Source organism: Pseudomonas sp. RIT623 (assembly GCF_004519305.1).
Taxonomy (GTDB): domain Bacteria; phylum Pseudomonadota; class Gammaproteobacteria; order Pseudomonadales; family Pseudomonadaceae; genus Aquipseudomonas.
In genome coordinates this window covers 1-56,428 of record NZ_SOZA01000030.1, presented here as the reverse complement: position 1 = coordinate 56,428, position 56,428 = coordinate 1, and the positions used below count along the sequence as shown (strand labels likewise).

The window sequence follows — 56,428 nt, the reverse complement described above, 5'->3', positions numbered from 1 at the left end:
TGAAGGTTCCTCAACGCTTGGCCAGCAGGCCGATCAGCAGGCCGACGCCGGCGGCGATGCCGATCGCCTGCCAGGGGTTGTCCTGCACGTACTGCTCGGCGCTGCCCAGGGCCGCCTGGCCGCGCTGGCGCACCGAGTCCTGGGTCAGTTGCAAGGTTTCGCGGGCCTGCATCAGGCGGTCGTGGATTTGCTCGCGCAGTTCGTCGGCCTGGTCGCCAGCCAGGTTGGCGGTATCGGCGAGCAGTTTCTCGGTGTCGCGGACCAGGGCCTGGAAGTCAGCCATCAAAATGTCTTGTGCAGTCTTTGCCGATTTGCTGGCCATGGATGGGCCTCTCCCTGTGGATGTGTGTGGCTATTTCGAGTGACCGCGCGCACCGAAGGTTCAGCGCGATGTGCTGGTACAGCGCTTGCTAATAGCTCTGCGTCGAATGTGCCGCATGCCGTGCGCCACTTCGGCGGATACCGATAAACCTTAACCCAATCCACGACAAACCCAAGAAAAAACCACGCAGGCGCCGCCCGGTTCAGCGAAACGGGACAGGGGCCTGGCACTGATTCGGTGCAAGGATGCCGGCTCTTGAACTGTCCTGGTGCCTTTTTGCAGGTCTGCCTTCTATGCAAAACACGCTCAGCGCGATGGACTCCCTGGTCCATGGCTCCAACACCTTGTTCATCCTCATGGGGGCGATTCTGGTCCTGGCCATGCACGCCGGCTTCGCCTTTCTGGAAGTCGGTACCGTGCGCCACAAGAACCAGGTCAACGCCCTGTCGAAGATCCTCAGCGACTTCGCCGTCTCGGCGTTGGTGTACTTCTTCGTCGGCTACTGGATCGCCTACGGCGTGAGCTTTCTGCAGCCGGCCGCGGTGCTGGCCGGCCATCACGGCTATGCGCTGGTCAAGTGCTTCTTTTTGCTGACCTTCGCCGCGGCGATCCCGGCGATCATTTCCGGTGGCATCGCCGAGCGGGCGCGTTTCGTCCCGCAGTTGTGCGCGACGGCGCTGATCGTGGCGTTCATCTACCCGTTCTTCGAGGGGGTGGTGTGGAACGGCAACCTGGGCTTGCAAGCCTGGTTGCAGGCGCGCTTCGGTGCGCCGTTCCATGATTTCGCCGGCTCCGTGGTGGTGCACGCCATGGGTGGCTGGTTGGCGTTGGCGGCGGTGTTGCTGCTGGGCGCGCGGCGTGGCCGTTATCGCGACGGGCGCCTGGTGGCGTTCGCGCCGTCGAGCATTCCATTCCTGGCGCTGGGTTCGTGGATCCTGATCATTGGCTGGTTCGGCTTCAACGTCATGAGCGCCCAGACCCTGCAAGGGGTCAGCGGGCTGGTGGCGATCAACTCGCTGATGGCCATGGTCGGCGGCACCTTGTCGGCCTTGCTGGCCGGACGCAACGACCCGGGCTTCCTGCACAACGGCCCGCTGGCCGGGCTGGTGGCGGTGTGCGCCGGTTCCGACCTGATGCACCCGGTCGGCGCTTTGGTCACCGGGCTGGTGGCCGGCGGGTTGTTCGTCTGGTGCTTCACCGCGGCGCAGAATCGCTGGAAGATCGACGATGTGCTCGGCGTGTGGCCGCTGCACGGCCTGTGTGGCGTATGGGGCGGTATCGCCTGTGGCGTGTTTGGCCAGGCAGCGCTTGGCGGGTTGGGCGGCGTCAGCCTGGTCAGCCAGTTGCTGGGTAGCCTGGTCGGGGTGTTGGTGGCACTGGCCGGTGGCTTTGTCGTGTACGGTCTGATCAAGGCGTTGCTTGGCCTGCGCTTGAACCATGAGCAGGAATTCCAGGGTGCGGACCTGGCGCTGCACCGAATTGGCGCCACCAGCCAGGATTGAGGCAGGTCAGGTGCGCGATGGCGGGGGCGGGCCTAGAATGAGCATCCATTCATGCGATTGGCGGATGTTTGCATGCTCCCCGAAACCCAACTGTTCGGCACCCTAGGGTGCCACCTGTGCGAAGTGGCCGAGGCCCTGCTGATGCCGTTCGTCGAGCATGGCCTGCTGGTCGAGCTGGTCGATATAGCCGACAGCGAAGCGTTGTTCGAGCGCTACGGCCTGAGCATCCCGGTGTTGCGTCGCTGCGACACAGGCGCCGAGCTCGGCTGGCCGTTCGACGCCGAGCAGGTGGTGGCCTTCCTTCGTTGAACCGCGCATTGACGGCAGGGCGGCTGGCTTCGTATGCTGTATATAAATACAGTATCGAGGTAACGTCATGCTCAATGTCGAGCAACTCAAGTACAGCATCAACCACATGTCCCCCGAGCGTGTGTGCGACGCCGTGCTGGAACTGCGCCTCGACGGCATCGTCACCGACGAGCGCACGCCCTTCGGCAAGGTCCACTTCAATACCTGCTTCGCGGAAATCGAGGCGCTGTTCCAGCGCGCCGGGTTTCACCGTCCGCTGGATGTGGTGGGCTACCAGGGTCTGAGCTACGCCCTCTTTGACCCCGGTCGCTGGGACGCGGTGCAGGTACTGCGCTGGCTCAAGGCGCGTTGCGAGCCGGCCTGCGAGGCTGGTTGAGGCGCGCGGGGTAGGGGATAATGCCTGTCCCTGAAGAACCGAGCCCGCCAATGACCACGCCTTTCGACCCAGCCCGCCAGCAAGCCAGCACCGTATGCCTGCCGCCAGGGGCCTGGGCGACCGTGCTCGATTGCTTGAGCGATCACTTCAAGGGCATCACCCGCGAGCAGTGGCTCGATCGCTTTGCCCGGGGCCGGGTGCTCGATGCCCAGGGGCAGGCTATCGCAGCCGAATTGCCGTATCGGCGCGGCATGCGCCTGCATTATTTTCGTGAAGTGCCCAACGAGAAGGCGATACCGGTGCAGGAGGAGATTCTGCATATTGACGAGCACCTGGTGGTGGCGGACAAGCCGCATTTTCTGCCGGTCACGCCCACTGGCGAATACGTCGAGCACACCCTGCTGCGCCGCCTGATCCGGCGCCTGGACAACCCCCATCTGGTGCCGCTGCACCGTATCGACCGGCACACTGCCGGGTTGGTGTTGTTCTCGGCCAACCCACAAAGCCGTGGTGCTTACCAGCGCCTGTTCCCGGAACGACGCATCGACAAGCACTACCAGGCCATTGCCGCTGCGATGCCGCAGCATGACTACCCGCTGGTGCATCGCAGCCGTCTGGTGCATGGCGAGCCGTTCTTCCGCATGCATGAGGTCGAGGGTGTTGAGAACAGCGAGACTCTCGCCTGCGTGCTGGAGAAAAATGGCGAGCTGTGGCGCTATGGCTTGTCGCCGGTCACCGGCAAGACCCATCAGTTGCGGGTGCATATGGCGGCGTTGGGGGCGGGTATCTGCAACGACCCGTTCTATCCGCGGTTGCTCAGTGAACAGGACGATTATGCGAAACCGTTGAAGCTGCTGGCCCAGAGCCTGAGTTTCGCGGACCCGTTGACGGGTGAGGCGCGCTATTTCGAAAGCCGCTTGCAATTGGACTGGTAAAGATCAGTCACAAACCTTTGAGCAGGCGCTGGGATGGTCGTCGCAGGCGTCGGTGCCAGCACCGCGGCGCCTGATTCGCCAGCAAGGCTGGCTCCTACGGGGAGCGAGCAGGTCGCGAACATCGTAGGAGCCGGCTTGCCGGCGAACACCGGCAAGGCTCCTACGGTTCGTCGCCGCTGCTCAGCGGTTGAAGCGCTCCACCAGCGAATACTGCGAACCGGCGGTGCTGGTCAGTTCTTCGCTGAGCAGCGCCGAACGCTGGGCCTGGCCGGCCGTCTGGTCAGCCAGGTCGGCGATGGTGCTGATGTTGCGGCTGATCTCCTCGGCCACCGCGGACTGCTCCTCGGTGGCGGCGGCGATCTGCGTGGCCATGTCGGTAATATTGGCCACCGCTTCGCTGATACCCACCAGCGCCTGGTCGGCCTCCATCACCCGCTCGACACCTTCCTGGGCCTGGCGATGACCGGTCTCCATGGTCTGCACCGCGTTGTTGGCGGTTTGTTGCAGCTTGGCAATCAGGGTGTGGATCTGCCCGGTGGACTCGGCCGTGCGTTGCGCCAACTGGCGAACCTCGTCGGCGACCACGGCGAAGCCACGGCCCATCTCGCCGGCCCGTGCTGCCTCGATGGCGGCGTTGAGCGCCAGCAGGTTGGTCTGGTCGGCGATGCCCTTGATCACATCGACCACGCCGCCGATCTCGTCGCTGTCCTTGGCCAGCTGGGTGACAGTCAGCCCGGTTTCACCGACGGCGGCGGACAGGCGCTCGATTGCGTCGCGGGTTTCACCGGCAATGTTGCGACCCTGGCTGGTCAGGCGGTTGGCTTCCTGGGTGGCGTCGGCGGTGCGCTGCACGTGGTTGGCCACTTCCTGGGTGGTGGCCGCCATCTGGTTGACCGCGGCAGCCACCTGTTCGGTTTCCACGCGCTGGCGCTCCAGGCCCGAGGAGCTCTGGTGGGCCAGGGCATCGGACTGGCGCGCCTGGTCGCTGAGCTGTTCGGCGCTGTCCTGCAGGCGGGTCAGACAGGTCTTCATCCGCGCGTCCTGGCTGAGCATGGCCATTTCCAGGCGCGCCTGCACGCCGCGGCTGTCGGTGTACATCTGCGCGATCAACGGGTCGGAGGTGGTCTGCTCGGCCAGGCGCAGCAGGCGCTTGAGACCGCGTTGCTGCCAGCTCAGGCCCAGCAGGCCCAGTGGTACCGACAGCCCGGCGGCCAGGGCGAAGCCCCAGGAGTGGCCCAGCCAGTTGCCGATCAGGAAGCCGATCTGGCTGACCAGGATGAACGGCAGCCAGTCCTGCAGCACTGGCAGCCATTTGTCACGCTTGGGAATGGCCGAATGGCCCTGGTTGATGCGTTGGTACAACGCCTCGGCGCGGCGGATCTGTTCGGCGGTGGGCTTGACCCGCACCGACTCGTAGCCGACCACCTGGTTGCTATCGAAGATTGGCGTGACGTAGGCATTGACCCAGTAATGGTCGCCCGACTTGCAGCGGTTCTTGACGATGCCCATCCACGGCAGGCCCTGCTTGAGGGTCTGCCACATGTGGGCGAACACGGCCGGCGGTACATCGGGGTGGCGCACCAGGTTGTGTGGTGCGCCCATCAGGTCCTCGCGGGAGAAACCGCTGATCTCGATGAAGGCATCGTTGCAGTAGGTGATCACGCCCTTGGCGTTGGTGGTCGAGATCAACCGCTGCTGGGCAGGGAAAGTCCGTTCTCTCTGGGTAATCGGCTGGTTGTTACGCATTGGCTGTTCAATCCGCGAGGCTTTCCATGGGTATCGGCAAGCCTCTGGTTTTATTGAATGAATAATTAACTGCGTTGATCTGGCGCAAAATGCGTGAGCTGTACCTGGGGTAGCGCGTAGATCGCGCAAGTTGCCGCCAAAAATTACAGTTTTCTTTATAAATGATGACGATTTGGTCTGATCATGACCGATTGTTCAATGCAGGGCCAGCATCGGGTAGCTGAAAGCGGCGAAGTGCGCCAGGTTGACGCAGGCGTGACACAGCACCGCCGCCGTGAGGCCGCCATGGCGATAAGCCAGACCATACCCAACCCCCGCCAGGGTGGCCAGGTAGAACCACTGCCAACCTCCAGCCAGGTGCGCCAGGCCGAATACCAGTGCGGCCACCAGCAACGCCAGCCCATCATGTTTGAACAGACGTTGCAGGCCGCCCTGGATATAGCCGCGGAACAATAATTCCTCGGTCAGGCTCACCAGCAGCAGGTTGTTGGCCAGCCAGAGCCAGGCCTGATCAGGCCATTTTGGTGCCCAGGCCACCAGGCCGAGGGCCCAGGCGCCGCCCAGGCAGGCGAGCAGGGTCAGGGGCAAGATCAGCGCCAGGCTCAGGGCCACGCCGCGCGCGCGCAGCATCACCAACCACGGACAGGCCAGTAGTAGCCACAGGCCAATCAGCGGTTTGTCCAGGTTCAGGTACATGGAGAACGGCACCGCGCCTTCGCTGAGCACGGCCTTGTCGATGACGCGGGCGCCGTGGAAGCCGGGCAGCCAGTGCAGCGCCAGGGCGATGGCGAGGACGATGAACAGCAGGTGGCCGAGGGTCTGTTGCCAGCGTACCCGGCGCCGTGCGAGCAGGCCGCTGCACAGCAGGGCGAGCAAGGCGGGCAGGGCGATCAGGCCGAGGCTGCCGTGGGTCAGTGCGAGGGTGTAGCCGAGGCCGAGCAGGAGCAGGGCGATCCAGTGGGGAAGAGGCATGAGGGGTCCTTGTGCCGGTGGGTCCATGGAGGGTAGGACTTACCCCAAGGCCTTCAGGACACTTGGATGTTTGCGCGCTTGGACGGGTAATGCCGGGACCGCGTTGCGGTCCTTTCGCGGCACAAGGCCGCACCTACAGGGGACCGCGCCGTCCTGTAGGAGCGGCCTTGTGCCGCGAAAGGGTCGCAAAGCGACCCCAGCAATCTTGAATTGGAAAGGGATGGGCCCAGCTTTACCCTGCGATCAATTGCCGCAGCACATAATGCAGGATCCCCCCCGACTTGAAGTACTCCACCTCATTGAGGGTGTCGATCCGGCACAACACCTCGATCTGTTCCTGCTCGCCGCTCTCGCGGGTGATGCGCAGCGCCAGGCTCATGCCCGGGCGGATCTGCGCCCCGCCAAGGCCCAGCACATCGATGCGTTCCTTGCCGGTCAGCCCCAAGCGCTTGCGATCGTCCCCAGCCTTGAACTGCAGCGGCAGCACGCCCATGCCCACCAGGTTGGAGCGGTGGATGCGCTCGAAGCTCTCCGCCAGCACCGCCTTGACCCCCAGCAGGTTGGTGCCCTTGGCCGCCCAGTCGCGGCTGGAGCCGGTGCCGTACTCCTGCCCGGCGATCACCACCAGCGGCGTGCCATCCTGTTGGTAGCGCATGGCCGCGTCATAGATCGACAGCTTCTCGCCGGAGGGCACATACAGGGTGTTGCCACCTTCCTCGCCGCCGAGCATCTCGTTGCGAATGCGGATGTTGGCGAAGGTGCCGCGCATCATCACCTCATGGTTGCCGCGTCGTGAGCCATAGGAGTTGAAGTCGCGTGGCTCCACGCCTTTTTCGCGCAGGTAGCGCCCGGCTGGGCTATCGGCCTTGATGTTGCCGGCCGGCGAGATATGGTCGGTGGTCACCGAGTCGCCGAGCAGGGCGAGGATGCGCGCGCCCTGGATATCGGCGATCTCTGGCGGCGGCCCGGCGATGTCGTCGAAGAACGGTGGGTGCTGGATATAGGTGGAGTCGTCCTGCCAGACATAGGTGGCCGCCTGCGGCACCTCGATGGCCTGCCACTGGGCGTCACCGGCGAAGACCTCGGCGTATTCCTTGTGGAACATCCGCGTGTCGACCTTGGCCACGGCCTCGGCGATTTCCTGCTGGCTCGGCCAGATATCGCGCAGGTACACCGGCTGGCCGTCCTTGCCGGTGCCCAGCGGGTCCTGGCCGAGGTCGACGCGCACGCTGCCGGCCAGGGCATAGGCCACTACCAGCGGTGGCGAGGCCAACCAGTTGGTCTTGACCAGTGGGTGCACCCGGCCTTCGAAGTTGCGGTTGCCCGACAGCACCGAGGCGACGGTCAGGTCAGCGCTGCCGATGGCTTGTTCGATGGCCTCGTCCAGGGGGCCGGAGTTGCCGATGCAGGTGGTGCAGCCGTAGCCGACCAGGTCGAAGCCAAGCTGGTCCAGGTACGGGGTCAGGCCCGCGGCCTTGTAGTAGTCGGTGACCACTTTCGAGCCGGGGGCGAGCGAACTCTTGACCCACGGCTTGCGCTGCAGGCCCTTCTCCACGGCTTTCTTCGCCACCAGTCCGGCGGCCATCATCACGCTGGGGTTGGAGGTGTTGGTGCAGGAGGTGATGGCGGCGATCACCACCGCGCCGTCGCGCAGGGTGTGGGTCTGGTTTTCGTGGGTGTAGTCGATCTCGCCAGCCTGGTCGGCATTGCCCACCGCCACGCCACCGCCGCCTTCGCTTTCCAGGCGGCCGACTTCCTTGGCCAGGGGCTTGGGCTGCAGCTCGATGAAGTGGTCGAAGGCCTGGCGCACCTGGCCCAGGGCGACGCGGTCCTGCGGGCGCTTGGGCCCGGCCAGGCTGGCTTCCACATCGTTCATGTCCAACGCCAGTGTGTCGCTGAACAGCGGCTCTTGGCCGGGCAGGCGCCATAGGCCCTGGGCCTTGCAGTAGGCCTCGACCAGTTGCACTGTCTGTTCGGGGCGGCCGGACAGGCGCAGGTAGTCGAGGGTCACCTGGTCGACCGGGAAGAAGCCGCAGGTGGCGCCATACTCGGGCGCCATGTTGGCAATGGTGGCACGGTCGGCCAGTGGCAGGTCGGCCAGGCCGTCGCCATAGAACTCGACGAACTTGCCGACCACGCCCTTCTTGCGCAGCATCTGGGTGACGGTCAGCACCAGGTCGGTGGCGGTGATGCCTTCGCGCAGCTTGCCGGTGAGCTTGAAGCCGATCACCTCGGGGATCAGCATCGACACCGGCTGGCCGAGCATCGCAGCTTCGGCCTCGATACCGCCGACGCCCCAGCCGAGCACGCCGAGGCCGTTGATCATGGTGGTGTGTGAGTCGGTGCCGACCAGCGTGTCGGGGAAGGCGTAGGTGCGGCCGTCCTCATCGCGGGTCCATACCGTGCGCCCCAGGTACTCGAGGTTGACCTGGTGACAGATACCAGTACCCGGCGGCACCACGCGGAAGTTGTCGAAGGCGCTCTGGCCCCAGCGTAGGAAAGCATAACGCTCGCCATTGCGTTGCATCTCGATGTCGACGTTCTGGGCGAAGGCGCTGGGGCTGGCGTAGCGGTCGACCATGACCGAGTGGTCGATCACCAGGTCCACCGGCGACAGCGGGTTGATCCGCTGCGGGTCGCCGCCGGCCTTGGCCATGGCCGCGCGCATGGCGGCCAGGTCGACCACCGCCGGCACGCCGGTGAAGTCCTGCATCAGCACCCGCGCCGGGCGGTACTGGATCTCACGGTCGCTGCGGCGCTCCTGCAGCCATTTGGCCAGGGCGAGCAGGTCGTCGCCGGTGACGGTCTTGCCGTCCTCCCAGCGCAGCAGGTTTTCCAGCAACACTTTCAGCGACATCGGCAGGCGCTGCAGGTCGCCGAGTTGGCGGGCGGCTTCGGTGAGGCTGAAATAGTGGTAGGCGCGGTCGGCCACCTGCAGGGTCTTGAGGGTTTTCAGGCTATCGAGCGAGGGCATTTACAACTCCTTGTGCTCCGGTGCCCGGCGGCTGCCAATGGCTCGCCGGTGTCACCGCTCTGGATTGGTCCGCACGGCACGGACCTGGCTGAACAGTCAGGTTAGACCGGTTTGCCCGACCTGACCTTTTTCTGGACCGATGGGGCGTGTCGCAGGTTCCGATCTTCCTTTATCATTCGCCGCCCTGGCGCCATCTGCGCCAGTGATGTGGAGTGAGAAATGAATACCCTGTTCATGCATTGCCGGCCCGGCTTCGAGGGCGAGGTCTGCGCCGAAATCAGCGAACACGCCGCCCACCTGGGCGTGGCCGGTTATGCCAAGGGAAAGCCACAAAGCGCTTGCGCCGAATTCGTCTGCACCGAGCCTGGCGGCGCCGAACGCATGATGCGGGAGCTGCGCTTCGCCCAGTTGATCTTCCCGCGCCAGTGGGCGCGTGGCGCCTTCGTCGAACTGCCCGAGACCGACCGCATCAGCGTGCTGCTCGAACACCTGGCTGAACTGCCGGTGTGTGGCAGCCTGTGGCTGGAGGTGCTCGACAGCAACGAGGGCAAGGAGCTGTCGACCTTCTGCCGCAAGTTCGAGGTGCCGCTGCGCAAGGCCCTGGAGAAGGCTGGCCGGCTGGTGGACGACGCCCGCCGTCCGCGCTTGCTGCTGACTTTCATCAGCGGCCGCCGGGTGTTCCTCGGCCTGGCCGAGGCCGACAACTCGGCGTTGTGGCCGATGGGCATCCCACGGCTGAAGTTTCCCCGCGAGGCCCCGAGCCGCTCGACCCTCAAGCTCGAGGAAGCCTGGCACCAGTTCATCCCGCGCGAGCAATGGGACGCGCGCCTGAACGACGACATGACCGGCGTCGACCTGGGCGCATCCCCCGGTGGCTGGACCTACCAGCTGGTCAAGCGCGGCATGCTGGTGACCGCCATCGACAACGGCCCGATGGCCGAGAGCCTGATGGACACCGGCCTGGTCACCCACCTGATGGCCGACGGTTTCACCTGGCAGCCGAAGCGCATCGTGGACTGGATGGTCTGCGACATCGTCGAGAAACCGGCGCGTACCGCGTCGCTGATCGAGACCTGGCTGGGCGAGGGGTTGTGCCGTGAAGCGGTGGTCAACCTGAAATTGCCGATGAAGCAGCGCCATGCCGAGGTGCGCAAGCTGCTGGACCGTATCGAGGCGGGGTTCAAGGCGCGCAAGGTCAAGGTGTCGATCGCCTGCAAGCAGCTGTACCACGACCGCGAGGAAGTGACCTGCCACTTGCGCCGGCTCGACCTGAAGTAACCCCGGCAGGCGCCAGCAAGGCTGGCGCCCGCAGGGAGACGTGGGCCTGCTTATGCGCCACAATGACGATCATTTTGCGGAGTCCTTCATGACCGATTTCACCCACGACGCGATCCTCGATGCCAGCGGCCTGAGTTGCCCGGAGCCGGTGATGATGCTGCACAAGCATGTGCGCGAGCTGGTATCCGGCGGCGTGCTCAAGGTCATCGCCACCGACCCGTCGACCCGCCGCGACATCCCCAAGTTCTGCATTTTCCTCGGCCACGAGCTGCTCGGCCAGGAAGAAGACGCCGGAACCTACCTGTACTGGATCCGCAAGAAGGCCGACTGAGCCCGCCGCGATCGCGCTACACTGCGCTCCCCTGACAGGAGAGCGCCATGCTGATAGTTGCCGACGAGAATATCCCGCTGCTCGATGCCTTCTTTGCCGGTTTCGGTGAAATCCGCCGTTATCCCGGCCGGGCCATCGACGCCGCCTGCGTCAAGGACGCCGACGTGCTGCTGGTACGCTCGGTGACTCGCGTCGATCGGCAACTGCTCGCAGGCAGTCGGGTACGCTTCGTCGGCACCTGCACCATCGGCACCGATCACCTCGACCTCGAACACTTCGCCGAAGCCGGTATCCACTGGAGCAGCGCGCCGGGCTGCAACGCCCGTGGCGTGGTGGACTACGTGCTGGGCAGCCTGCTGACCCTGGCCGAACTCGAGGGTGCCGACCTGGGCAAGCGCGTTTATGGCGTGGTCGGCGCGGGTGAGGTCGGCGGACGACTGGTGCGGGTGCTGCGCGGCCTCGGTTGGAAGGTGCTGGTGTGCGACCCGGTGCGACAGGCCAGCGAGGGCGGTGCCTTCGTCGACCTTGAGACGATCCTTGAACAGTGCGATGTGATCAGCCTGCATACGCCGTTGCAACGCGCTGGTGAGCATCCCACCTGGCACCTGCTCGACCAGCCACGCCTGGCGCGGTTGCGCGCCGGTGCCTGGTTGATCAATGCCAGCCGTGGCCCGGTGGTGGACAACGCGGCGTTGCGCGAACTGCTGCTTGACCGTGAAGACCTGCACGCGGTGCTCGATGTGTGGGAGGGCGAGCCGCAGGTCGACCTGCAACTGGCCGACCTGTGCACCCTGGCCACCCCGCATATCGCCGGCTACAGCCTGGATGGCAAGCAGCGTGGCACCGCGCAGATCTACCAGGCGTTCTGCCGCTGGCGGGGCGAGGCCGAACAGGTGCGCCTGGTCGATTTGCTGCCGGCGCCAGCGCTGGCACAGCTCGAGCTCGATGCCAGCGCGGAGCCGGCCTGGGCGCTGGCCACCTTGTGCCGGGCAGTGTATGACCCACGCCGTGACGATGCGGACTTTCGGCGTAGCCTGAGCGAGGAGGTGGCCGAGCAGCGTGCCGCCTTCGACCTGCTGCGCAAGCATTACCCAGTGCGACGAGAGATCGAGGGGCTGGCGGTGCGGGTGCGCGGCGAAGCGCCGCAGTTGGCGCAGATGGTCAGCGCCTTGGGCGCGATACTGGTGTAGCAGCCGGCTTGCCGGCCAACCACTGCGTTGCCTGGTTCGCCGGCAAGCCGGCTCCTACCGGTATCAAGGGTCAATAAAAACCCGGCGCCTGGCCGGGTTTTAGGGAATACCTAGGCTCAACCCTGCTTGACCTTCTCGACCCGGCTCTGCTCCAGGTCCTTGCAGGCCTTCTGGATCATCTGCTCGGTAATCGGGATCTCGCGCCCCTGGGCATCGATGATCGAGCCGCATACCTGAGGTTGCGGTGGGGTCTTGGGCTTATCGGTGCTGTGCTGCAAGCTCATGTCCTGTCTCCTCATCAGGTTCAAGCTCAAGGGTATCGCTGCGCCGTGACTGGCCTGTGACAGCTTCTGCGGCATCACGACAGCCACAGTCCAACAGAAAGCGCGGCAAAGCTCCAGTGACGCATTAGACCGAATGGGCATAGGGCCTGCGGCACCGGCCTTAGCTGCGACGGCGTCTTATTCACGGGAGTTCCGCCACAGTGGACCAGTGGTAGGCTTGCAGGGTCTTCCTGCCGAAAACTGCTCGCCATGCCTGATCCGATGTCGTCTCGCCAGCGCCGTGCCCTGCACCTGGGCTGGCAGTTCATCCGTCCGTATCGCCGGCGGGCCTTGTTGGCCTTGTTGGCCCTGGTGGTCACCGCCGCCATCACCTTGTCCATGGGGCAGGGCATTCGCCTGCTGGTCGACCAGGGCTTCATGACCGGTTCCGCGCACCAGCTCAACCAGACCATCGGCCTGTTCCTGTTGCTGGTCATGGCCCTGGCGGTGGGCACTTTCGCCCGTTTCTACCTGGTGTCATGGATCGGCGAGCGCTGCGTGGCCGATATCCGCCGCGCGGTGTTCGACCATCTGATCGGCCTGCACCCAGGTTTTTTCGAGGACAACCGCAGCTCGGAGATCCAGTCGCGGCTGACCGCCGACACCACCTTGTTGCAGTCGGTGATCGGGTCTTCGTTGTCGATGTTCCTGCGCAACGCACTGATGGTGATCGGTGGAGTGATCCTGTTGTTCGTCACCAACCCCAAGCTGACCAGTATCGTGGTGTTGGCGCTGCCATTGGTGCTGGCGCCGATCCTGTTGTTCGGGCGGCGGGTGCGCAGCCTGTCGCGGCAAAGTCAGGACCGGGTGGCTGATGTCGGCAGCTATGTGGCCGAGACCCTGGGCCAGATCAAGACGGTGCAGGCCTACAACCATGAGGCGCGCGACCGGGCGTTGTTCGGCGAGACGGTCGAGGCGGCGTTCACCGTGGCGCGCCGGCGTATCGCCCAGCGCGCCTGGCTGATCACCCTGGTGATCATGCTGGTGCTCGGTGCGGTGGGGGTGATGTTGTGGGTCGGTGGCATGGATGTGATCGCGGGGCGTATCTCCGGTGGCGAGCTGGCCGCGTTCGTGTTCTACAGCCTGATCGTCGGCAGTGCCTTCGGTACCCTGAGCGAGGTGATCGGCGAGTTGCAGCGGGCCGCCGGCGCCGCCGAGCGTATCGCCGAGCTGTTGGCGGCGCGCACCGCGATCCTGCCACCGGCGCAGCCGCTGCGGTTGCCGGGCACGCGGGTTCGGGGCGCGATCGAACTGCGCGAGGTGCGCTTTGCCTATCCGTCACGGCCGGGCATGGCGGCTATCGATGGCTTGAGCCTGCAAGTACAGCCGGGGCAGACCGTGGCGCTGGTCGGGCCTTCGGGCGCAGGCAAGTCGACCTTGTTCGACTTGCTGCTGCGCTTTCACGACCCGCAGGCGGGGGAGATCTTGCTCGATGGCCAGGTGATCACCGGGCTCGAGCCTGCCGAGCTGCGTCGCCAGTTCGCCCTGGTGGCACAACAACCGGCGCTGTTTCGCGGCACGGTGGCGGCCAATATCCGCTATGGCCGACCCGAAGCCAGCCAGGCCGAGGTCGAGGCGGCGGCGCGTAGCGCTTATGCCCATGAGTTCATCGTGCAACTGCCCGAGGGCTATGAGACGCCCTTGGGCGAGGGCGGCGTCGGCCTGTCCGGTGGCCAGCGCCAGCGCCTGGCGATTGCCCGGGCGTTGCTGCTGGACGCGCCTATCCTGTTGCTGGACGAAGCCACCAGTGCTCTCGATGCGCAGAGCGAGCACCTGATCCAGCAGGCATTGCCGCCGTTGATGGCCGGGCGCACCACCCTGGTGATCGCCCACCGGCTGGCGACCGTGCAGCATGCCGAGCGCATCGCCGTGATCGACCAGGGGCGCCTGGTTGCGGTGGGCACGCACCGCCAGTTGATCGAGCAAAACCCGCTGTACGCACGTTTGGCGGCGTTGCAGTTCAGCAGCGGCTGAGTGTTGTCGGTGTGCGCTGGCAAGGCCGGCGCCTCCCGAGGCGAGGCAGGGCTCGAGCGCTGTAGTCGACCTGTAACAATTCTGTAGCAATTGCCTGAGACTATGCTGCTCAACTGTTGCGCAAGTGCTCTACCTGGCTGCTATCGATCGATGGCGGCTTTTTTTTGGCCGGCGAGCGAGGACAAGGATGTCTGTCGGCGGCGCGGCTGCGCGCCGTTTCCTTCCCTCCTTGTTCCGAGATCCGCGATGTTGCGTAAATCCCTCAGAGTGCAAATCCTCAGCTTGCTCGGCGTCAGCCTGGCGACGATCTTGCTGATCGCCCTGGTGTGCTTCCAGTTCCTGTCCTCCAGCGTGCGCGGCTATGCCGAGCTGGTTGATGGCCCTCTGCGTGCCTCGCAGTTGATCGACGAGGCCAACCTGCAGTTCAAGATCCAGGTGCAGGAGTGGAAGAACGTGCTGTTGCGCGGGCGCCAGCCGGCCGAGCTGGACAAGTACTGGCAGCAGTTCCAGGCTCGTGAGCAACAAGTGCAGCAGCTGTTGGGGCAACTGGTCGACAGCGCGGAGCCGGCGCTCAAGGCGCCTCTGGAGCAGCTCAGGGCCAGCCACCGGCAGTTGGGCGCGAAGTATGAGCAGGGTCGCCAGGCCTTTCTGGCGGCCGGCGGCGATCCGTTGGCCGGCGACCTGGCGGTCAAGGGGGTGGATCGTGCCACCAGCGACCAGTTGAGCGCGCTGGTCGAGCAGTTGCGTGCCGATGCCGGTGGCCGCGCCGCTGAGATCAGTAGCAGTGCCGAGCGTACTGTGTGGCTGGGCCTGCTGGTGATGCTGGCCTCGGCGCTGCTGGTCGGGTTGTTCAGCCTGTGGTTGGTCAACCGCAGCCTGGTCGAGCCGATCCGGCAATTGATCGAGTACGTTGCCCAGCTCAGCCAGGGTCGTTTTGCTGCGCGGGTCGACAGTCGCCGCGAGGACGAGCTTGGCCGCCTGGCGCGGGCGGCCAATACCCTGCGTGATTTTCTTGCCGACACCGTCAGCCGGCTCAAGGACAACGCCGACGAACTGGAGAGCGCCAGCGGCCAGTTGCGCAGTATCGCCAGCGACATGGCCCATGGCACCCAGGACCAGTTCCAGCGTACCGACCAGGTGGCCACGGCCATGCACGAGATGTCCGCCACTGCCCAGGAGGTCGCCCGCCATGCCGCCGATGCCGCGCGGGCGGCGGACCAGGCTGACCACAGTGCCCAGGCAGGCGAGCAGGTGATGCAACAGACCATCGACATCATTGGCCTGGTCAACCGCGAGATCGCCGGCACGGCTACGGTGATTCGCCACCTGGAAAACGACAGCACGCGAATCGGCAAGGTACTTGAGGTGATTCGCGGGATTGCCGAACAGACCAACCTGCTGGCGCTCAATGCGGCCATCGAGGCGGCCCGCGCTGGCGAGGCGGGGCGTGGTTTTGCGGTGGTGGCCGATGAAGTGCGCAGCTTGGCCCAGCGCACGGCAGCGTCGATCGCCGAGATCCACCAGATCATCGAGGCGGTGCAGTCGGGGGCGGTGGACGCGGTCAAGGCCATCGAGAGCGGCCAGCAGCGCAGCGAGCTAGGGGCCGAGCAGGTGCAGCAGGCGGGGCAGATGCTGCAGCGCATCACCGCGGCGGTAGAGGCTATTCGCGACATGAACCGGCAGATCGCCACCGCGGCGGAGGAGCAGACCAGCGTGGCGGAGGATATTTCGCGCAACTTGGTCGAGATTACCCGGATTGCCACGGACAACCAGCAGGCGGTGCGGCATACCGAGCAGGCGGGGCAGCGCTTGCATGGGCTATCGGGGCAGCTTGGCGAGGTGACTTCGCGGTTGAGTGCCTGAGGGTTGGTCAACCCATTGGCGTAAGGCGCTGATTGCCAGTGTCGGGTCTGAGCATCGCCATCGCGGGGCAAGCCCGTTCCCACGTCTGCTCATCCTCATGGGGCTGGCGTGGGAGCGGGGCTTGCCCCGCGATGGCGATCGTTCGTCGGCACGCCGGTCCTGCCGTGCAGATTCCCTCTGTTACGTAACTGTAATCTTGACTATCCTGCGATCTGTCCCAGTACACTTTGCAACTGTTACGGTATTCTGGCTCCAGCAGTGAGCCGCACAAGAACAACGATCCCGTCCGTGCTTCGAGACAACGCCATGACCAACCTGCTGTTGTACCAGCGCATCGCCCAGCAACTGGCCGACGATATCCGGCGTGGTGTCTATCAGCCCGGCGAGCGCGTGCCTTCGGTGCGCAAGATGAGCGCCCAGCTCAATGTCAGCCATGCCACCGTGCTGCAGGCGTACGCCAACCTCGAGGATCAGGGCCTGATCCGCGCCCGGCCGCAGTCGGGCTATTACGTGCACCAGACCCCCGCGCTGACCGCGCAAACTCCGGACATCGCCCGCGTCGAACGGCCTGGCCTGGTCACCCGTGCCAGCATCATCCAGCAGGTGCTGGTCGAGGCGCGCCGTGACGGCGTGTTCCCGTTCGGCGCGGCGGTGCCCCATGTGGACTACCTGCCGGTGCGCGCGCTGCACCAGCAACTGGCCAAGGTCACCCGCTTCCACAGCCCACGCGCCTTCAGCTACATGTTCAGCCCCGGCTTCGAGCCGCTGCGTCGGCAGATCGCCATTCGCATGCGCGACGCCGGGGTCCTGGTCGATCCGCGCGAAGTGGTGGTGACCCACGGTTGTGTCGATGCCCTGCAAATGTCGTTGCGAGTGCTGACCCGCCCTGGGGATCTGATTGCCGCCGAATCGCCGACCTACTATGGGTTGCTGCAGTTGGCGGACCTGCTGGGCCTGAAGGTCATCGAAATTCCCAGCGATCCGGCTACCGGGATCAGCCTCGAAGCCTTGCAGCTGGCGGCCAACCAGTGGTCGATCAAGGCCCTGGTGTTGACGCCGCGCTTGAGCAACCCGCTGGGCGGAACCATGCCGGAGGAACGGCAGAAGCAATTGCTGCGCCTGGCCTCGGACTTCGATATCCAGATCGTCGAGGACGACATCTATGGCGAGTTGATGTTCGAGCAGGGGCGCACCAAGGCGCTCAAGGCGTTCGATCGTCTCGACCGGGTGATCTACTGCTCAAGCTTTTCCAAGACCTTGTCGCCGGGCGTGCGCGTCGGCTGGATGATCGCCGGGCGCTACCAGGACGAGATCCAACGCCTGCAGACTTTCACTACCCACTCGGCGTGCAGCGTGACGCAAATGGGGGTGGCTGCTTACCTGGAGAACGGCGGCTATGACCGCCACCTGCGCTACATCCGCCAGGAATACCGCAAGAACCTCAGCGCCTACCAGTTGGCCGTGCAGCAGCACTTCCCCGAAGGCACGCAGATGACCCGGCCCACCGGCGGGTTCATTCTCTGGGTGAGCCTGCCGGGGCGGGTCAACACCCAGGATTTGCACGTGCGAGCGCTGGAGCAGGGCATCAGCATTGCCCCAGGGCTGATCTTCAGCAATACCGAGCAGTTCAACCACTGTATCCGGCTCAATTGCGGCATTCCCTGGAACAAGGAGGCCGAGCGCGCGGTGATCACGCTGGGCCTGCTGGCCCGGCAATTGTGCCAGGAGACGTCGCTCTCACTTTTGTAGGCTTGTCAGATGCGCGGGGAACAGGGAGCATACGCGTTTTAAAGGTTGCTCCCGGTACTCATGAACGCGCTTCGTCCCCTCGCCCTCGCCCTGTGTCTCGCCTTGCCCTGGTTGCCAAGTGCGGCGGCCCAGGCCGCCGAGCCCGTGGCCAAGGCTCGGAGTGCCCAAGCCAAGCCTGCGGCCAAGGTGCCTGCCAAGCCAAAGGCGAGCGCCAAGCCCAAGGTGCCGGCAAAGCCGCAGGCCAAGGCTAAATCCAAGCCTAAGCCTAAGCCGAAGGCAAAACCGGTCAGCAAGGCGCTCGCCAAGCCCCTGCCCAAGGCCAAGGTCGACCTGAGCCTGCCCAGCGAGCTGGTCAGGCACCTCGAGCCAGACTTGGGGGATACGCCGGTGGTGCGCAAGCCCTTGCTCCCCTCGATGTTTCCCACCAAGCCTGAATCCGACAGTAGCCCCTTCCAGCTCAATGGTCGGTTGATCAGCAACGAAATGCAGCTGCAGCTGCGCAACGACAGCCGCCGGGAAGTGGAAGGGGCGGCCATCGATTTCGAATTTCGCAACTGACTATTGGGTCACGCGCGATTTCATCCGTCCGGTAATTTCAAACGTGTGTTTGGGCGGTTAGTATCCAGGGACGTTCGTCCCGCTTTGCTCCTGGGAGTCCTGTTGTCATGAAATGCCGCGAGGGTTGTGGTGCCTGCTGCATCGCCCCGTCCATCAGTTCGCCGATCCCGGGCATGCCCCAGGGCAAGCCGGCCGGCGAACGTTGCCTGCACCTGAATGTCGATAACCTCTGTGCGCTGTTCGGCAAGCCCGAGCGGCCGCCGGTATGTGGCGGCTTCAAGGCGCAAGCGGACATCTGTGGCAATGATCGGGATGAGGCCATCCGCATCATTGGGTGGCTGGAGCGGATGACGGCGGCGTGACAGGTTGGATCTTCGACAACAAGGAACAACATGATGAGATCGATCAAGCGTATTGCCCTGCTGTGTGGCATGGGAGTGGTGCTGGCGCCAGCGGCCTGGGCCGAGAACTGGCAGGTAGCCAAGGACGAGGAGGGCATCAAGGTCTCTCTCAGTGAAGTGGTGGGTTCCAAGTACAAGGCTTATCGCGGTGTGACCGTGATCAAGGCGCCGCTGGCCAAGGTCAAGGCACTGCAGGAAGACGTGGCGGGCGCCTGCGCCTGGATTCATGAGTGCAAGACCCAGAAGTTGCTCAAGACCGAGGGTGACCAGAGCTGGACCTACACCCAGTTCAACACGCCCTGGCCGGTGACGCCGCGCGACTCGATCCTGCACGTGACCACGGAGCAGGGCGCCGACGGCAGCATTACGCGCAAGCTGCAGGAAGAGCCGAAGTACCAGCCGGAGGAGAAAGGTTTCGTTCGGGTTGCCCAGGTGGAGGGTTTCTGGAAGCTGGTGCCCAAGGGTGACAGCACCGAGGTGACTTACCAGGTGCATACCGAGCCGGGCGGCAGCGTGCCGTCGTGGCTGGCCAACAAGTTCGTGGTCGATGCGCCGTTCAATACCCTGAAGGGGCTGAAGGAGCGCGCCGAGAAGAACTAAAGGCAGGCGTGTTTCCTGTGTAGGAGCGGCCTTGTGTCGCGAAAGGGCTGCGTAGCAGCCCTAGGTTCTCGAGTCAGTCTCAAGATCGTCGGGGCCGCTGCGCGGCCCTTTCGCGACACAAGGCCGCTCCTACAGAGAAGCGGATCGTGTGCCGGAACAATAAAAAAGGCTGCCCGAGGGCAGCCTTTTTGCGTTCGGCCGGCAGGCTTACTTGCGGTCTTTCAGTGCAACGATGTCGCGCTGCTCGTGACCGGTGTACAGCTGGCGCGGACGGCCGATCTTGTACGGGCCGGAGAGCATTTCCTTCCAGTGCGAGATCCAGCCCACGGTGCGTGCCAGGGCGAAGATCACCGTGAACATGCTGGTCGGGATGCCGATGGCCTTGAGAATGATGCCCGAGTAGAAGTCGACGTTCGGGTACAGCGAGCGCTCGACGAAGTACGGATCGGTGAGGGCGATCTCTTCCAGGCGCATGGCCAGTTCCAGCTGCGGGTCGTTCTTGATGCCCAGCTCGCCGAGCACTTCGTCGCAGGTCTTCTTCATCACGGTGGCGCGCGGGTCGCGGTTCTTGTACACGCGGTGACCGAAGCCCATGAGCTTGAACGGATCGTTCTTGTCCTTGGCCTTGGCGATGAACTTGTCGATGTTCGAGACATCGCCGATTTCATCGAGCATGGTCAGCACGGCTTCGTTCGCGCCACCGTGGGCAGGGCCCCACAGCGCGGCGATGCCGGCGGCGATACAGGCGAACGGGTTGGCGCCCGAGGAGCCCGCCAGGCGCACGGTGGAGGTGGAGGCGTTCTGCTCGTGGTCGGCATGGAGGATGAAGATCCGGTCCATCGCCTTGGCCAGTACCGGGCTGATCGGTTTGATCTCACACGGGGTGTTGAACATCATGTGCAGGAAGTTTTCCGCGTACGACAGGTCGTTGCGCGGGTACATCATGGGCTGGCCCATGGAGTACTTGTAGACCATCGCCGCCAGGGTCGGCATTTTCGCGACCAGGCGCACGGCGGAGATCTCGCGGTGCTGCGGGTTATTGATGTCCAGCGAGTCGTGATAGAACGCCGACAGGGCGCCGACCACGCCGCACATCACCGCCATGGGGTGAGCGTCGCGACGGAAGCCGTTGAAGAACGACTTCAACTGCTCGTGAACCATGGTGTGGTTCTTCACGGTGCTGACGAACTGGGCCTTCTGCTCGGCATTGGGCAGTTCGCCGTTGAGCAGCAGGTAGCAGGTCTCGAGGTAGTCCGATTGCTCGGCGAGCTGTTCGATCGGGTAGCCGCGGTGCAGCAGGACACCCTTGTCGCCGTCAATATAGGTGATCTTCGACTCGCACGAGGCGGTCGCCATGAAGCCGGGGTCGAAGGTGAAGTGGCCGGATGCCCCCAACCCGCGGACGTCGATAACATCGGGACCAACGGTGCCGGTTAAAATGGGCAGCTCGACGGGGGCAGCGCCCTCGATGATCAACTGCGCTTTTTTGTCAGCCATGTGGCCTCCTATTAATGCTTGAAATCATCAGACAGACCCCCCACGCAGGGCCCGCACCACTATAGAGGGATAAATTCGAATGTCAATTTGCCTAAAGGCTGGTTGAAACACCCTCTAAGGCCTGGTTTTTCACGAAATTCTCGCCCGTTTACGCCTTTTGTTCATTAAAGGCAATGCGCTATTTGGGCGATCCCCTCACGTTGTCATGAGCAGCCTAACTGTCTATACTCGGCAGCCGACTCCCAGGGGCTTTCCAGCCCGTCCTGCTGGGTGTCGTCGCTCTCCTGGGTGGTGGGTACCTGACCAGTACACTTACCAACAACTTTGCCCTGTTAGCTAGGGGCTCTTCAGTGTGAAAAAAGCCGTGAAAAGCCAACGACCTGTAAACCTAGACCTAAGGACCATCAAACTCCCGATCACCGCGTACACGTCCATTCTTCACCGTATCTCCGGCGTCATCCTGTTCCTCGGCCTTGCCATCATGCTTTACGCACTGGGCAAGTCGCTGGGTTCCGAGGAAGGCTTTGCCGAGGTGAAGGCGTGTCTGACCAGTCCGCTGGCCAAACTGGTGACCTGGGGCCTGCTGTCCGGCCTGCTGTACCACCTCGTGGCAGGTGTGCGCCACCTGATCATGGACATGGGGGTCGGTGAGACGCTGGAAGGCGGCAAGCTGGGCTCGAAAATCGTGATCGTCATCTCCGTGGTGCTGATCGTTCTGGCGGGAGTTTGGGTATGGTAACTAATGTCACGAACCTGTCGCGTTCGGGCCTCTATGACTGGATGGCGCAGCGCGTCTCGGCGGTCGTTCTCGCGGCTTACTTCATCTTCCTGATCGGCTACCTCGCCGCCCACCCGGGCATCGACTACGCCCAGTGGCACGGTCTGTTCTCCAACAACGCGATGCGTATCTTCAGTCTGCTGGCCCTGGTTGCCCTGGGCGCTCACGCCTGGGTCGGCATGTGGACCATTGCCACCGACTACCTGACGCCGATGTCCTTCGGCAAGTCGGCGACTGCGATTCGTTTCCTGTTCCAGGCGGTATGCGGCGTTGCGATGTTCGCTTACTTCGTCTGGGGTGTGCAGATTCTCTGGGGTATCTGATTCATGGCTAACATTCCAACCATTTCCTTCGACGCCATCATCATCGGTGGCGGCGGGGCAGGCATGCGCGCAGCGCTGCAACTGGCTCAAGGCGGCCACAAGACCGCCGTAGTCACCAAGGTCTTCCCGACCCGTTCGCACACCGTTTCTGCCCAGGGCGGCATCACCTGCGCCATCGCTTCGGCCGACCCGAACGACGACTGGCGCTGGCACATGTACGATACCGTCAAGGGTTCCGACTACATCGGTGACCAGGACGCTATCGAATACATGTGTCAGGAAGGTCCGGCCGCGGTCTTCGAGCTGGATCACATGGGCCTGCCGTTCTCCCGTACCGAAACCGGTCGCATCTACCAGCGTCCATTCGGTGGCCAGTCCAAGGACTTCGGCAAGGGTGGCCAGGCTGCCCGTACCTGCGCCGCCTCCGACCGTACCGGTCACGCGCTGCTGCACACCCTGTACCAGGGCAACCTGAAGGCAGGCACCACTTTCCTCAACGAGTACTACGCCGTTGACCTGGTGAAGAACCAGGACGGCGCTTTCGTCGGTGTGATCGCGATCTGCATCGAAACCGGCGAAACCATGTACATCAAGTCCAAGGCCACCGTATTGGCCACTGGCGGTGCCGGCCGTATCTACGCCTCCACCACCAACGCCCTGATCAATACCGGCGACGGTATCGGCATGGCCCTGCGTGCCGGCGTGCCGGTGCAGGACATCGAGATGTGGCAGTTCCACCCGACCGGCATCGCCGGCGCCGGCGTACTGGTCACCGAGGGTTGCCGCGGTGAGGGTGGCTACCTGATCAACGCCCACGGCGAGCGCTTCATGGAGCGTTACGCGCCGAACGCCAAAGACTTGGCCGGCCGCGACGTGGTTGCCCGTTCCATGGTCAAGGAAATCATCGCCGGCAACGGCGTGGGTCCGAACAAGGACCACGTGCTGCTGAAGCTGGACCACCTCGGCGAGGAAGTGCTGCACAGCCGCCTGCCAGGCATCTGCGAACTGTCCAAGACCTTCGCTCACGTCGACCCTGTGGTCGCGCCGGTTCCGGTCGTACCGACCTGCCACTACATGATGGGCGGCGTTGCCACCAACATTCACGGCCAGGCCATCACCATGGATGCCGAAGGCAAGGATCACATCATTCCGGGTCTGTTCGCCGTGGGTGAAGTGGCCTGCGTATCGGTTCACGGTGCCAACCGCCTGGGTGGCAACTCGCTGCTCGACCTGGTGGTCTTCGGTCGCGCCGCCGGCCTGCACCTGGAAAAGGCCCTGAGCGATGGCGTCGAGTACCGCGATGCCAGCGACACCGACGTCGATGTTGCCCTGAACCGCCTGAACAAGCTCAACGAGCGCACCACTGGCGAAGACGTTGCCAGCCTGAAGCGCGAGCTGCAGAGCTGCATGCAGAACTACTTCGGTGTGTTCCGTACCGGCGAATACATGCAGAAGGGTATCGAGCAACTGGCCGGCCTGCGTGACCGCATCGCCAACGTCAAGATCAACGACAAGTCCCAGGCCTTCAACACCGCGCGTATCGAAGCGCTGGAGCTGCAGAACCTGCTGGAAGTCGCCGAAGCTACCGCCATTGCCGCCGAAGCCCGTAAAGAGTCCCGCGGCGCGCACGCCCGTGAAGACTTCGAAGACCGTGACGACGAAAACTGGCTGTGCCACACCCTGTACTACCCGGGTGAGAAGCGCGTCGCCAAGCGTGGCGTCAACTTTGCGCCGAAGACAGTTCCTGCCTTCGAACCAAAAGTCCGGACTTACTAAGGGTGGCCGCTATGTTGAAAGTCGAAGTTTATCGTTACAACCCGGACACCGACTCGGCGCCCAAGATGGAGTCGTTCGACGTCGATACCGGCGGCAAGGACCTGATGGTGCTGGACGTGCTGGCGCTGATCAAGGAGAAGGACGAGGGCTTCTCGTACCGTCGCTCCTGCCGTGAAGGCGTTTGCGGTTCCGATGGCATGAACATGAACGGCAAGAACGGCCTGGCCTGCATCACCCCGCTGTCGGGCGTGGTCAAGGGCAACAAGCTGGTGCTGCGTCCGCTGCCTGGCCTGCCGGTCATTCGTGACTTGGTGGTCGATATGAGCATCTTCTACAAGCAGTACGAGAAGGTGAAGCCGTTCCTGCAAAACGACACGCCGGCCCCGGCCATCGAGCGTCTGCAGTCGCCGGAAGATCGCGACAAGCTGGACGGTCTGTACGAGTGCATCCTGTGCGCTTGCTGCTCGACCTCCTGCCCTTCGTTCTGGTGGAACCCAGACAAGTTCCTGGGCCCTGCCGCGCTGCTGCAGGCCTATCGCTTCCTGGCCGACAGCCGTGACACCAAGACTCAGGAGCGCCTGGCGTCCCTGGATGACCCGTTCAGCGTATTCCGCTGCCGCGGGATCATGAACTGCGTGAACGTCTGCCCGAAGGGTCTGAACCCGACCAAGGCAATCGGTCATGTGCGTAACATGCTGCTGCAAAGCGGCACCTGATTCACCGTTGTACCTGCAGTAAGCCGAGGTGCGGGTGGTGAGCCCGCACTGAGGTAAAACCCGAGCAAGGGCCCACAAAGCCCGCGCTCATTACCTATGAAGATATGAGACCAGCAGGGGCTTCCGGGCTGGTACCCGGAAAATCAGCAGGATCCAGGTGGCGTGGTTCAGTCGCTGTGTTCGGACTTTTCCAGGTTTGCTGTGGCTCTCGCCGATCAGTCCCCTAACCGAGGGTGACCAAGCATGCAAGAAAGCGTGATGCAGCGCATGTGGGAAAGCGCCCACCTTTCAGGTGGTAACGCTGCATATGTGGAAGAGCTTTATGAGCTCTACCTGCACGACCCTAACGCTGTGCCAGAAGAGTGGCGCACTTACTTCCAGAAATTGCCCGCCGACGGCAGCACCGCTACCGATGTATCGCACTCGACGATCCGCGACCATTTCGTATTGCTGGCAAAGAACCAGCGCCGCGCCCAACCGGTTTCCGCCGGGAGCGTGAGCAGTGAACACGAGAAGAAGCAGGTTGAAGTTCTGCGACTGATCCAGGCCTATCGTATGCGCGGCCATCAGGCTGCCAAGCTCGACCCGTTGGGGTTGTGGCAGCGTCCTGCGCCCGTAGACCTGTCGATCAATCACTACGGCTTGACCAATGCCGATCTTGATACGACCTTCCGTGCCGGCGACCTGTTCATCGGCAAAGAGGAAGCGAGCCTACGCGAAATCTTCGAGGCGCTCGAGAAGACATATTGTCGCACCATTGGTGCCGAATTCACCCACATCGTCGATTCCGAGCAGCGCAGCTGGTTCCAGCAGCGCCTGGAAAGCGTACGTGGCCGTCCGGAATTCTCCGCCGATGTGCAGGCTCACCTGCTCGAGCGCGTCACGGCCGGTGAGGGCCTGGAGAAGTACCTGGGCACCAAGTACCCAGGCACCAAGCGTTTCGGTCTGGAAGGCGGCGAAAGCCTGATCCCGATGCTGGACGAAATGATCCAGCGCTCCGGTTCCTATGGCACCAAGGAAGTCGTGATCGGCATGGCCCACCGTGGCCGCCTGAACGTGCTCGTCAACACCTTCGGCAAGAACCCGCGCGAGCTGTTCGACGAGTTCGAAGGCAAGAAGATGAACGAGCTGGGCTCCGGTGACGTGAAGTATCACCAGGGCTTCTCCTCCAACGTGATGACCACAGGTGGCGAAGTGCACCTGGCCATGGCGTTCAACCCTTCCCACCTGGAAATCGTCTCGCCAGTGGTGGAGGGTTCGGTTCGCGCCCGCCAGGACCGTCGTAACGACACCGTTGGCGACAAGGTTCTGCCGATCTCGATCCACGGCGACGCTGCGTTCGCCGGCCAGGGTGTGGTCATGGAAACCTTCCAGATGTCGCAGACCCGCGGTTTCAAGACCGGCGGTACCGTGCACATCGTGATCAACAACCAGGTTGGCTTCACCATCAGCAACCCGCTGGACGCGCGCTCCACCGAGTACGCCACCGACGTTGCCAAGATGATCCAGGCGCCGATCCTGCACGTGAACGGCGATGACCCGGAAGCGGTGCTGTTCGTCACCCAGCTGGCCATCGACTACCGCATGCAGTTCAAGCGTGACGTGGTCATCGACCTGGTCTGCTACCGTCGTCGCGGCCACAACGAGGCCGACGAGCCGAACGGCACCCAGCCGTTGATGTATCAGCAGATCAGCAAGCAGCGCACCACTCGCGAATTGTATGCAGAGGCGCTGATCCAGGCCGGTCGCATCGACGCCGAGCGCGCCCAGGCCAAGATCGACGAGTACCGCAACGCGCTGGACAACGGTCTGCATGTGGTCAAGAGCCTGGTCAAGGAGCCGAACCGCGAGCTGTTCGTCGACTGGCGCCCTTACCTGGGCCATGCCTGGACCGCGCGTCACGACACCCGCTTCGACCTCAAGACCCTGCAGGAACTGTCGGCCAAGTTGCTGGAACTGCCGGAAGGCTTCGTCGTCCAGCGCCAGGTCGCGAAGATCTACGAAGACCGCCAGAAGATGCAGGCCGGTGGCCTGCCGATCAACTGGGGTTATGCAGAGACCATGGCCTACGCCACCCTGCAGTTCGAAGGTCACCCGATCCGCATGACCGGCCAGGATATCGGCCGTGGCACCTTCTCGCACCGGCACGCGGTGCTGCACAACCAGAAGGACGCCAGCACCTACGTACCGCTGAAGAACCTGTTCCCGGGCCAGCCGCGTTTCGACCTGTACGACTCCTTCCTCTCGGAAGAAGCGGTACTGGCCTTCGAATACGGCTACTCGACCACCACGCCGAACGCGCTGGTGATCTGGGAAGCCCAGTTCGGCGACTTCGCCAACGGTGCGCAAGTGGTTATCGACCAGTTCATCACCAGCGGCGAGCACAAGTGGGGCCGCCTGTGCGGTCTGACCATGCTGCTGCCACACGGTTATGAAGGGCAGGGCCCGGAGCACTCCTCCGCGCGTCTGGAACGCTACCTGCAGCTGTGCGCCGAGCACAACATCCAGGTCTGCGTACCGACTACCCCGGCACAGATCTACCACCTGCTGCGTCGCCAGGTCATCCGTCCGCTGCGCAAGCCACTGATCGTGCTGACGCCGAAGTCGCTGCTGCGCCACAAGCTGGCCATCTCGACCCTGGAAGACCTGGCCGAAGGCTCGTTCCAGACCGTGATCCCGGAAATCGACGCGATCGATCCGGCCAAGGTCGAGCGCCTGGTGCTGTGTGGTGGCAAGGTCTACTACGACCTACTGGAAAAACGCCGTGCCGAAGGCCGCGAAGACATCGCCATCGTGCGTATCGAGCAGCTGTATCCGTTCCCTGAGGACGACCTGGTCGAAATCCTGGCACCGTACACCAACCTCAAGCATGCGGTGTGGTGTCAGGAAGAACCGATGAACCAGGGCGCCTGGTACAGCAGCCAGCACCACATGCGCCGTATCCTGGGCCGCCACAACAAGGCGCTGGTCCTGGAATATGCCGGCCGCGACGCATCCGCCGCGCCAGCCTGTGGTTACGCATCGAAGCACGCCGAACAGCAGGAAAAACTGCTGCAAGACGCCTTCACTGTCTAACGCCTTCGCGCACCTGAAACCGAATTTAAGGAAACACTGCTAATGGCTATCGAGATCAAAGCCCCAACCTTCCCGGAATCGGTCGCCGACGGCACCGTTGCCACCTGGCACAAGCAGCCGGGCGACGCCGTCAAGCGTGACGAGCTGATCGTCGACATCGAAACCGACAAAGTCGTCCTGGAAGTCCTGGCCACCGCCGATGGCGTGCTGGGTGCCATCGTCAAGGGCGAGGGCGACACCGTCCTGTCCGACGAAGTCCTGGGCTCGATCGTTGAAGGTGGCGTCGCCGCCGCCGCGCCCGCTGCCGCCCCGGCCGCTGCTGCTCCGGCTGCCGCCGCCGCTGCCGACGCAGGCGAAGACGACCCGGTTGCCGCCCCGGCCGCGCGCAAGCTGGCTGAAGAGAACGGCATCGACCTGGCTACCGTTGCCGGCACCGGCAAAGGCGGTCGCATCACCAAGGAAGACGTCGTCGCCGCCGTCGCCAACAAGAAATCGGCCCCGGCGCCGGCTGCCAAGCCTGCCGCTGCCACCGCTGCCCCGGTTGTGGTTGCCGCAGGCGACCGCACCGAGAAGCGTGTGCCGATGACCCGCCTGCGCGCCAAGATCGCCGAGCGTCTGGTCGAAGCCCAGTCGAACATGGCCATGCTGACCACCTTCAACGAAGTCGACATGACCGAAGTCATGGCCCTGCGTTCGAAGTACAAGGACCTGTTCGAGAAGACCCACAACGGCGTACGCCTGGGCTTCATGTCGTTCTTCGTCAAGGCTGCCACCGAGGCGCTGAAGCGCTTCCCGGCCGTCAACGCCTCGATCGACGGCAACGACATCGTCTACCACGGTTATGCCGACGTCGGTGTCGCGGTCTCCAGCGACCGTGGCCTGGTGGTACCGGTACTGCGCAACGCCGAGTCGATGTCGCTGGCCGAGATCGAGAACGGCATCGCCACCTTCGGCAAGAAGGCCCGTGACGGCAAGCTGGCCATCGAAGAGATGACCGGCGGTACCTTCACCATCACCAACGGTGGTACCTTCGGTTCGATGATGTCGACCCCGATCGTCAACCCGCCGCAGGCCGCGATCCTGGGCATGCACAACATCATCCAGCGCCCGATGGCCATCAATGGCCAAGTGGTGATCCGCCCGATGATGTACCTGGCGCTGTCCTACGACCACCGCCTGATCGACGGCAAGGAAGCGGTAACCTTCCTGGTGACCATCAAGAACCTGCTGGAAGATCCGTCTCGCCTGCTGCTGGACATCTAATCAACTAGCTGTCTATCGTCCGGCCCCGGCCTCGCAAGAGGCGGGGCCGCACGGTTCGCGGCTTGTAGCTTGTAGCTGATAAGGAATCTTTTATGACCCAGAAATTCGACGTAGTGGTGATTGGTGCAGGTCCTGGCGGCTATGTGGCTGCCATCAAGGCTGCCCAGCTTGGTCTGAAGACTGCCTGTATCGAGAAATACACCGACGCCGAGGGCAAGCTGGCCCTGGGCGGTACCTGCCTGAACGTAGGCTGCATTCCGTCCAAGGCGCTGCTGGACAGCTCCTGGAAGTACAAGGAAGCCAAAGAGAGCTTCAATGTCCACGGTATCTCCACTGGTGAAGTGAAGATGGACGTCGCCGCGATGGTTGGCCGCAAGGCTGGCATCGTCAAGAACCTGACCGGTGGCGTCGCCACCCTGTTCAAGGCCAACGGCGTTACTTCGATCCAGGGCCACGGCAAGCTGCTGGCTGGCAAGAAAGTCGAAGTCACCAAGGCTGATGGCACCACCGAAGTCATCGAAGCCGAAAACGTGATCCTGGCTTCCGGTTCGCGTCCGATCGACATTCCACCGGCTCCGGTCGACCAGAACGTCATCGTCGACTCCACCGGCGCCCTGGAATTCCAGACCGTGCCAAAACGCCTGGGCGTGATCGGTGCTGGCGTCATCGGCCTGGAACTGGGCTCGGTATGGGCCCGTCTGGGCGCTGAAGTGACCGTCCTGGAAGCTCTGGACACCTTCCTGATGGCTGCCGACACCGCAGTGTCGAAAGAAGCCCAGAAGACCCTGACCAAGCAAGGCCTGGACATCAAGCTGGGCGCGCGCGTCACCGGCTCGAAAGTCAACGGCAACGAAGTCGAAGTCACCTACACCAACGCCGAAGGCGAGCAGAAGATCACCTTCGACAAGCTGATCGTCGCGGTCGGCCGTCGTCCAGTGACCACCGACCTGCTGGCCGCCGACAGCGGCGTGACCATCGACGAGCGTGGCTACATCTTCGTCGACGATCACTGCGCCACCAGCGTGCCGGGCGTGTTCGCCATCGGTGACGTGGTGCGTGGCATGATGCTGGCGCACAAGGCCTCGGAAGAGGGCATCATGGTCGTCGAGCGCATCAAGGGCCACAAGGCTCAGATGAACTACGACCTGATCCCCTCGGTCATCTACACCCACCCGGAAATCGCGTGGGTCGGCAAGACCGAACAGGCGTTGAAAGCCGAAGGCGTTGAGGTTAACGTGGGCACCTTCCCGTTCGCGGCCAGCGGCCGTGCGATGGCGGCCAACGATACCGGCGGTTTCGTCAAGGTCATCGCCGATGCCAAGACCGACCGCGTACTGGGTGTGCACGTGATTGGCCCATCGGCTGCCGAGCTGGTGCAGCAGGGCGCGATCGCAATGGAATTCGGCACCAGTGCCGAGGATCTGGGCATGATGGTCTTCAGCCATCCGACCCTGTCCGAAGCGTTGCATGAAGCAGCGCTGGCGGTGAATGGCGGTGCCATTCACGTCGCCAACCGTAAGAAGCGTTAATTATAAGAAACCACGGCGGGCTGCCCGTCGTGGGTCTTGCGTGCAAGACTCACCGCGGAACGTCCGCCGGACCGGATCACACGGGAAACCCGGGGTCAACGGTCACAGGTGGTGCGGCGCCAGTAATGGCGCAGCGCCGAAGCGCAGTACCTAACGAAGACGGTAAAAAGCATGAATCTTCACGAGTATCAGGGTAAGCAGCTGTTCGCTGAATACGGCCTGCCAGTTTCCAAGGGTTTCGCAGTCGACACCCCTGAAGCTGCAGCAGAAGCCTGCGACAAGATCGGCGGTTCCGAGTGGGTTGTAAAAGCCCAGGTTCACGCTGGTGGTCGCGGTAAAGCGGGCGGCGTCAAGCTGGTTCGCAGCAAGGAAGACGCCAAGGCGTTCGCTGCCCAGTGGCTTGGCAAGAACCTGGTTACCTACCAGACCGACGCCAATGGTCAGCCAGTTTCCAAGATCCTGGTCGAATCCTGCACCGACATCGCCAAAGAGCTGTACCTAGGCGCTGTCGTCGATCGTTCGAGCCGCCGTATCGTGTTCATGGCTTCCACCGAAGGTGGCGTGGACATCGAGAAAGTCGCTCACGACACTCCTGAGAAGATCCTCAAGGCCACCATCGACCCGCTGGTCGGCGCTCAGCCGTTCCAGGGCCGTGAACTGGCATTCCAGCTGGGCCTGGAAGGCAAGCAAGTTCAACAGTTCGCCAAGATCTTCGTAGGCCTGGCCAAGCTGTTCAAGGATCACGATCTGGCCCTGCTGGAAGTGAACCCGCTGGTGATCAAGGCCGATGGCGATCTGCACTGCCTCGATGCCAAGATCAACATCGACGCCAACGCCATGTACCGTCAGCCTAAGCTGAAAACCTTCCACGACCCGTCCCAGGACGACGCCCGTGAAGCCCACGCCGCCAAGTTCGAACTGAACTACGTTGCCCTCGAAGGCAACATCGGCTGCATGGTCAACGGTGCCGGCCTGGCCATGGGTACCATGGACATCGTCAACCTGCACGGCGGCAAGCCTGCCAACTTCCTCGACGTTGGCGGCGGCGCTACCAAAGAGCGCGTTACCGAAGCGTTCAAGATCATTCTGTCCGACAGCAATGTCGCGGCCGTACTGGTCAACATCTTCGGCGGCATCGTTCGCTGCGACATGATTGCCGAAGGCATCATCGGCGCGGTGAAAGAAGTCGGCGTCAAGGTTCCGGTCGTCGTTCGCCTCGAAGGCAACAACGCCGAACTGGGCGCTAAAGTACTGGCAGAAAGCGGTTTGAACATCATTGCGGCAACCAGCCTGACCGACGCTGCTCAACAAGTTGTCAAAGCTGCGGAGGGCAAGTAATGAGCGTCCTGATCAATAAAGACACCAAAGTCATCTGCCAGGGCTTCACCGGCTCGCAGGGTACCTTCCACTCCGAACAGGCTATCGCCTACGGCACCAAGATGGTCGGCGGCGTCACCCCAGGCAAGGGTGGCACCACCCATCTGGGCCTGCCGGTGTTCAACACCGTGAAAGAAGCTGTAGAAGCTACCGGCGCTGACGCGTCGGTGATCTACGTACCGGCTCCTTTCTGCAAGGACTCGATCCTGGAAGCCGCCTTCGGTGGCATCAAGCTGATCGTCTGCATCACCGAGGGTATTCCTACCCTCGACATGCTGGACGCCAAGGTCAAGTGCGACGAGCTGGGCGTGACCCTGATCGGCCCTAACTGCCCAGGTGTCATCACCCCGGGCGAGTGCAAGATCGGCATCATGCCAGGCCACATCCACCTGCCAGGCAAGGTCGGTATCGTTTCGCGTTCCGGCACCCTGACCTACGAAGCCGTCAAGCAGACCACCGACGCCGGTTTCGGCCAGTCGACCTGCGTCGGCATCGGCGGTGACCCGATTCCGGGCTCCAACTTCATCGATATCCTGAAGCTGTTCCAGGAAGATCCGAAGACCGAAGCGATCGTCATGATCGGTGAGATCGGCGGTTCCGCTGAAGAAGAAGCCGCGGCCTACATCAAGGCCAACGTGACCAAGCCTGTCGTTTCCTACATCGCCGGTGTTACCGCACCTGCGGGCAAGCGCATGGGCCACGCTGGCGCCATCATCTCTGGTGGCAAGGGTACTGCGGACGAGAAGTTCGCGGCCCTGCAGGACGCCGGTGTGAAAACCGTGCGTTCCCTGGCTGACATCGGCAAGGCCCTGGCCGAGCTGACTGGCTGGGAAGTCAAGAAGTAAGTAACACGTAGTACCCCCCACGCGCACAAAGGCCACCCTCGGGTGGCCTTTGTCGTTATTACGTCGAGAAAAAGAGATCTTGCCTGTTTTTTGTAGGAGCGGCCTTGTGTCGCGAAAGGGCCGCAGAGCGGCCCCAGGATTTCAGCTTCGAGGCAAGTACCGCTGGGGCCGCTACGCGGCCCTTTCGCGACACAAGGCCGCTCCTACACCTGCTCAGTAAGGATTAGGAAAGCTCGATCACCCCAATCAGGTTTTTCAACCAGACATCTACCCAAATGAGCAATAAATTGTCGCCTAACACGTTCAACCAGACGACAAACACATACGCACATCGGACAAGCAGCACTGTGCCAGTGCGTTTGTCAGGCAAAACAGGTACCCTACGCGTTCACTCTGTGCCCGTACCCCAAAAGGGAACGACACGCTAAACGGGTCTGGCTCACCAAGCCGGGCAGCATTTCCCTTAATCCTGTGGGAAATCCCCTCCGACTCCCGATTTCAGCAGTGTGGTATTTCCTTAAATGAAAGTTTTAAAAGGCCAGGATATCCTGGCGCTTGGCTTTATGACGTTCGCGCTGTTCGTCGGCGCCGGCAACATCATCTTCCCGCCTATCGTCGGCCTGCAATCTGGCCCGAACGTATGGATGGCGGCACTCGGCTTCCTGGTCACCGCCGTGGGCCTGCCGGTCATCACCGTGGTCGCCCTGGCCAAGGTCGGTGGTGGCATGGACGCCCTGAGCAGCCCGATCGGCAAGTTCTTCGGCGGCCTGCTGGCGGCCGTCTGCTACCTTTCGGTCGGCCCGCTGTTCGCCACCCCACGCACCGCGACCGTGTCGTTCGAAGTGGGCGTTGCGCCGTTGACCGGCGAGAGTCCGACGGCGCTGCTCATCTACAGCGTGGTGTATTTCGCCGTGGTACTGGCCGTGTCCATGTACCCAGGCAAGCTGCTTGACACCGTGGGGCGGTTCCTGGCGCCCTTGAAGATCATCGCCCTGGCGGTGCTGGGTATCGCCGCCTTCGCCTTGCCCGCCGGCACGATCGGCGAGGCCCAGCCGGCCTATGCCGCAGCGGCGTTCTCCAAAGGGTTCTCCGATGGTTACCTGACCATGGACACCCTGGGCGCCCTGGTCTTCGGTATCGTCATCGTCAACGCCATCCGTTCGCGCGGGGTCGAGTCGCCGAAGCTGATCACCCGCTATGCCATCATCGCCGGGCTGATTGCCGGTGTCGGCCTGGTGCTGGTGTATGTCAGCCTGTTCCGCCTCGGCGCCGGCAGCCATGACATCGCCGCTGACGCCACCAACGGCGCGATGGTCCTGCACGCCTATGTGCAGCACACCTTCGGCTCGCTGGGCAGTGGCTTCCTCGCTGTGCTGATTGCACTGGCCTGCCTGGTGACCGCCGTCGGTCTTACCTGCGCCTGCGCCGAGTACTTCAGCCAGATACTGCCGTTGTCGTACCGTACCCTGGTGGTGATCCTGGCGGGCTTCTCGCTGGTGATTTCCAACCTGGGTCTGACCAAGCTGATCATGTTCTCGATTCCCGTGCTCACGGCGATCTACCCACCATGCATCGTGGTAGTGGGCCTGAGCTTCGTGAAGGACCTGTGGAATTCGCCAACCCGTATCCTGGCGCCGGTCATGCTGGTATCGCTGGTGTTCGGTATTGTCGACGCCGTCAAGGGCAGCAGCTTGGCCCACGTGCTGCCAGACTTCATGGCTCACCTGCCGTTCAGCGACGAAGGCATGGCCTGGCTGGTGCCTTCGGTAGTCACCCTGGCCGCCGCCGTTGCCTGCGATCGCCTGCTGGGCAAGCCGCGCGAGGCGCTGGCCTGATGGATTGAAACCTGAAGGGCAGGGCGCCGGCCACAAGCCGAAGGGCGCCTGCCAAAGGTGGATATCAAACCCCGCGTCCGGAAGGCGCGGGGTTTTTTGTTGCCTGTGCTGGCCTCTTCGCGGGTGCAGGAAAATCAATACGGCGCATGTGTCTTATGGCGAGTCCGGGCGTCGAAAACCGGTCTGTTTCTCTTTGACGGGATTCCTGCATGAGCTTCATTCAAAACAACCTTGGCAACCTCGTGGCAGCCTGCTGGTTCGCCATCTGTTGGGGCGGCTACACCCGTTATGCGCTCTGGAAGGGTCGTGACACCGCCTGCCTGGCCAGCGTGCTGCACCTGTACCGCGAAGACTGGATGCGCCGCATGCTGCTGCGTGACAACCGCATCGCCGACGCTAGCGTGATCGGCAATCTGGAGCGCAATGCTTCGTTCTTCGCCTCCAGCACCCTGATCATCCTCGCCGGCATCCTCACCGTGCTGGGCGCCTCGGACCGTGCCTTGTCGTTGCTGGCCGACCTGCCGCTGGTGCAACAGGCGTCCCAGGGCATGTCGGAAATCAAGCTGCTGTGCCTGGCGACAGTGTTCGTCTATGCCTTCTTCACCTTCAGTTGGTGCATGCGCCAATACAACTTCGCGGCTGTCCTGGTGGGTTCGGCGCCGATGATCGGTGAACGCGAGGTCAACGAACTGGAGCGCAAGGCCTTCGCCTCCCGGGCGGCGAGGGTGCTGTCGCTGGCCGCCAACCAGTTCAACCTGGGTTTGCGTTCTTATTATTTCGGCATGGCCATGTTGAGTTGGTTCATCAGCCCGTGGCTGTTCATGGTCATGAGTGTTGGCGTGGTATTCATTCTGTATCGACGGGAGTTTCATTCCCATGTATTGGAGGTGATGGTATTTACTCCCACTGCAACGTCTGCCGTAGACAGAGACAGTTCCAATAGTGTCGGCTGAAGCCTTTCAGCTATAAGTACCAGGCATAAAAAAACCCGACAGCGTCGGGTTTTTTTATGCTGCGCGATTACTGCTTGGCAGGTTCGGCAGGGGTCGCTGGCGCGGTTTCTGGCGCTGGGGTAGCCGGTGCGGCTTCCTCGGCGGCCTTCTGCTGCGCTTCGGCCTGATCTTTGGCGGCTTCGGCGTTTTCCTTGGCGGCGTCGTTCAATTTATCCTGAGCTTCGCCCATCTTTTCCTGGGCCTGCTCGGCGTGTTGCTGTGCGTCCTGGGCCTTGTCTTCGCTCGCTTTATCGCAAGCAGCCAGGCCCATGGCAGCGGCCAGCATCAGAGCAAAAGCAAAAGGTTTACGCATGGGGGTGTCTCTCCTTGGTGGAATAACTTTACTTGTTCCTTCGAGTTCGCCGGGGGCGAATAAGTTCCACCCAGGTTACAGATATATAACTGCCCGAGCTATATGGACTTTTCAGTGATTTCATGCGGGGTTGATAATGAACGACACTGCCTTGCAGGGCATGGCCGAACGTTTCCTGTCGGCGCTTAAACATTGCCAGGTGTTGAACATGCGTGTGCATCACGTCGATGCCCAGGGCATGACCCTGGTGTTGCCCTGGTCGCCGGCCATCGTCGGCAATCCGCAGAGCGGTGCGGTGCATGGCGGGGTCCTGACCACCCTGATGGACACCACCTGCGGCATGGCCACTTTGTGTGCCTTGCCACGCTTCGAGGTGTGCCCGACCCTGGATTTGCGTATCGACTACATGCACCCGGCCGAGGCGGGCAAGGACATCTACGGCCACGCCCTGTGCTACCGGGTGACCCGCGATGTGATCTTCACCCGTGGCTCGGCCTATCAGGACGATCCGGCGCAGCCGATCTGCCAGGTGGTCGGCACTTTCATGCGCCTGGGCCAGGACATCAAGGGTGGCATCCGCTTCGGCAACAGCCTCAAGGAGCAGCGCGCATGATCCCGGCCGATATTCGCCAGCAACTGAACCAGGCCCATGCCCGTGGCGATTACCAGCCGTTGCTGGCGTTGATTCCCTACGCCGGCTTGATTGGCATCCGCTGCGAGCGCCAGGGCGACGATCTGCTGTTCCACCTGCCGGCCAACCCCGACAACATCGGCAACCCGCTGTTGCCGGCGATCCATGGCGGGGTGATCGCCGGTTTCATGGAGCTGTCGGCGGCGCTGTACCTGCTGATCTACAGCGAAAGCGCGAGCATCCCGAAAATCATCGACTTTTCCATCGACTACCTGCGCGCCGGGCACTACCGCGACACCTTCGCCCAGTGCCAGCTGTGGCGCCAGGGCCGGCGGGTGACCAATGTCGCCATTACCGCCTGGCAGGGTGATCGCGACGCGCCGATCGCCACGGCGCGGGCGCATTTCAAGATCGAACCGGAAAAGCCCTTGAAATAGTCAGGGCTGCCCCCATCTGCTGGACATCCGCCATAAAACGCAGGCCATGACGGCCGTCGGGCGCCACCAACCAACAGATTGGAGTTTTGAAGACCATGAGTGTGGAGACTCAAAAAGAAACCCTGGGCTTCCAGACCGAGGTGAAGCAGCTGCTGCACCTCATGATCCATTCCCTGTACTCGAACAAGGAGATCTTCCTGCGCGAACTGATCTCCAACGCCTCCGACGCCGCCGACAAGCTGCGCTTCGAGGCCCTGGCCAAGCCTGAGCTGCTCGAAGGCGACGCCGACCTGAAGATCCGCGTCAGCTTCGACAAGGCCGCCAACACCGTGACCCTCGAGGACAACGGTATCGGCATGAGCCGCGAGGACGTCATCGCGCATTTGGGCACCATCGCCAAGTCCGGCACCGCCGACTTCATGAAGAACCTCACCGGTGACCAGAAGAAGGATTCGCACCTGATCGGTCAGTTCGGCGTGGGTTTCTACTCGGCCTTCATCGTTGCCGACCAGGTCGACGTGTTCAGCCGCCGTGCCGGTCTGCCGGCCGCCGAGGGCGTGCACTGGTCATCCAAGGGCGAGGGTGAGTTCGAGGTCGCCACCATCGACAAGCCGCAGCGCGGCACCCGCATCGTCCTGCACCTGAAGGCCGGTGAAGACGAGTTCGCCGATGGCTGGCGCCTGCGCAACATCGTCAAGAAGTACTCCGACCACATCGCCTTGCCGATCGAGTTGCCCAAGGAGCAGGCCGCTGCCGCCGAAGGCGAAGAGCAGCCGGCGCAGGAGTGGGAAACCGTCAACCGTGCCAGCGCCCTGTGGACCCGTCCGCGTACCGAGGTCAAGGACGAGGAGTACCAGGAGTTCTACAAGCACATCAGCCACGACTTCGAGAACCCGCTGGCCTGGAGCCACAACAAGGTCGAAGGCAAGCTCGAATACAGCTCGCTGCTGTACGTGCCGGCCCGCGCGCCGTTCGACCTGTACCAGCGCGAAGCGCCACGCGGCCTCAAGCTGTACGTGCAGCGTGTGTTCATCATGGACCAGGCCGAGTCGTTCCTGCCGCTGTACCTGCGCTTCATCAAGGGCGTGGTCGATTCCAACGACCTGTCGCTGAACGTCTCCCGCGAGATCCTGCAGAAGGATCCGATTATCGAGTCGATGAAGACCGCACTGACCAAGCGCGTGCTGGACATGCTGGAGAAGCTGGCGAAGAACGAGCCTGAACAGTACAAGGGCTTCTGGAAGAACTTCGGCCAGGTGATGAAGGAAGGCCCGGCGGAAGACTTCGCCAACAAGGAGAAGATCGCAGGCCTGCTGCGCTTTGCCTCCACCCATGACGACAGCGGCGAGCAGAGCGTTGCCCTGGCCGATTACCTGGCACGCGCCAAGGAAGGCCAGGACAAGATCTACTTCCTGACCGGCGAGTCCCACGCCCAGGTCAAGAACAGCCCGCACCTGGAGGTCTTCCGCAAGAAAGGCATCGAGGTGCTGCTGCTGACCGACCGCATCGACGAGTGGCTGATGAGCTACCTCAACGAGTTCGATGGCAAGGCGTTCGTCGATGTCGCCCGTGGCGACCTGGACCTGGGCAAGCTGGACTCCGAAGAGGACAAGAAGGCCCAGGAAGAAGTCGCCAAGGACAAGGAAGGCCTGGTCGAGCGCCTTAAGGGCGCGCTGGGTGACAGCGTGGCCGAGGTACGTGTCTCGCACCGCCTGACCGACTCGCCGGCGATCCTCGCCATCGGCGAACAGGACCTGGGCCTGCAGATGCGCCAGATTCTCGAAGCCAGCGGGCAGAAGGTGCCAGAGTCCAAGCCGATCTTTGAGTTCAACCCAAGCCACCCGCTGATCGAGAAGCTCGATGGCGAGCAGAGCGAAGACCGCTTCGCCGAGCTGTCGCACATCCTGTTCGACCAGGCGGCGCTGGCGGCGGGCGACAGCTTGAAGGACCCGGCGGCCTACGTGCGTCGCCTCAACAAGCTGCTGGTCGAGCTGTCGGCTTGACCTGAGGCAAGAAAAGCCCGCTCCGGCGGGCTTTTTCATGCCTGCCGCTTTTACGATTACATCTATCCTGTCTTGACCCGTGAACGCCCAAGGAGAGCTGAATGAGCAAGGTCATCGTCGAGTCGCTGGTCTATCACCTGTCAGGCAAGGCTTACGAAAGCCGCCTGGTCTATGCCCCGGGCGCGCTGCCGCAGCCGGGCCTGGTGATGGCGCCGAACTGGATGGGTATCGGCGAGGGCGCCGAACGTATCGCCAAGGAAGTGGCCGAGCAAGGCTATGTGGTGCTGATTGCCGACTTGTATGGCCAGTCGGTGCGGCCGTCCAATGCTGATGAAGCCGGTACGGCAATGATGCCGCTGAAGAACGATCGCGCCGAGCTGCGCAAGCGCATGCAGGAAGCACTGGCGCAACTGGTGGGGCAGTCGAAGGCGCTGCTCGAGCCAGGCAAGGTCGCGACGTTCGGTTTCTGCTTCGGCGGCTGCTGCGCCCTGGAGCTTGCCCGCACCGGCGCCGATCTGAGGGCGGCGGTGTCGTTCCACGGCACGCTGGATACCCCGAACCCCGAGGATGCCAAGCGCATCAAGGGTTCGGTGCTGGTGCTGCATGGCGCGTCCGACCCATTGGTGCCAAGGGAACAGTTGCCAGCCTTCGAAGAAGAGATGAATGCTGCCAAGGTTGACTGGCAGTTGCTTAGCTATGGCGGGGCAGTGCACTCGTTCACCGATCCGAACGCCAATGTGCCGGGCAAGATGCAGTATGACCGGCGTACCTCCGAGCGGGCGTTCCGCGCGATGCATAACCTGCTGAGCGAAGTGTTCCAGCGCTGAGTTTGCATGGGGCCGCTGTGCGGCCCATCGCGACACCAGGCCGCTCCTACAAGGGTTACGCGTTCCCCCTGTAGGAGCGGCCTGGTGTCGCGATGGGCTGCAAAGCAGCCCCAAAATCAGCGCGGCAATTCGATTCTTGAGGTTTCCCCCGGCACCACCGGCCAATCCCCCGCAGCCCACCTGGCCCGGGCCTGTTCGATCAGCTCCGCATCACTGGCCACAAAATTCCAGTTCATCCGCCGCGGCCCATCCAGCGGCGCGCCGCCGATCAGCACCAGCTGGCACTCATCCTCGGCATACAAGCTCACAGCTTCTCCTTCAGGCAGCACGATCAGGCTGCATGGCTCGACTTCCTCGTCATCCAGCATCAACTCGCCTTCGAGCAGATACAGCGCGCGCTGTGCGTGTTCTGTCGGCACGATCAGGGTGGTGGCCGCCTGCATGTGCACATGAGCGTAGAGGGTGGGGGAGAGCACCGGTACCGGTGAGGCCAGGCAAAAACCGGTGCCGGCGATCATGCGGATCCGCACGCCGAGGCTGTCACTGGCCGGCAGGCTGGCCGCCGGATGATGGCTGTAGCTTGCCGGGCCCTGCTCGTCGGACGTCGGCGAGGCCAGCCAGACCTGCAGCCCATGCAGCCGCGAGCCGCGCTCGAGCACCTCGGCCGGCGTGCGCTCGACATGCGCCACGCCCGCTCCGGCGGTCATCCAGCTGACGTCTCCCGGGCGCACGCGTTGGTCCGAGCCAAGGCTGTCCTTGTGCTGGATTTCCCCCTCGAACAGGTAGGTGAGGGTGGACAGGCCAATATGCGGGTGCTGGCGAATGTCCATGCCATGACCCGGCGCGTAGTCGGTTTCCAGCATATGGTCGAAGAACACGAAAGGGCCTACGCTGCGACACTGCGCCGAGGGCAGCGGGCGCAGGATCGGCTGGCCCTCGACCGATTCGGCGCGTGGGCGGATGACCAGGGGGCTGCTCATGGCGACACTCCTTGAGGGATGCCTGCAAGCATAGCGTTTTGCTGGCCGTGGCTGAACCGTCGCGGGCGCTGCCCGGTCTACTCTTGCGGTACCGGCAAAGGAGCCTGAGATGATTGCCCGCACATTGGCCTGCCTGCTGTTGAGCGCAAGCCTGTTCGACACTGCGCAAGCCCGCGGCTACCGCTACAGCGACGCCCATCTGCACTACGTGGATTTCTTCCAGGAAACCGAAGGCATGCCGGCCTTGCTCAAGGCCATGGACGAGGCCGGGGTCGAGCAGTCGATGATCTCCGGCATCCCGGTGGCCAAGAAATGGCACGAGGACGAACCCAAGCGCCCGCGCTACTACGCCGGCGACGATGCCGATGCCTACTGGTACAGCGCCACCGATCTGTACGTCGCCGCCGCGCTGGAAAAGCTGCCTGTCGAGCAGCGCAGGCGCTTCCACCCGTTTCTCACCGGCTTCAACCCGGTGGACAAGAATGCCGTCAGCCATATCGAGCGCATGCTCGAACTTTATCCGGGGTTGTGGCAAGGCATCGGCGAGGTGTTCACTCGCCATGACGACCTCACCGCACTGACCAGCGGCGATACCCCGCGGGCCAACAACGAAGCCATGACTCGCATTTACCACCTGGCCGCCGAGCGCGACCTGCCGGTGTTGCTGCATTCGAACATCACCTCCAAGCGCGAGCGCAACCCGCTGTACCTGGCGGAAATCGAAGAGCCGTTGCGTAACCACCCGCATACCCGCTTCATCTGGGCCCATGCCGGCAGCAGCATGGAAATTCACCGGCACCAGGAACGCATGGACTTTCTCCTGCCGGTGCTCAGCCGATTGCTCGAAGACTATCCAAACCTGTACGTGGACTTGTCCTGGAGCGTGCTCGAGCCCTACCTGCTGGATGAGCAGGGCGTGCCACGCAAGGCCTGGGTCGACCTGGTCGTGCGCTTCCCCGAACGCTTCATGCTCGGGTCCGATGTGGTGGGGCGCTTCGCCAGCATCGGCGAGCAGATGCACGCTTTCAATCCATTCCTCGATGCTTTGCCCGCAGCGGTGGCAGAGCAGGTGAGCCGGCGGAATTTTCTCGATCTGCTGCCAAAAAACGTGAAGTAGCGCCTTTCAATCGAGGATAGCGTTTTGATATTGCCTTTTCGTCTTACGCAAATTCCAAACGGCCCGATACCTTCTTTAAGCAATGGAAACAACGCTGATGGGAGGGATCCTGGAAATGAGCCTGAGACGCTTGAATATCGCCCCGCGCGCTGGCCTTGGCTTCGGCATCATGGCGCTGCTGGTGGTGGCCCTGGGCGGTTTTGCCCTGCAACAGATGACCAACATGCGCCAGCAGTCCGAACAAGTGGACAACAACTGGCTGCCCAGCGTGATCTCGGTGGGCAGCATGACCCAGGACATGTTGCGCATCCGGGCCCTGACCCTGCGCCTGCTGGTCAACACCGAACCGGCCGCGCAGCAGCAGAACCGCGCGCGCATCGAGGAGATCAAGGGCGGTCTGAGCAAGGCGCAGAATCACTATGACGGGCTGATCGTGCTGCCCGAGGAGCGCACCCTGTTCGACCGCTACCAGGGCCTGGAGCGCCAGTACATGACCTTGCAGGGCCAAGTGGTGCAACTGGCCAGCGAAAGGCGCATCGACGCGGCGGCGGCACTGGTCAATGGCGAGATGAACCAGCTGGCCGACCAGATGACCAGCACGCTCAACGAACTGATCGCGCTGAACAACCACCAGGCCAACACCGCCACCGACCTGGCCGAGGCGGTGTACAGCGGGGCCAAGGTGTGGGTTGGCGTGCTGCTGGTGGTCGCCCTGAGCTTGACCGTGGTGCTGGCCCTGGCCCTGACCCGCAGTATCGTGCGCCCGCTTGGGCAGTCGCTGCAGGTGGCCGAGACGGTGGCCACGGGCGACCTGACGCCGCAGATCACCGTGCAGGGCGATGACGAGCCGGCGCGCCTGCTGGCGGCGCTCAAGAGCATGCAGCAGAGCCTGCGTGAGACTATTGGGCGAATTTCCGATTCGGCCAGCCAGTTGGCTTCTGCCTCCGAGGAACTGAGCGCGGTCACCGAGGATGCCACTCGCGGCCTGCAACAACAGAGCATGGAGATCGAACAGGCCGCCACTGCGGTCAACCAGATGACCGCGGCGGTGGAGGAGGTGGCGAGCAATGCGGTGGCTACCTCCGAGGCGTCCCGCACCTGCGATCAGATCGCCCGCGAAGGGCGTGAGCAGGTGCGCGGCACGGTCGCCGCCATCGAGGCGTTGGCCAGCGGTGTGGCGGGCAATGCCGAGGAGGTTGGCCAGCTTGCGCAACAGGTGCACGACATCAGCAAGGTGCTGGATGTGATCGGTTCGATTGCCGAGCAGACCAACCTGCTGGCGCTCAATGCCGCCATCGAGGCAGCGCGGGCCGGGGAGGCCGGGCGTGGTTTCGCCGTGGTCGCCGACGAGGTGCGCGCCCTGGCTCATCGCACGCAAAGTTCGACCCAGGAGATCGAGCAGATGATCGTCGCCATCCGCAGCGGTGCCGAGCGAGCCGTGCAGGGCATGCAGCACAGCGATGCCCAGGCGCGCTCGACCCTGGACGGCGCCCATGGCGCAGGTGATGCCCTGGAGGCGATTGCCGCGGCCATCGGCCAGATCAACGAGCGCAACCTGGTGATTGCCAGTGCTTCGGAGCAGCAGGCCCAGGTGGCGCGTGAAGTGGACCGTAACCTGACCACCATCCGAGACCTGGCGCATCAGTCATCGGCCGGGGCCGAGGAGACGTCCGCCGCCAGCCAGGCGCTGTCGAGATTGGCGGTGGACCTTAATACCCTGGTGCAGCGCTTCTCCGTGTAAAGGGATTGGCCCGTGTGTAGGAGCGGCCTTGTGCCGCGAAAGGGGCGCGGAGCGCCCCCACGGAGATTCATCGGTAGGGCCAGTATACTGGGGCCGCTTCGCGCCCCTTTCGCGGCACAAGGCCGCTCCTACAGGTGGGTGTGCATCGTCTGGCAGCACAAACAAAAACGCCCGGACTTGAGGTCCGGGCGTTCTCGTTCAGCGTGTCAGCCGATCACTTGCCTTCCCAGCGCTTGAGCACCAGGGTGGCGTTGGTGCCGCCGAAGCCGAAGCTGTTGCTCATCACGGTGGTGAGCTTGGCGTCTTCGGTCTTGCGTACGATCGGCAGGTCCGCGACTTCCGGATCCAGCTCGTCGATGTTGGCGGAGCCGGCGATGAAGTTGTTTTCCATCATCAGCAGGCAGTAGATCGCCTCGTGCACGCCTGCGGCGCCCAGCGAGTGACCGGACAGGCTCTTGGTCGAGCTGATCTTCGGCGCGTTGGCACCGAACACTTCACGCACGCCCTTCATCTCGGCGACGTCGCCGACCGGGGTGGAGGTGCCGTGGGTGTTCAGGTAGTCGATCGGGGTGTCGACGGTGGACAGCGCCTGCTGCATGCAGCGGATCGCGCCTTCGCCGCTTGGAGCGACCATGTCGTAGCCGTCGGAGGTGGCGCCGTAGCCGACGATCTCGGCGTAGATCTTGGCGCCACGGGCCAGGGCGTGCTCGAGCTCCTCGACCACCACCATGCCGCCGCCGCCAGCGATGACGAAGCCGTCACGGTCGGCATCGTAGGCGCGCGAGGCCAGTTCCGGGGTTTCGTTGCGCTTGGTCGACAGGGCGCCCATGGCATCGAACAGGAACGACTGGCTCCAGTGTTCTTCTTCACCGCCACCGGCGAAGACGATGTCCTGCTTGCCCCACTGGATCTGCTCCAGGGCGGTGCCGATGCAGTGCGCGGAGGTAGCGCAGGCCGACGAGATCGAGTAGTTGATACCCTTGATCTTGAACGGGGTGGCCAGGCACGCCGACACGGTGCTGCCCATGGTGCGGGTGACGCGGTACGGGCCGACACGCTTGACGCCTTTTTCACGCAGGGTATCCAGCGCTTCCATCTGGTTCAGGGTCGAGGCGCCGCCGGAGCCGGCAACCAGGCCGGTACGCGGGTTGGAAACCTGCTCTTCGGTCAGGCCGGCGTCCTTGATCGCGTCCTGCATCGCCAGGTAGGCGTAGGCGGCAGCGTGGCCGACGAAGCGGTAGACCTTGCGGTCGATCAGTTCTTCGAGGTTGAGGTCGATGGAGCCGGAAACCTGGCTACGCAGCCCCTGTTCCTTGTATTCCGGGTTGTAACGGATACCCGGACGGCTGTTGCGCAGGTTTTCGGTGACGGTAGCTTTGTCATTGCCCAGGCACGATACGATGCCCAGACCAGTGATAACGACGCGGCGCATGCGAATAACCCTTAGAAATTGTCAGTGGAGGTGAACACGCCGACCCGCAGGCCTTCGGCGGTGTAGATCTCGCGACCGTCGACGCTGACCGAGCCGTCGGCGATGGCCATGTTCAGCTTGCCCTTGAGGACACGCTTGATGTGAATGTTGTAGGTGACTTTCTTGGCGCTAGGCAGGACCTGGCCGAAGAATTTCACTTCGCCCGAACCCAGGGCGCGACCGCGGCCCGGCAGGCCTTGCCAGCCGAGGAAGAAACCGACCAACTGCCACATGGCGTCCAGGCCCAGGCAGCCCGGCATCACCGGATCGCCTTCGAAGTGGCAGGCGAAGAACCACAGGTCCGGATTGATATCCAGCTCGGCGACCAATTCACCTTTGCCGAACTTGCCGCCTTCCTCGCTGATGTGGGTGATGCGATCGACCATCAGCATGTTCGGGGCGGGCAGTTGCGCATTACCGGGGCCGAACAGCTCACCGCGACTGCAGCGCAGCAGGTCTTCCCGGGTAAAGGCGTTTTGTTTGGTCATGCGAGCTCCTCAATAACCCCCTGTGGCAGGGGATGAATCTTCCCGGCCGATCCGAATCGCTCTGCGTTCGGGGCGGCAGCCTACAGGTAGACTATTGCGTTGTAGTGAAAGTCACAGCGCACCTGGCAAAAGAAGTACAGGTGTGCACTGAAATGTTATTTTCAGGTCCTGCGGCGGTCCTGTCCAGTCTTTAAGACTGCCGCACTTTAGCATTTATCGCCAGTCGCGGCTGTCCGGCCGGGTAGCCAGCGGCCGAGAATGCGCTGCAGATCGGTGCGTTTGAAGGGTTTGCTCAGGTAGTCGTTCATGCCGGCGGCCAGGCAACGTTCACGATCGCCCTCCAGGGCGCTGGCGGTCAGGGCAATGATCGGCAGCTCGGCGGCCTGGGGCAGCAGGCGGATGCGCCGGGTCGCCTCGAAGCCATCGACCTGCGGCAGGCGGCAGTCCATCAAGACGGCGGCAAACTGTTGCTGGCCGACCAGATCGATGGCCTGGGCGCCATCCATGGCCAGTTTCACCTCGAAACCCAGGCTGCGCAGCATGGCCTCGATGACGCTCTGGTTGACCGGGTTATCTTCCACCAGCAGGATGCGCCCGCCGTTGTCGTGGATCAGCGGTTGCGCAGGTGCCGGCGCGACAGGCGCGCTGGCCAGGGCCAGCGGCATCTCCAGGGTGAAGGTCGAGCCCAGGCCCTCGCGGCTTTCGCCACGCAGTTGGCCACCCATGCGTTCGGCCAGGGTACGGGCGATCGACAGGCCCAGGCCGGTGCCGCCATAACGCCGGGAGATCGAGCTGTCGGCCTGCTGGAAGGCGACGAACATCATTTCCAGGCGATTGCTGTCGATGCCGATGCCGGTGTCGCGCACCGTGCAGGTGAGCCACAGCAATTGCCGGTCGATGGCTTGGCAATGGGCCTGGACCGCGACTTCGCCGTGCTCGGTGAATTTCAGCGCATTGCCGACCAGGTTCAGCAGGATCTGGCGGATTCGCGTCGGGTCGCCTGCCACCTGCACCTGCTCCAGGCCTGGAGCCAGGTCCAGGCGCAGGGCCAGGCCGCGCTGCTGGGCGCTGTGTTGGAACGACAGCACGCTGCTGCTGAGCAGTTCGCCGAGGTTGAAGTCGATGTGCTCCAGCTCCAGGGTGGTGCGCTCGATCCGCGAGAAGTCGAGGATATCGTTGATCACCTTGAGCAGATGGCCGGTGGACTCGCTGGCCAGCGCGGTGTACTCGGCCTGTTCGTTGGTCAGCTCGGTGGTTTCCAGCAACTGCAGCATGCCCAGCACGCCGTTCATGGGCGTGCGCAGCTCGTGGCTCATCATCGCCAGGAAGTCCGACTTGGCGCGGTTGGCCTGCTCGGCCTCCTCGCGGGCCTGGATCAACTGGCCCATGGCCTGCTGCTGTTCGTGGGCCGCCTGGTCCAGGGCGCTGGCCAGGTTGTTGATGTGCCGCGCCAGGTGGCCTAGCTCGCTGTCGTCGACCACCGGCAGCGGCGCGTTGAAGTCGCCTTGCTGGATCGCCCGCACCGCGTGGCCCATGTCGCTGATCGGCTTGGACAGGCTCATGGCCAGGCGCCGGGCCAGCAGGAAGGTGAACAGCAGGGCGAACAGCGCCAGGATCGCCGCCTTGATCACGATCTCTTGCTGGCGCTGGCTGAAGGCGTCGTCGGACATGCCGACGATCACCCGGCCCAGGTAGTCGTCGCCGATGGCCGGGCGCGGCGCCTTGCCTTGCAGGAAGTCGCTGTCCAGGCGGATCTGCTGCAGGCGGATCGGCGCCTGGAACACTTCCACGCGCTGCGCGCGGTTGAGGCTCTCGTCCGGCTGCTCGACATACACCAGGATATGGTTGCGGCTGTCCTGCACCTCGAGGAAGCGCACATGGGGAATGCTCAAGGTCGCGCGCATCAGGCTGTCGAGCACTTCGTTGTTGCCCGAGATCACCCCGTATTCAGAGGCCGGTGCCAGCTGGTTGGCGATCAGTTGCCCGGTGTGATTAAGCTCCTGACGCAAGTCCTGGATGCGCACGAAGGTGAAGAAACTGATCAACAGCAGGGTCAGCAGCAGGGCCGGGCCCAGGCTGAGGATCTGAGTGCGGGTATGAATGTCCCAGCTCAGGCGTTTGCTCATGGGGTGGCTCCTTCGCCAAGGGCCAGGGCGGCGGCGTCCGCATCGATGCTGTCCAGGCCCAGGGCGCGGGCCACCTGCTGGTTGCCGCTGACACCAAAATGCGCGGGGTAGAGGCTGCGCGGCCAGCGCGCCGGGGCTTGTTCGAGCAATTGATCGAGCACCGCGAGCCAGTCGTCCTGGTCGCTGTAGGTGCTGGCCAGGGCGCCGGCGCGGACGAAGCCGGCGTTCGGCCCGATCAGCGCCATTTGCCGGCCATAGCTGCTGAGCAGCACGTTCTTGGCCGACTTGGAGTTGTACAGGTCGGGATCGTCCAGGCCCAGCAGCACGTCGCTGTTGTTGAGCAGGTGCTGCAGCGGGCGGCTGTCGCGCAGGTCCGGCCAGTCCTGGGCGACGATCTCCAGGCCCAGCGGCTGGGCGGCCTGGCGCAGTTCATCGAGCAGAAAGCGGCTGCGCGTGCCATATAGCACGCCAATGCGCCGCGCTTCCGGCAACAGGTAGCGGGTCAGGCGCAGCTGGCGCTGCAGCGGTGGGTCGCTCCACAGCAGGCTGAGGAACCCGGGGCGCGACTTTCCCAGGCGCTGCTCGGCCTGCACCCGACTGACCCGCAGGGCCAGTGCCACGGGCCCGGCGGCCTCGCTCAGGCGCCATTCCAGGGCCGGGGGGTCGAGCAGGATCAGCCGGGTGTCGGCCTTGAGCTGGGCTGGGTTGGGCAACTGCTGCACGGTCTGGAAGCGCACCTGGTCGTGGGGCCGGCGCTTTTCCAGGGCGGCGACGAAGCTGCGGATGCCCGGCTGATCTTCGGCTCCGACCAGCAGGATCTCGCTGGCCGCCAGCGAACCCAGGGGCCAGAAGCACAGTAAAAGCAGGCGCAGCAGGCGCAGCATCAGAACTCCAGCTCCGCGCTGACGCTCAGGCGATGGCGACTGTCATAGCGGTTCTGCGGGATGGTCACCGGCTCGTCGTCGAGGCGTTGCTGCCACAGCGCGGCCAGCTCCAGCTGGCTGCCCTGGATCTTGAAGCGCTTGGCCAGGCGCAGGTCGATGCGCTCGTAGCGGTATTGGTTGAGCGCGTCGTCGCCGTAATAGAAGAGGGCGCTCGACCAGCCCTGACCCCAGTCGCGCAGCCAGCCGGCCGAGCCGCTGTTGCGCGCGCTCAGGCGGCGGTCGGCGGAGTTGCTGGCCCAGGCATCGACGTAGGCGTAGGTCAGGCGCAGGCGGTCGCGGGCGCTCAGCCGCCAGTCGAACTGGGCCTCGCTGCCGCTGAAACGCGCCTTGTTGGCGTTGCTGGCGATGAACTGGTTGTTCTTCAGCGGCTCGCTGATCATCCCGGTGATCTCGTCGTAGAACAGCTTCACGTCGAGGTTCAGGTCCAGGTCGCTGAAATAGCCGTTGTAGCCCAGTTCGCGCGAGCGCATGCGCTCCTGGTCGAGGTTGCCGGGGCCGCGGGTCTTGACGAAGTATTCGCCGTTTTGCAGGCCATAGCGGTTGGGGCTGAGGTTCTTGACCGTGTAGCTCCAGTTGACATTGTTCTCGAACATGTCGGGCGAACGGATGGCCTCGGAATACACCGCGCGCAGGCCATGGCGCGGGGTGATCAGGTAGTTCAGCGCCACCCGCGGCGTCAGTGAACTGCCGGACAGCTGGGTGTCTTCGAACATCGCGCCGCCCTGCAGGATCCAGTGCTCGTCGGCGCGCCATTCGAGCTGGCCGAACAGGCGCCAGGTGCGGTCGTCGATGCTGCCGTTGAAGTAGGTCTGCGAATCGGCCCGGTCATAGCGCAAGTTCGCCCCGCTGACCAGGCGCAGGCTGTCGGTCAGGCTCAAGGTGTCCTGGATTTCCAGGTCGTAGCGTGTCTCGCGGGTGCTTTGGTCGACGTTGCCACAGATGGTGTTGCGGCCACCGTTGGCCCATTGGTCCTGCACCTGGCCCAGCAAAGCGCCGAGCTGGGGGTCGCTGGTGGCGGGCAGGTGGCCGGTGTACAGGTTGCGCGCGACCTTCTCGGTGAAGTTCGGATCAAGCTGCCACATGCGGGTCAGCTCCGGGCTGAAGGCAATGGCCGCATCACAGGCTTGCCACACCTGCTGGCGGTCGAAGTGCTGGGCCGAGCCCTGGATGTACAGGCTGTGCTCGGGGTTGATGTCGATGTTCCAGCGCACGGAGCCTGCATAGTCCTTCGCGTTGACGTCGGCATCGTTACCGGCGCGGTAGTTGCCGAACACCGGCTGGTAGGTATAGGGCCTTTGGTTGCTGCCTTCCTTGGCCGCCAGTTGCCATTCCAGGGTCTGGTTGGGCGCCAGGCTGTGCACGGCATTGATGTTGATGCGGTTGGCCCGGCGGCTGTCGCGGTAGTCGTGGCCGAACTGGTCCTGGTCGAAGCCGTCGTCCTGCTGGCCCGACAGCGACAGGCGCAGGTCGCCGCCGTCCCAGCCGAAACCCTGGCTGGCGTAGTAGTCGTTGATGCCATCCTGGCCGCGGGTCAGCTTCAATCGCGTGCCATGGCTGTCGGCTGGGTTGCGGGTGAGGATGTTGACTACCGCCATCAGCGCATTGGCGCCGTAGCTGACGGTATTGGGGCCGCGGAACACCTCGATGCGCTCGATATCCTCGAGGGCCACAGGGATGTCGCTCCAGTCCACCGTGGCCAGGCCGGCTCGGTATACCGAACGGCCATCGATCAGCACCTGCATGCGCCGGGCGTCGTTGACGTTGCTGCCGTGGTAGTTGACCGTGGGCTGGTTGCCGGCGCCGTAGCCGATCATCATGCCGGGGACCAGGCGCAGCAGCTCGGGGATATCGCGGGCGCCGCTGGCGCGGATCAGTTCGCTGTCGAGCACGGTCATGCTGCCGGGCACGGCCGCCGGGGATTGTTTCAGGCGCGTGGCGGTCAGAACCTGGGGCAGGTCCTGGTTGTCGATGAATAGATCGTCGGCCACGGCCGGGCCGCCCAACAGGGCAGTCAGCAACAGCAGGCGTGGGTAGGGGGGCGTGCCGGGGAACACGTGAGGCCTTGTTTCATGGATGAATCAGGCATGTTAACCGACCACACGGCATTTGCCAGTGATCCGCGCTTGGCAGATTGCCGCATCGCCGGGTAGGCACTGGTTCTGTCGCATGTGCCCCGTATAATGCGCCGGTCGCCACTTACTTTTATTGGTTAACGGATTGGATATGACTGAACAGCAACCTGTTGCAGTTCTTGGAGGCGGCAGCTTCGGCACCGCCGTGGCGAACCTGCTGGCGGCGAACGGCCACCCCGTGCGCCAGTGGATGCGCGACCCGGCGCAAGCCGAGGCGATGCGCGTCAACCGCGAGAATCCGCGGTATCTCAAGGGCATTCGCTTGCATGACGGCGTCGAGCCGGTCAACGACCTGCTCGCCACCCTGCAGGGCAGCGCCCTGATCTTCGTCGCCCTGCCGTCCAGCGCCTTGCGCAGCGTGCTGGCGCCCCACGCCGAGCTGCTGCGCGGCAAGGGCCTGGTCAGCCTGACCAAGGGCATCGAGGCGCACACCTTCAAGCTGATGAGCCAGATCCTCGAAGAGATCGCTCCGCAGGCGCGCATCGGCGTGCTGTCCGGCCCCAATCTGGCCCGTGAGATCGCCGAGCACGCGCTGACCGCCACCGTGGTCGCCAGCGAGGACGAAGCGTTGTGCCAGCAGGTGCAGGCCGTGCTGCATGGCCGTACCTTCCGCGTGTATGCCAGCAGCGACCGCTTCGGCGTCGAGCTGGGCGGCGCCTTGAAGAACGTCTACGCGATCATCGCCGGCATGGCGGTGGCCTTGGGGATGGGCGAGAACACCAAGAGCATGCTGATCACCCGCGCCCTGGCCGAGATGACCCGCTTCGCCGTGAGCCAAGGCGCCAACCCCATGACCTTCCTGGGCCTGGCCGGGGTCGGCGACCTGATCGTCACCTGCTCCTCGCCCAAGAGCCGCAACTACCAGGTTGGCCACGCCCTGGGCCAGGGCCTGAGCCTGGACGAGGCGGTCAGCCGCCTGGGCGAAGTGGCCGAGGGCGTCAACACGCTCAAGGTACTCAAGGCCAAGGCTCAGGAAGTGGGGGTGTACATGCCGTTGGTGGCCGGGCTGCATGCGATCCTGTTCGAGGGCCGCACGCTGAATCAGGTGATCGAGCACTTGATGCGCGCCGAGCCCAAGACCGACGTCGATTTCATTTCCACCAGCGGTTTCAACTGAAGGAGCGTCCCCATGAACGATACCCCCGAGCGCGCCCAGCGCGAGTCGATCATCCTGCGCGTACTGTGGATGCTGGTGTTCCTGTTGGTCTGGCACGTGGCCCAGCTGTTGCTGGGCGGCCTGGTGCTGGTCCAGCTGATCTATCGCCTGGTGTATGGCGCGCCGAGCGCCAGCCTGATGAACTTCGGCGACAGCCTCAGCCAGTACCTGGCGCAAATCGGTCGTTTCGGCACCTTCCACACTGACCAGAAGCCCTGGCCATTCGCCGACTGGCCGGCACCCCGCGCGCCTGAGGGCGAAACGCCCCACGCCGTGGCCCCGGCGCCGCACCCGGCGCGCGACCAGGAGCCCAAGCTGTGAAGCTGTGGGTGCTGCGCCACGGCGAGGCCGAGCCGCGGGCCACTACCGATGCCGAGCGGCGCCTGACCGCCCATGGTCGCGAGCAGGTGCTGCACAGTGCCGCGCGGCTGCTGGGCCAGCCGTTGCAGGCGATCCTGGCCAGCCCCTACGTGCGCGCCCAGCAGACCGCGGCCCTGGTGCACGGCGCCCTGGGCTTCGCCGAGCCGGTGCGCACGGTGCCCTGGCTGACTCCGCAAAGCGATGCGCAGCAGGTGATCGGCGAAATTGAACGGCTGGGCCTGGAGCAGGTGTTGCTGGTCAGTCACCAGCCGCTGGTGGGCACCCTGGTGGGGATGCTCGAGCATGGCCACGGCCAGCAGCCAGCGCCGCTGAGCACGGCCAGCCTGGCCGAACTGGAAGGCGACTGGCCACTGGCCGGGTTGATGACCCTGCGCGGCCTGCACCACGCAGGCTGAGGCCTGCCCGATTCCTGCAGGAGCCAACCTTGCTGGCGCAGCAGGCCCGGCACTGGCGCGCCGGTGTTCGTCGGCAAGGCTCCTACGGGTTCAGATCCGCCAACGCTTGACCTGATCGCCCTTGGCGATGACCTTTCCGAACGTTGCCACCCCCACGACCCTTGTCGACAATGGGCCATCCATCCCCCGTGCAGAGCAGGCGGCCATGTCGCAGCAGATCTTCTTCGCCCACGCCAATGGCTTTCCGTCGGCCACCTACGGCAAGCTGTTCGCCGCGCTGGCGCCGGATTACCAGGTACAGCACCTGGCACAGCACGCCCATGATCCGCGCTTCCCGGTGAACGACAACTGGCAAAGCCTGGTGGACGAGCTGCTGCATCACCTTGAACAGCAGGATGCGCCGGTGTGGGGTGTCGGCCATTCCCTGGGTGGCGTGCTGCACCTGCACGCGGCCTTGCGCCGCCCAGAGTTCTACCGCGGCGTGGTGATGCTCGATTCGCCGGTGCTGACCCGCGTCGACGAATGGCTGATCCAGGCCGCCAAGCGCCTGGGCTTGATCGACCGCATCACCCCGGCCGGGCGCACCCTGGGCCGTCGCGAGGCCTTCCCTGACCGCGGCAGCGCGCGCAGCTACTTCGCCGGCAAGACCCTGTTCCGTCACTTCGATCCGGACTGCCTGGAGGCCTACCTCGAGCATGGCCTGGAAGCGGGTGACGACGGCCTGCGCCTGCGTTTCGACCCGGCCACCGAGATCAGCATCTTTCGCAGCATCCCCCATGTCAGCCCCGCGCGGCCGCGTCAGTTGCAGGTGCCGCTGGCCATGGTCCGTGGCGCCCAGAGCCGGGTGATCCGCAAGCACCATGCCCTGGCCGTGCGCGGCATGCCCAGGGGTGAGTACCACAGCTTGCCGGGCGGGCACATGTTCCCGCTGGAGCGGCCAGGCGAGACCGCTAGCTTGATCCGCGAGCTGTTCGCGCGCTGGAGCCAGGCATGAGCGCCCAGGTCGAGGAGGTTCGCCTGACCCTGGGCCATATCGAGCTGGCCGCGCACCTGTTCGGCCCGGCCGATGGCCTGCCGCTGATCGCCCTGCACGGCTGGCTCGACAACGCCAACAGTTTCGCCCGCCTGGCGCCGCAGTTGAAGGGGCTGCGCATCGTCGCCCTGGACCTGGCCGGGCATGGCTACTCGGCGCACCGCCCGGTGGGGGCCGGCTACGCCCTGGCCGACTATGCCCACGACGTGCTGCGGGTGGCCGAGCAACTGGGCTGGCAGCGTTTCGGCCTGCTCGGTCATTCGTTGGGGGCGATCATCGCCGTGCAACTGGCCGGTGCCTTGCCCGAGCGCGTCAGTCACCTGGCACTGATCGACGGGGTGATCCCGCCGACGCTGAGCGAGCAGGACGCCGCCGAGCGCCTGGGGCTGGCGTTGCAGGCGCAGTTGCGCCTGGAGGGCAAGCGCAAGTCGGTATACCCGACCCTGGAGGAGGGCGTCGAGGCGCGCATGAAAGGCATGGTCGCGGTCAGCCGCGAAGCTGCCGAATTGCTGGCCCAGCGCGGCCTGATGCCGGTGCCTGGCGGCTACAGCTGGCGCAGCGACAGCCGCCTGACCTTGCCCTCGGCAAGCCGTCTGCACCCGGACCAGGCCATGGCCTTCATCAAGCGCATCGCCTGCCCGACCTGCCTGGTGGTGGCCGCCGATGGCATGCTCGCGCGCCACACAGCGTTGCTGGAGCAGCTACCCTTCGAGCAGGTGACCCTGCCGGGGGGGCATCACCTGCACCTGAACGACGCCGAGGGCGCGGCCCTTGTCGCAGACTGTTTCAATCGCTTTTTTGGCATTCCTTGACTTGCACCGGACAAGTGTCGAGGCTTGGCGGGTTGAAAGGGAGACAACCATGTACATGCCAGACATCCATGCGCCACGCCACGCCCTATGCGAGGGCGGCCGATGAGCGCACCTGTGTTCGTTCGCGGCGCCGTCGCCGCTTGCCTGGCGATCGCCAGCCCGTGGCTGTGGGCCGGCAGCCTGCCGGTGCCAGTCGATGCCAAGGTCGTCGACCAGCGCCCCGCCGTGGCGCAGGAGCGCGTCTATCCCATGGGTCCGCTGCGCAAGATCAGCGGCCGCCTGCGGGTCGAGGACAAAGTCGAGAGCCGTGGCCAGGTCAGCTCGATCACCTATGAACTGCCGGTCGAGCGCAGTGCCCGCGAAGCCTTTACCAGCGCCCGCGAGGCCTTGCAGCGCGATGGCGGCTATCCGTTGTTCTGGTGCCAGGGCCGCGACTGCGGCGAGGCCAGCCTGTGGGCCAACGACGTGTTCGCCAACGCCCGCCTCAACGGCGGCGATGAACAGCAGGCATTCATCCTGTTGCGCCGCTCCGCCGAAGAAGCCGACACCCTGGTGGCGCTGTACAGCGTGACCCGCGGCAACCGCCGCGCCTACCTGCATGTCGAGGAGTTCGTCGCCGGCAGTCCGTTGGGCGAGCTACTGCCCACCGCCGCCACGGTGCTGCGCGAGCTGCGCGACACCGGCAAGCTCGACTACCCTGACCTGGCCGAGCCCCAGGCCGCCTGGGCGACGCTGTTGGCCCGCAGCCTGAACCTCGACAGCACCCTGCGTGCCAGCCTCAGTGGCAAGGGCGCCGAGGCCTGGCGCGAGCAACTGGTCAAGGCCGGCGTGCGCAGTGCTCGGCTCGAGGTGGGCGAGGCCCCGACCGAAGGCCTGCACCTGGAACTGATCCGTTGAGTGAGCACCACCATGGCCAACAATGACCGCCTGTTGATCCAGATCCTGCTGCTGACCCTGCTGGGCGCCGCGCTGTGGGTAATGGCGCCGTTCATCTCGGCGCTGCTGTGGGGCGCCATCCTGGCCTTTGCCAGCTGGCCGCTGATGCGCTTGCTGACCCGCCTGCTCGGTGGCCGCGAGACCCTGGCCGCGAGCCTGCTGACCACGGTGTGGATCCTGCTGGTGGCGTTGCCGCTGGTGTGGCTGGGCTTCAATCTGGCCGACCATATCCGCGATGCCACCGCCTTTGTGCGTGACGTGCAGGTCGACGGCTTGCCCGATGCGCCGGCCTGGGTGGGCAGCATTCCTTTCGTCGGTGAGCGCCTGGTCAGTTGGTGGCAATCCCTCGACCAGCAAGGCGCGGCCTTGCTGGCTTCGGCCAAGCCCTATCTCGGCCAGGTGGGCAACTGGCTGCTGGCGCGCAGTGCGCAGATCGGCAGTGGCGTGCTGGAGCTCACGCTCAGTCTGGTGTTCGTGTTCTTCTTCTACCGCGATGGCCCACGCTTGGCGGCATTCGTGCACCGGCTGCTGCACCGGCTGGTGGGCGAACGCGCCGAGTACTACGTCGAGCTGGTCGCTGGCACCGTGCAGCGGGTGGTCAACGGCGTGATCGGTACTGCGGCGGCCCAGGCCCTGTTGGCGCTGATCGGCTTCCTGATCGCCGGGGTGCCAGGGGCCATCGTGCTGGGCCTGGTGACTTTCATGCTCAGCCTGATCCCCATGGGCCCGCCGCTGGCCTGGATCCCCGCCACCGCCTGGCTGGTGTGGAAGGGCGACTATGGCATGGCGGTGTTCCTCGGGGTGTGGGGTACCTTCATCATCAGCGGCGTGGACAACGTGCTCAAGCCCTACCTTATCAGCCGAGGCGGTAACCTGCCGCTGGTGATCGTGCTGCTCGGGGTGTTCGGCGGGCTGATCGCGTTCGGCTTCATCGGCCTGTTCATCGGGCCGACCTTGCTGGCTGTCGGCTATAGCCTGTTGCTGGACTGGAGCCGCAATTCCGCGCAGCACACGCCGCAGCATTGAAGTCCGGTTCGCCGGCAAGCCGGCTCCTACAGTGATCACCCCGTAGGAATCGGCTTGCCGGCGAACAGGC

The 56,428-nt window shown here is 64.0% G+C and carries 51 protein-coding genes and 1 pseudogene (1 of these 52 cut by a window edge); 38 read left to right on the top strand and 14 right to left on the bottom strand.

Features of this window, described 5'->3' with window-relative positions; all coding sequences use genetic code 11:
* Both E3U47_RS18785 and E3U47_RS18780 read right to left on the bottom strand, forming a co-directional pair.
* Nucleotide 1: a 1-nt sliver of a phage holin family protein gene (locus E3U47_RS18785; RefSeq protein WP_134693166.1), read on the bottom strand. It extends 374 nt beyond the left edge of the window; just 1 of its 375 coding nucleotides falls inside the window; its start codon straddles the left edge of the window (only 1 of its three bases is visible, at nt 1); the stop codon falls past the left edge of the window.
* A 9-nt stretch (nt 2-10) separates the two neighbouring features.
* Entirely contained in the window at nt 11-322 is a 312-nt protein-coding gene (locus E3U47_RS18780) for a YqjD family protein (protein ID WP_134693165.1), read from the bottom strand.
* Between the two features lie 293 nt (nt 323-615).
* Here E3U47_RS18780 and E3U47_RS18775 point away from each other — a divergent pair, with 293 nt between their 5' ends.
* The 4 genes from E3U47_RS18775 to E3U47_RS18760 all read left to right on the top strand — a co-directional run bounded on the left by E3U47_RS18775 (nt 616) and on the right by E3U47_RS18760 (nt 3,444).
* Nucleotides 616-1,824, top strand: a complete 1,209-nt coding sequence (locus tag E3U47_RS18775) for an ammonium transporter (protein ID WP_134693164.1) — start codon at nt 616-618, stop codon at nt 1,822-1,824.
* 72 nt (nt 1,825-1,896) lie between these two features.
* The gene (locus E3U47_RS18770; protein WP_134693163.1) at nt 1,897-2,133 is read left to right on the top strand and encodes a glutaredoxin family protein; all 237 of its coding nucleotides are present in this window, start codon (nt 1,897-1,899) and stop codon (nt 2,131-2,133) included.
* A 67-nt stretch (nt 2,134-2,200) separates the two neighbouring features.
* Nucleotides 2,201-2,509 (top strand): transcriptional regulator, encoded by a 309-nt coding sequence (locus E3U47_RS18765; RefSeq protein WP_134693162.1) that lies wholly within the window; start codon nt 2,201-2,203, stop codon nt 2,507-2,509.
* A gap of 50 nt (nt 2,510-2,559) precedes the next feature.
* Nucleotides 2,560-3,444, top strand: a complete 885-nt coding sequence (locus E3U47_RS18760; protein WP_134693161.1) for a pseudouridine synthase — start codon at nt 2,560-2,562, stop codon at nt 3,442-3,444.
* A 180-nt stretch (nt 3,445-3,624) separates the two neighbouring features.
* Here the strand turns inward: E3U47_RS18760 and E3U47_RS18755 are convergent, their stop codons facing one another.
* From E3U47_RS18755 to acnA, 3 genes are all read right to left on the bottom strand, one after another.
* Nucleotides 3,625-5,190 (bottom strand): PAS domain-containing methyl-accepting chemotaxis protein, encoded by a 1,566-nt coding sequence (locus E3U47_RS18755; RefSeq protein ID WP_134693160.1) that lies wholly within the window; start codon nt 5,188-5,190, stop codon nt 3,625-3,627.
* A gap of 195 nt (nt 5,191-5,385) precedes the next feature.
* Complete coding sequence (locus tag E3U47_RS18750) at nt 5,386-6,162, bottom strand: CPBP family intramembrane glutamic endopeptidase (protein WP_134693159.1); 777 nt, start codon at nt 6,160-6,162, stop codon at nt 5,386-5,388.
* Between the two features lie 232 nt (nt 6,163-6,394).
* A complete protein-coding gene (acnA, locus tag E3U47_RS18740) occupies nt 6,395-9,136 on the bottom strand; it encodes an aconitate hydratase AcnA (protein WP_134693158.1) in 2,742 nt (913 codons plus the stop codon).
* 219 nt (nt 9,137-9,355) lie between these two features.
* On the opposite strand from acnA, the gene rlmM reads away from it, so the two are divergent.
* The 3 genes from rlmM (at nt 9,356) to pdxB (ending at nt 11,935) form a co-directional block, all read left to right on the top strand.
* A complete protein-coding gene (gene rlmM, locus E3U47_RS18735) occupies nt 9,356-10,414 on the top strand; it encodes a 23S rRNA (cytidine(2498)-2'-O)-methyltransferase RlmM (RefSeq protein WP_134693157.1) in 1,059 nt (352 codons plus the stop codon).
* Nucleotides 10,415-10,502: 88 nt separating this feature from the next.
* Nucleotides 10,503-10,745 (top strand): sulfurtransferase TusA, encoded by a 243-nt coding sequence (gene tusA, locus E3U47_RS18730; protein WP_134693156.1) that lies wholly within the window; start codon nt 10,503-10,505, stop codon nt 10,743-10,745.
* 47 nt (nt 10,746-10,792) lie between these two features.
* Nucleotides 10,793-11,935, top strand: coding sequence for a 4-phosphoerythronate dehydrogenase PdxB (gene pdxB, locus E3U47_RS18725; RefSeq protein ID WP_134693155.1), 1,143 nt, complete (start codon nt 10,793-10,795; stop codon nt 11,933-11,935).
* Between the two features lie 116 nt (nt 11,936-12,051).
* Here the strand turns inward: pdxB and E3U47_RS25020 are convergent, their stop codons facing one another.
* Entirely contained in the window at nt 12,052-12,219 is a 168-nt protein-coding gene (locus E3U47_RS25020; RefSeq protein ID WP_167659508.1) for a PA1571 family protein, read from the bottom strand.
* A 249-nt stretch (nt 12,220-12,468) separates the two neighbouring features.
* On the opposite strand from E3U47_RS25020, the gene E3U47_RS18720 reads away from it, so the two are divergent.
* From E3U47_RS18720 to E3U47_RS18695, 7 genes and pseudogenes are all read left to right on the top strand, one after another.
* Nucleotides 12,469-14,232: an ABC transporter transmembrane domain-containing protein gene (locus E3U47_RS18720; RefSeq protein WP_134693154.1), complete on the top strand. Its 1,764-nt coding sequence runs from the start codon at nt 12,469-12,471 to the stop codon at nt 14,230-14,232.
* Nucleotides 14,233-14,334: 102 nt separating this feature from the next.
* A pseudogene (locus E3U47_RS25530) lies at nt 14,335-15,162 on the top strand (hypothetical protein); the annotation flags it as partial.
* 165 nt (nt 15,163-15,327) lie between these two features.
* On the top strand, nt 15,328-16,095 hold the full coding sequence (locus tag E3U47_RS25525; RefSeq protein WP_372239527.1) for a methyl-accepting chemotaxis protein: 768 nt from the start codon (nt 15,328-15,330) through the stop codon (nt 16,093-16,095).
* 306 nt (nt 16,096-16,401) lie between these two features.
* Nucleotides 16,402-17,844 (top strand): PLP-dependent aminotransferase family protein, encoded by a 1,443-nt coding sequence (locus tag E3U47_RS18710; protein ID WP_134693174.1) that lies wholly within the window; start codon nt 16,402-16,404, stop codon nt 17,842-17,844.
* A gap of 60 nt (nt 17,845-17,904) precedes the next feature.
* Complete coding sequence (locus E3U47_RS18705) at nt 17,905-18,402, top strand: hypothetical protein (RefSeq protein WP_134693152.1); 498 nt, start codon at nt 17,905-17,907, stop codon at nt 18,400-18,402.
* A gap of 107 nt (nt 18,403-18,509) precedes the next feature.
* A complete protein-coding gene (locus E3U47_RS18700) occupies nt 18,510-18,764 on the top strand; it encodes a YkgJ family cysteine cluster protein (protein ID WP_134693151.1) in 255 nt (84 codons plus the stop codon).
* A 33-nt stretch (nt 18,765-18,797) separates the two neighbouring features.
* Nucleotides 18,798-19,403: an START domain-containing protein gene (locus E3U47_RS18695; protein ID WP_134693173.1), complete on the top strand. Its 606-nt coding sequence runs from the start codon at nt 18,798-18,800 to the stop codon at nt 19,401-19,403.
* 207 nt (nt 19,404-19,610) lie between these two features.
* Here the strand turns inward: E3U47_RS18695 and gltA are convergent, their stop codons facing one another.
* Nucleotides 19,611-20,900 (bottom strand): citrate synthase, encoded by a 1,290-nt coding sequence (gltA, locus tag E3U47_RS18690; RefSeq protein WP_134693150.1) that lies wholly within the window; start codon nt 20,898-20,900, stop codon nt 19,611-19,613.
* Between the two features lie 352 nt (nt 20,901-21,252).
* Here gltA and sdhC point away from each other — a divergent pair, with 352 nt between their 5' ends.
* The 11 genes from sdhC to E3U47_RS18635 all read left to right on the top strand — a co-directional run bounded on the left by sdhC (nt 21,253) and on the right by E3U47_RS18635 (nt 35,370).
* Entirely contained in the window at nt 21,253-21,639 is a 387-nt protein-coding gene (sdhC, locus tag E3U47_RS18685; RefSeq protein WP_023628897.1) for a succinate dehydrogenase, cytochrome b556 subunit, read from the top strand.
* Nucleotides 21,633-22,001, top strand: coding sequence for a succinate dehydrogenase, hydrophobic membrane anchor protein (sdhD, locus tag E3U47_RS18680; RefSeq protein ID WP_011534754.1), 369 nt, complete (start codon nt 21,633-21,635; stop codon nt 21,999-22,001). The genes sdhC and sdhD overlap by 7 nt, the downstream gene beginning before the upstream one ends.
* A gap of 3 nt (nt 22,002-22,004) precedes the next feature.
* On the top strand, nt 22,005-23,777 hold the full coding sequence (gene sdhA / locus E3U47_RS18675; RefSeq protein WP_065861960.1) for a succinate dehydrogenase flavoprotein subunit: 1,773 nt from the start codon (nt 22,005-22,007) through the stop codon (nt 23,775-23,777).
* A gap of 11 nt (nt 23,778-23,788) precedes the next feature.
* Nucleotides 23,789-24,493 carry a succinate dehydrogenase iron-sulfur subunit gene (locus E3U47_RS18670; protein WP_012315348.1) on the top strand — a complete coding sequence of 235 codons (705 nt, stop codon included), beginning with the start codon at nt 23,789-23,791 and terminating at the stop codon, nt 24,491-24,493.
* Between the two features lie 243 nt (nt 24,494-24,736).
* A complete protein-coding gene (locus E3U47_RS18665) occupies nt 24,737-27,568 on the top strand; it encodes a 2-oxoglutarate dehydrogenase E1 component (RefSeq protein WP_134693149.1) in 2,832 nt (943 codons plus the stop codon).
* A 42-nt stretch (nt 27,569-27,610) separates the two neighbouring features.
* Entirely contained in the window at nt 27,611-28,831 is a 1,221-nt protein-coding gene (gene odhB, locus E3U47_RS18660; protein ID WP_134693148.1) for a 2-oxoglutarate dehydrogenase complex dihydrolipoyllysine-residue succinyltransferase, read from the top strand.
* A gap of 92 nt (nt 28,832-28,923) precedes the next feature.
* Nucleotides 28,924-30,360, top strand: a complete 1,437-nt coding sequence (lpdA, locus tag E3U47_RS18655; RefSeq protein ID WP_012273351.1) for a dihydrolipoyl dehydrogenase — start codon at nt 28,924-28,926, stop codon at nt 30,358-30,360.
* A 171-nt stretch (nt 30,361-30,531) separates the two neighbouring features.
* The gene (gene sucC / locus E3U47_RS18650) at nt 30,532-31,698 is read left to right on the top strand and encodes an ADP-forming succinate--CoA ligase subunit beta (protein WP_023629628.1); all 1,167 of its coding nucleotides are present in this window, start codon (nt 30,532-30,534) and stop codon (nt 31,696-31,698) included.
* Complete coding sequence (gene sucD, locus E3U47_RS18645; RefSeq protein WP_004376004.1) at nt 31,698-32,582, top strand: succinate--CoA ligase subunit alpha; 885 nt, start codon at nt 31,698-31,700, stop codon at nt 32,580-32,582. The genes sucC and sucD overlap by 1 nt, the downstream gene beginning before the upstream one ends.
* A 521-nt stretch (nt 32,583-33,103) precedes the next feature.
* Nucleotides 33,104-34,417, top strand: coding sequence for a branched-chain amino acid transport system II carrier protein (gene brnQ, locus E3U47_RS18640; protein WP_134693147.1), 1,314 nt, complete (start codon nt 33,104-33,106; stop codon nt 34,415-34,417).
* Nucleotides 34,418-34,626: 209 nt separating this feature from the next.
* Nucleotides 34,627-35,370 carry a DUF599 domain-containing protein gene (locus E3U47_RS18635; RefSeq protein ID WP_134693146.1) on the top strand — a complete coding sequence of 248 codons (744 nt, stop codon included), beginning with the start codon at nt 34,627-34,629 and terminating at the stop codon, nt 35,368-35,370.
* Between the two features lie 67 nt (nt 35,371-35,437).
* On the opposite strand, the gene E3U47_RS18630 is transcribed toward E3U47_RS18635, so the two are convergent.
* On the bottom strand, nt 35,438-35,722 hold the full coding sequence (locus E3U47_RS18630; protein WP_134693145.1) for a hypothetical protein: 285 nt from the start codon (nt 35,720-35,722) through the stop codon (nt 35,438-35,440).
* 136 nt (nt 35,723-35,858) lie between these two features.
* Between E3U47_RS18630 and E3U47_RS18625 the strand changes: the two genes are divergently transcribed.
* From E3U47_RS18625 to E3U47_RS18610, 4 genes are all read left to right on the top strand, one after another.
* A complete protein-coding gene (locus E3U47_RS18625; RefSeq protein WP_134693144.1) occupies nt 35,859-36,335 on the top strand; it encodes a PaaI family thioesterase in 477 nt (158 codons plus the stop codon).
* Nucleotides 36,332-36,790, top strand: a complete 459-nt coding sequence (locus tag E3U47_RS18620; RefSeq protein ID WP_134693143.1) for a PaaI family thioesterase — start codon at nt 36,332-36,334, stop codon at nt 36,788-36,790. Before E3U47_RS18625 ends, E3U47_RS18620 begins: the two co-directional genes overlap by 4 nt.
* Nucleotides 36,791-36,885: 95 nt before the next feature.
* Nucleotides 36,886-38,793 (top strand): molecular chaperone HtpG, encoded by a 1,908-nt coding sequence (gene htpG, locus E3U47_RS18615; protein WP_134693142.1) that lies wholly within the window; start codon nt 36,886-36,888, stop codon nt 38,791-38,793.
* Nucleotides 38,794-38,894: 101 nt separating this feature from the next.
* Complete coding sequence (locus E3U47_RS18610) at nt 38,895-39,620, top strand: dienelactone hydrolase family protein (RefSeq protein WP_134693141.1); 726 nt, start codon at nt 38,895-38,897, stop codon at nt 39,618-39,620.
* A 116-nt stretch (nt 39,621-39,736) separates the two neighbouring features.
* Here the strand turns inward: E3U47_RS18610 and E3U47_RS18605 are convergent, their stop codons facing one another.
* Nucleotides 39,737-40,600 (bottom strand): pirin family protein, encoded by an 864-nt coding sequence (locus E3U47_RS18605; RefSeq protein WP_134693140.1) that lies wholly within the window; start codon nt 40,598-40,600, stop codon nt 39,737-39,739.
* A gap of 109 nt (nt 40,601-40,709) precedes the next feature.
* Between E3U47_RS18605 and E3U47_RS18600 the strand changes: the two genes are divergently transcribed.
* Entirely contained in the window at nt 40,710-41,717 is a 1,008-nt protein-coding gene (locus E3U47_RS18600) for an amidohydrolase family protein (protein ID WP_134693139.1), read from the top strand.
* A 115-nt stretch (nt 41,718-41,832) separates the two neighbouring features.
* Nucleotides 41,833-43,458 (top strand): methyl-accepting chemotaxis protein, encoded by a 1,626-nt coding sequence (locus tag E3U47_RS18595; RefSeq protein WP_134693138.1) that lies wholly within the window; start codon nt 41,833-41,835, stop codon nt 43,456-43,458.
* 214 nt (nt 43,459-43,672) lie between these two features.
* Here E3U47_RS18595 and fabB read toward each other — a convergent pair whose 3' ends face one another.
* The 5 genes from fabB to E3U47_RS18570 form a co-directional block, all read right to left on the bottom strand.
* Entirely contained in the window at nt 43,673-44,890 is a 1,218-nt protein-coding gene (gene fabB / locus E3U47_RS18590; RefSeq protein WP_134693137.1) for a beta-ketoacyl-ACP synthase I, read from the bottom strand.
* Nucleotides 44,891-44,901: 11 nt separating this feature from the next.
* Complete coding sequence (gene fabA, locus E3U47_RS18585; RefSeq protein ID WP_011534736.1) at nt 44,902-45,417, bottom strand: 3-hydroxyacyl-[acyl-carrier-protein] dehydratase FabA; 516 nt, start codon at nt 45,415-45,417, stop codon at nt 44,902-44,904.
* A 206-nt stretch (nt 45,418-45,623) separates the two neighbouring features.
* The gene (locus tag E3U47_RS18580) at nt 45,624-47,543 is read right to left on the bottom strand and encodes an ATP-binding protein (RefSeq protein WP_134693136.1); all 1,920 of its coding nucleotides are present in this window, start codon (nt 47,541-47,543) and stop codon (nt 45,624-45,626) included.
* Nucleotides 47,540-48,427 carry an ABC transporter substrate-binding protein gene (locus E3U47_RS18575; RefSeq protein ID WP_134693135.1) on the bottom strand — a complete coding sequence of 296 codons (888 nt, stop codon included), beginning with the start codon at nt 48,425-48,427 and terminating at the stop codon, nt 47,540-47,542. Before E3U47_RS18575 ends, E3U47_RS18580 begins: the two co-directional genes overlap by 4 nt.
* The gene (locus E3U47_RS18570; RefSeq protein ID WP_134693134.1) at nt 48,427-50,541 is read right to left on the bottom strand and encodes a TonB-dependent siderophore receptor; all 2,115 of its coding nucleotides are present in this window, start codon (nt 50,539-50,541) and stop codon (nt 48,427-48,429) included. The genes E3U47_RS18575 and E3U47_RS18570 overlap by 1 nt, the downstream gene beginning before the upstream one ends.
* Before the next feature lie 169 nt (nt 50,542-50,710).
* Here E3U47_RS18570 and E3U47_RS18565 point away from each other — a divergent pair, with 169 nt between their 5' ends.
* The 7 genes from E3U47_RS18565 to E3U47_RS18535 all read left to right on the top strand — a co-directional run bounded on the left by E3U47_RS18565 (nt 50,711) and on the right by E3U47_RS18535 (nt 56,358).
* Nucleotides 50,711-51,736 carry an NAD(P)H-dependent glycerol-3-phosphate dehydrogenase gene (locus E3U47_RS18565; RefSeq protein WP_134693133.1) on the top strand — a complete coding sequence of 342 codons (1,026 nt, stop codon included), beginning with the start codon at nt 50,711-50,713 and terminating at the stop codon, nt 51,734-51,736.
* A 12-nt stretch (nt 51,737-51,748) separates the two neighbouring features.
* A complete protein-coding gene (locus E3U47_RS18560) occupies nt 51,749-52,096 on the top strand; it encodes a DUF4389 domain-containing protein (RefSeq protein ID WP_134693132.1) in 348 nt (115 codons plus the stop codon).
* Nucleotides 52,093-52,551 (top strand): phosphohistidine phosphatase SixA, encoded by a 459-nt coding sequence (gene sixA / locus E3U47_RS18555; RefSeq protein WP_134693131.1) that lies wholly within the window; start codon nt 52,093-52,095, stop codon nt 52,549-52,551. The genes E3U47_RS18560 and sixA overlap by 4 nt, the downstream gene beginning before the upstream one ends.
* 205 nt (nt 52,552-52,756) lie before the next feature.
* A complete protein-coding gene (locus E3U47_RS18550; protein WP_134693130.1) occupies nt 52,757-53,545 on the top strand; it encodes an alpha/beta fold hydrolase in 789 nt (262 codons plus the stop codon).
* Nucleotides 53,542-54,396 (top strand): alpha/beta hydrolase, encoded by an 855-nt coding sequence (locus E3U47_RS18545; RefSeq protein ID WP_134693129.1) that lies wholly within the window; start codon nt 53,542-53,544, stop codon nt 54,394-54,396. The genes E3U47_RS18550 and E3U47_RS18545 overlap by 4 nt, the downstream gene beginning before the upstream one ends.
* A gap of 102 nt (nt 54,397-54,498) precedes the next feature.
* The gene (locus E3U47_RS18540; RefSeq protein ID WP_134693128.1) at nt 54,499-55,293 is read left to right on the top strand and encodes a DUF4892 domain-containing protein; all 795 of its coding nucleotides are present in this window, start codon (nt 54,499-54,501) and stop codon (nt 55,291-55,293) included.
* Between the two features lie 12 nt (nt 55,294-55,305).
* Complete coding sequence (locus E3U47_RS18535) at nt 55,306-56,358, top strand: AI-2E family transporter (protein WP_134693127.1); 1,053 nt, start codon at nt 55,306-55,308, stop codon at nt 56,356-56,358.
* The last annotated feature ends 70 nt before the right edge of the window (nt 56,359-56,428 follow it).

Coding starts and splice junctions, on each gene's coding strand:
- E3U47_RS18780 (WP_134693165.1), bottom strand. CDS start 322: ATGGCCAGCAAATCGGCAAAGACTGCACAAGACATTTTGATGGCTGAC.
- E3U47_RS18775 (WP_134693164.1), top strand. CDS start 616: ATGCAAAACACGCTCAGCGCGATGGACTCCCTGGTCCATGGCTCCAAC.
- E3U47_RS18770 (WP_134693163.1), top strand. CDS start 1,897: ATGCTCCCCGAAACCCAACTGTTCGGCACCCTAGGGTGCCACCTGTGC.
- E3U47_RS18765 (WP_134693162.1), top strand. CDS start 2,201: ATGCTCAATGTCGAGCAACTCAAGTACAGCATCAACCACATGTCCCCC.
- E3U47_RS18760 (WP_134693161.1), top strand. CDS start 2,560: ATGACCACGCCTTTCGACCCAGCCCGCCAGCAAGCCAGCACCGTATGC.
- E3U47_RS18755 (WP_134693160.1), bottom strand. CDS start 5,190: ATGCGTAACAACCAGCCGATTACCCAGAGAGAACGGACTTTCCCTGCC.
- E3U47_RS18750 (WP_134693159.1), bottom strand. CDS start 6,162: ATGCCTCTTCCCCACTGGATCGCCCTGCTCCTGCTCGGCCTCGGCTAC.
- acnA (WP_134693158.1), bottom strand. CDS start 9,136: ATGCCCTCGCTCGATAGCCTGAAAACCCTCAAGACCCTGCAGGTGGCC.
- rlmM (WP_134693157.1), top strand. CDS start 9,356: ATGAATACCCTGTTCATGCATTGCCGGCCCGGCTTCGAGGGCGAGGTC.
- tusA (WP_134693156.1), top strand. CDS start 10,503: ATGACCGATTTCACCCACGACGCGATCCTCGATGCCAGCGGCCTGAGT.
- pdxB (WP_134693155.1), top strand. CDS start 10,793: ATGCTGATAGTTGCCGACGAGAATATCCCGCTGCTCGATGCCTTCTTT.
- E3U47_RS25020 (WP_167659508.1), bottom strand. CDS start 12,219: ATGAGCTTGCAGCACAGCACCGATAAGCCCAAGACCCCACCGCAACCT.
- E3U47_RS18720 (WP_134693154.1), top strand. CDS start 12,469: ATGCCTGATCCGATGTCGTCTCGCCAGCGCCGTGCCCTGCACCTGGGC.
- E3U47_RS25525 (WP_372239527.1), top strand. CDS start 15,328: ATGGCCCATGGCACCCAGGACCAGTTCCAGCGTACCGACCAGGTGGCC.
- E3U47_RS18710 (WP_134693174.1), top strand. CDS start 16,402: ATGACCAACCTGCTGTTGTACCAGCGCATCGCCCAGCAACTGGCCGAC.
- E3U47_RS18705 (WP_134693152.1), top strand. CDS start 17,905: ATGAACGCGCTTCGTCCCCTCGCCCTCGCCCTGTGTCTCGCCTTGCCC.
- E3U47_RS18700 (WP_134693151.1), top strand. CDS start 18,510: ATGAAATGCCGCGAGGGTTGTGGTGCCTGCTGCATCGCCCCGTCCATC.
- E3U47_RS18695 (WP_134693173.1), top strand. CDS start 18,798: ATGAGATCGATCAAGCGTATTGCCCTGCTGTGTGGCATGGGAGTGGTG.
- gltA (WP_134693150.1), bottom strand. CDS start 20,900: ATGGCTGACAAAAAAGCGCAGTTGATCATCGAGGGCGCTGCCCCCGTC.
- sdhD (WP_011534754.1), top strand. CDS start 21,633: ATGGTAACTAATGTCACGAACCTGTCGCGTTCGGGCCTCTATGACTGG.
- sdhA (WP_065861960.1), top strand. CDS start 22,005: ATGGCTAACATTCCAACCATTTCCTTCGACGCCATCATCATCGGTGGC.
- E3U47_RS18670 (WP_012315348.1), top strand. CDS start 23,789: ATGTTGAAAGTCGAAGTTTATCGTTACAACCCGGACACCGACTCGGCG.
- E3U47_RS18665 (WP_134693149.1), top strand. CDS start 24,737: ATGCAAGAAAGCGTGATGCAGCGCATGTGGGAAAGCGCCCACCTTTCA.
- odhB (WP_134693148.1), top strand. CDS start 27,611: ATGGCTATCGAGATCAAAGCCCCAACCTTCCCGGAATCGGTCGCCGAC.
- lpdA (WP_012273351.1), top strand. CDS start 28,924: ATGACCCAGAAATTCGACGTAGTGGTGATTGGTGCAGGTCCTGGCGGC.
- sucC (WP_023629628.1), top strand. CDS start 30,532: ATGAATCTTCACGAGTATCAGGGTAAGCAGCTGTTCGCTGAATACGGC.
- sucD (WP_004376004.1), top strand. CDS start 31,698: ATGAGCGTCCTGATCAATAAAGACACCAAAGTCATCTGCCAGGGCTTC.
- brnQ (WP_134693147.1), top strand. CDS start 33,104: ATGAAAGTTTTAAAAGGCCAGGATATCCTGGCGCTTGGCTTTATGACG.
- E3U47_RS18635 (WP_134693146.1), top strand. CDS start 34,627: ATGAGCTTCATTCAAAACAACCTTGGCAACCTCGTGGCAGCCTGCTGG.
- E3U47_RS18630 (WP_134693145.1), bottom strand. CDS start 35,722: ATGCGTAAACCTTTTGCTTTTGCTCTGATGCTGGCCGCTGCCATGGGC.
- E3U47_RS18625 (WP_134693144.1), top strand. CDS start 35,859: ATGAACGACACTGCCTTGCAGGGCATGGCCGAACGTTTCCTGTCGGCG.
- E3U47_RS18620 (WP_134693143.1), top strand. CDS start 36,332: ATGATCCCGGCCGATATTCGCCAGCAACTGAACCAGGCCCATGCCCGT.
- htpG (WP_134693142.1), top strand. CDS start 36,886: ATGAGTGTGGAGACTCAAAAAGAAACCCTGGGCTTCCAGACCGAGGTG.
- E3U47_RS18610 (WP_134693141.1), top strand. CDS start 38,895: ATGAGCAAGGTCATCGTCGAGTCGCTGGTCTATCACCTGTCAGGCAAG.
- E3U47_RS18605 (WP_134693140.1), bottom strand. CDS start 40,600: ATGAGCAGCCCCCTGGTCATCCGCCCACGCGCCGAATCGGTCGAGGGC.
- E3U47_RS18600 (WP_134693139.1), top strand. CDS start 40,710: ATGATTGCCCGCACATTGGCCTGCCTGCTGTTGAGCGCAAGCCTGTTC.
- E3U47_RS18595 (WP_134693138.1), top strand. CDS start 41,833: ATGAGCCTGAGACGCTTGAATATCGCCCCGCGCGCTGGCCTTGGCTTC.
- fabB (WP_134693137.1), bottom strand. CDS start 44,890: ATGCGCCGCGTCGTTATCACTGGTCTGGGCATCGTATCGTGCCTGGGC.
- fabA (WP_011534736.1), bottom strand. CDS start 45,417: ATGACCAAACAAAACGCCTTTACCCGGGAAGACCTGCTGCGCTGCAGT.
- E3U47_RS18580 (WP_134693136.1), bottom strand. CDS start 47,543: ATGAGCAAACGCCTGAGCTGGGACATTCATACCCGCACTCAGATCCTC.
- E3U47_RS18575 (WP_134693135.1), bottom strand. CDS start 48,427: ATGCTGCGCCTGCTGCGCCTGCTTTTACTGTGCTTCTGGCCCCTGGGT.
- E3U47_RS18565 (WP_134693133.1), top strand. CDS start 50,711: ATGACTGAACAGCAACCTGTTGCAGTTCTTGGAGGCGGCAGCTTCGGC.
- E3U47_RS18560 (WP_134693132.1), top strand. CDS start 51,749: ATGAACGATACCCCCGAGCGCGCCCAGCGCGAGTCGATCATCCTGCGC.
- E3U47_RS18550 (WP_134693130.1), top strand. CDS start 52,757: ATGTCGCAGCAGATCTTCTTCGCCCACGCCAATGGCTTTCCGTCGGCC.
- E3U47_RS18545 (WP_134693129.1), top strand. CDS start 53,542: ATGAGCGCCCAGGTCGAGGAGGTTCGCCTGACCCTGGGCCATATCGAG.
- E3U47_RS18540 (WP_134693128.1), top strand. CDS start 54,499: ATGAGCGCACCTGTGTTCGTTCGCGGCGCCGTCGCCGCTTGCCTGGCG.
- E3U47_RS18535 (WP_134693127.1), top strand. CDS start 55,306: ATGGCCAACAATGACCGCCTGTTGATCCAGATCCTGCTGCTGACCCTG.